Source organism: Streptomyces sp. NPDC102437, assembly GCF_044765565.1.
In the GTDB taxonomy this organism is placed as follows: Bacteria; Actinomycetota; Actinomycetes; order Streptomycetales; family Streptomycetaceae; genus Streptomyces.
In genome coordinates, this window is record NZ_JBIWKI010000010.1 from 1 (window position 1) to 57671 (window position 57671).

Genomic DNA, 57671 nt, shown 5'->3' on the forward strand with positions numbered 1-57671 from the left:
GGGCCCCCGCGGCGGGGGGGGGCCCCCCTTTTATTTTCTTGGGTGGGTTTTTTGGGGGGGGGGGGGGGGGGGCCCCCCCCCGGGGGGGGGGGGGGGGGGGGGGGGGGGGGCCCCCCCCCCCCCCCCCCACTTCCGTACGAGAAGGAACCCGGTTGCGGTGAACCGGAGGAGGGGAGGAGGCGTGAGGAGAGCTGAGAACCCTCTGGTGGCCGGCGGCCGGATATGCGCAAGGACCTGGCGAATCATCACTTCGAGTGAATCCTTGGCCTGTACTTGCGGTGCACAACCGACGGTTGTCAGGCTGTTGCAGACTGTCAACCTGTTGGGAGTGGCCTGTGACTTTCGGTGAGCAGCCCGCGTATCTGCGCGTTGCAAGCGATCTGCGGGAGAAGATCGTCAACGGTTCGCTGCCGCCGCATACGCGCCTGCCTTCGCAGGCCCGTATCCGCGAGGAGTACGGAGTCTCGGACACCGTCGCGCTGGAGGCGCGAAAGGTGCTGATGGCCGAGGGCCTGGTGGAGGGGCGTTCCGGTTCCGGCACCTATGTGCGCGAGCGCCCGGTCCCGCGGCGGATCGCCCGCTCCGGCTACCGGTCCGCGGCCGGCGCCAGTCCGTTCCGCCAGGAGCAGACGGCGGAGGGGGTGCACGGGACGTGGGAGTCCCGCAGCGAACAGGAGGGGGCGAGCACCGAGATCGCCGAGCGTCTGGGCATCGAGCCGGGCGACCGGGTGATGCGGACGAGGTACACCTTCCGCGAGGCCGGGGAGCCGATGATGCTCTCCACCTCCTGGGAGCCGCTCGCCGTGACGGGGCGTACGCCGGTGATGCTGCCGGAGGAGGGCCCGTTGGGCGGCTGCGGGGTGGTCGAGCGGATGGCCGCGATCGATGTCGTCGTGGACAACGTGGCCGAGCAGGTCGGCGCGCGTCCGGGGCTGGCGGAGGAACTCCTGGCGCTCGGCGGTGTGCCCGGACACGTGGTGATGGTGATCGAGCGGACGTACTACGCGTCGGGCCGCCCGGTCGAGACGGCGGACGTGGTGGTGCCCGCCGATCGTTACCGGGTCGCGTACCACCTTCCGGTCAGGTGAGCCGCGTACCACCTTCCGGTCAGGTGCCCGGTGGGCGGGGATCGCCGTCCGGTGTCGGTGACGACACGTCAACGCCCGGACAATTACCGTAACCAACGGGCAGTCAACGGCTGCATAGAGTTGTCATGTACCGCTCCTACCGTCCGGTCCGTACTCGCACACCGGACGACGGACGGGAAGTCACCGATGACGGACACAGCCACACCGAAAGCGGCTGGGGCCCGGCCCAACCCGGTGAACGGCCGGGCGCCGAGGTCGCGGACATTGCCGCCACCCACACCTGCGCGGTCTGCGAGACCGCCTGCGAGCTGCCCGACATCGCCGACTGCCCGGTGCGGTCGGGGCCGATCTGCTCGCTGTGCTGCTCGCTGGACGCGGAGTGCGGCGACGTCTGCCGCGAAGAGCCGTCGGCCGACCCCGTCCTGATGCCGGTGCCGACGGTGCGCGCGGCGGCGCCGGAGGCGGGATAGCCGGCGGCGGCGGGGGCCACGGGCGCAGGGGGCGCATCCGGCCGGGTGCGCCCCCTCTTGCTGACCGGATCGGTATCTCTTTGTGTAAATGCGTATCCGTTGCGTAAAGGTCAGGCGTACGCTCGGGCATATGCGTACTGCGGTTTCCTGGGGATCTTCACTGACGTGCACGCCGTTCGAGGGAGGGGCGCAATGCTCGGGAGGGACACGATGAGCGACAGCGGGGCCGTGCTCCCGTGGCTGGTGATAAGGCAGGACGACAACGGCAATCGCTATCGCGTCGGCAGGTATGCCACGCAGGGCGAGGCCCAGAAGATCGCCGACAAGCTCGATGAGCACGGCCACAAGCAGCTCTACTGGGTGGAGCGCGCGGAGCGGAGCGCCCGGCCGTAGCGCGGGCGCGAGGAGTGCGGCGGGGCGGGCGATCGCGCTCCGGCGCATGACCGTGCCCGCGTTCACCCGCCCATCGCCGAAGGATCTAGGGTCCTGTCCGACGGGGTTGCGCGAGAGCGAAGGCGGAGTGATGTCGGTCCTGATCGACACGGTGGCATGGGTGCGGGTGGAGAACGGCAGGATTCTCTGCGCGCGACCACGGGGGAAGGACGTCTTCTACATCCCCGGTGGCAAGCGGGAGGGTCAGGAGACCGACCTGCAGACCCTGCTGCGCGAGGTCGAGGAGGAGCTGGCCGTGGCCATCCTGCCCGCGACCGTGTCCCACATGGGTACGTACGAGGCGCAGGCGCACGGTCATCCGGACGGGGTGGTCGTGCGCATGAGCTGTTACGCCGGCGAGTATCAGGGAACGCTGACCGTCAGCAGCGAGATCGAGGAGATGGCGTGGTTCTCCTACGCCGACCGACCGCTCGTCCCGCCGGTCGACCAACTGCTCTTCGACGACCTCAAGGCCTCGGGCGCGCTGGCCTGAACACGGCGGAGACGGCAGGGGAGTTGGCCCGTGCGGCCGGGCCCCCGGCGCCGGCGGGCGGGGGGCGCCGGAGGCGGTTGAACGAGGCAAGCGCCAAGGCGGCAGCGCGCGCCCGTCGCCTTGTGCGCCCCCTCTCCCCGGGGACATCGTTCGTGCGCGCGGCCGTACACCCGTACGCCCCACGTGTCGGCCCCGGCGATAGTTCGCCCCAAATATCGGGTATGTGCTGAATAGCCCTTGTAAACAGGGCGTTCTCCGCTGCTGGTCTTGGGAAGTGATCGGCGTGATCGACAGTGAAGGCGACTGCGCCGAGTGGACCTTTCCGGCTGAGCCGGGCGCCGTGCGATCCGCACGGCATGCGGTCCATGGGGCGTTGACCGCCTGGGGGCTCGATGCCGCCGTCGGAGATGTGACAGTTCTGCTGGTCAGCGAGTTGGTCACCAACTCGATGCGCTATACATCGGGGCCCATCGGCGTACGCCTGGTGCGCCCCCATCTCAACGGGGACGCCCCCTCCGCCCATCCGGGGCTGCTCGTGGAAGTCTCCGATCCGCTTCCGGATCCGCCCACCGAACGTATGGCGGGACCGGAGGACGAAGGGGGCAGGGGGCTGCAGCTGGTGGCGTGTTCCGCCCGCCGCTGGGGGACCCGGCGGGGAAAGACCGGCAAGACCGTGTGGTTCGAGCTGGCCCTGCCTGGTTAGGAGTGGGGTGGGACGGACAGCGATCACCAGAGGTCGGCCAGAACCTGGCTGAAAGGGACTGAGACCGTGCTGTGATCGTGAACGCCGTGTCGGTTGGGGCCGGAGTGCTGAATACTGCGGGCATGACCGGTCCGGTGTGTGAGCTGGAGGGGACGGTCGCGTGAGCGAAATACCTGGGACAGCGGGCGACATCGTGTGGCAGAGCAGCCCGCCTGGCTCGATCTACGACTACATCAGGGTCGCCTCCTTCTCGATCGGCCCCGATGGCCTGATCGAGCAGTGGAGCCGCCGGGCCGCCGGCCTCTTCGGCATTGCCGCGGACAGAGCGGTCGGCATGGACCCGGTCGAGGCCTTCATGCCCGCCGAACTGCGCAGGGACGGCCGCCGCAGGGTCGGCGAGATCCTCGACGGCCGGGAGTGGACGGGCCTCGTCCCCTTCCGGATACCGGGCGAGGAGGCCGTGCACGGGCTCGCCGAGATCTATCTGATGCCGAGCGAGACGGAGAGCGGGGAACGGGCCGCGCTCTGCATCGTCGTGGACGTCCGGGCACTGCGCCACATCGAGACGGACCTTGCCGCTTCCCAGGCGATATTCGGCCAATCACCCTTCGGCTTCGTGCTGTTCGGTACGGACCTCTCGGTGATCCGCGCCAACCAGCGCTTCGCCACCGTCTTCGGCGGCCGGGCCGAGGACCACCGCGGCCGCACGGTCGACGACTATCTCTCGGGCACCGAAGCCGACCGGCTCACCGTCACCATCCAGCGCGTACTGGAGACCGGAACGTCCGTCACCGATCTCCAGATCGTCGGCACCGCCCCCGGCGCCGGCAGCCGGCACTGGTCGATGAACCTCTACCGCGTGCACAGCGGATCCGGCCGCCCCATCGGCGTCGCCGGACTGGCCACCGACGTCACCCGCAGGCACATCGCCGCCCGCGAGGCCGCCAGTGCCCGCCGCAACCTCGCCCTGCTCAACGAGGCCAGCGCCCGGATCGGCAACTCCCTCGACCTGGAGACCACCGCGCGCGAACTCCTCGACGTCGCCGTCCCCGGCTTCTGCGACCTCGCCTCCGTCGACCTCTACCAGGGGCTGCTCACCGGCGACGACGCACCGCCCGGCAGCTGGGATTCGCTCCGTCAGGAATCCGTCGGCGGCTCCGCCGAACTGCGCCGCGTCGCCCTGGCCAGCGCGGTGGCGGACGTCCTGCCCGACACCGCCGCGCAGACCGGCTCGCCCGAGCTCGGCTCCGTACACCGCTTCTCTTTCAACTCGCCGTGCGCCATCGCCCTGCGCACCGGCCACGTCGAGGACGTGCCCGGCGACGACCGGGGCTTCGTCCAGTCCACGCTCGCCGTGCCGATGGTCGCCCACGACACGGTGGTCGGTCTCGTGCAGTTCTCCCGCACCAAGGGCAGCGAACCCTTCGGCGAGCGGGACCGGGCCCTGGCCACCGAACTCGCCGCCCGCGCCGCGGTCTGCATCGACAACGCCCGCCTCTACCGGCGCGAGCACGAACGCGCCCTGATCCTCCAGCGCAGCCTCCTGCCGCCCGGCGACCCGGTGGCCGCCGGCCTCGACATCGCCTGCCGCTACCTGCCCGGCAACACGGCCACCGAGGTCGGCGGCGACTGGTTCGACGTGATCGAGATACCCGGCCACCGCACCGCCCTCGTCGTCGGCGACGTCATGGGCCGCGGACTGCGGGCTGCCGTCGCCATGGGCGAACTGCGCACCGCCGTACGGACCCTGGCCCTGCTGGACCTGGAACCCGCCGAGGTGCTCTCCGCGCTCGACGAGGTCGCCCGCGGACTCGGCACCCCCGGCGGCGCCGGCACGTCCGGCGGCTCCCAGTGGCCCTCGCGGGCCGCCCACAAGTCCCGGGAGGCGGACCTCTCCGAGGTCTACCTGGCGACCTGCGTGTACGCGGTCTACGACCCGGTCACCCGGCGCTGCACCTTCGCCAACGCGGGCCACCTCCCGCCCGCCGTGGTCGAACCGGGCGAGGCCGCCCTGCTGCTCGACGTGCCGCCCGGCATGCCGCTCGGCGTCGGCGGCGAACCCTTCGAGGAGGTCGAGGTCGAACTGAAGGAGGGCTCGCTGCTCGCCCTCTACACGGACGGGCTCGTCGAGTCCCGCGACCACCCCCTCGACGAAGGCCTCGAAGCCCTGCGCGCCGCGCTCGTCGAGCCGGAACGGCCGATCGAGGACGTCTGCGACCACGTGCTGAGCACCCTGGAAACCGGGCACGGCGAGGACGACATCGCCCTGCTGGTGGCCCGTATCCAGGGACTGCCGGCCGACGCGGTCGGCGACTGGCGGCTGCCCCGCGAACCCCGTTCCGTGGGCCGGGCCCGCGAACTGGCCCGCGGCCGGCTGCTCGACTGGGGCCTGGACGACCTGGTGGACACCACCGAACTGCTGGTCAGCGAGCTGGTCACCAACGCCCTGCGGTACGGGGAGGGCGAGATAAGGCTCAGACTGCTGCGCGATCGCACCCTCGTCTGCGAGGTGTGGGACGCCGGACTCGTCCAGCCGCGGCGGCGGCGGGCCCGCGACACCGACGAGGGCGGGCGCGGGCTCCAGCTGGTCGGGCTGCTGAGCGTGGCCTGGGGGTCCAGGCGGACCCCGCGTGGCAAGACCGTCTGGTTCGAGCTGGCCCTGCCCGACGGGGTGCCGGCCGCCGAACTCTCCGTGGAGCAGCTGCTGAGCATGTACTGACCGGCCGCCGGGCGGTCCCGGGCCGACAGGTCTCAGGCCGACTTCAGCGCGGCCGGCCGGGCATCGATCTCGGCGCTGTCGCCCAGGCTGTCCAACTGCTCGAACCGGGCGTCCATGGGGTCTCTCCGGGGATCCCGGTGGATGGAGCGACACCGCGGATGAAGCCTCGGGGCGGGTCCGCGGCCGGCTCAGAAACGGCCGCCGCCACCGCGCCGGCCCCGTGTGCCGCCGCCGCCGAAGCTGCCCGGACCGGCGGCCCCGCCGTGCCCCCCGCCGCCGAACCCCCCGCCGTGGACGCCGCCGCCGCGCCCGCCGCCGCCGCCCAGGAGGCCGCCGAGGATGATGCCACCGAGCACCGCGCCGCCGACCCCGCCGCCCGTTCCCCGCGCACCGCCCGGACCGTTCCGGTTCCCGTACGCGCGCACATCCAGTTCGGCCAGGCTCCGGGCCTGCCCGGCCAGCGAATCCGCCTGCTGCGCCTCGGCCAGCGCCCCCTGCGCATCCTTCGACCCGGCCAGCTCGCGCGACCGGTCGAGACGCCGCTGGGCCTCCGCCAGCCGGGTCCGGGCCTGGCTGCCCACAGCTCCCCGGTTCGTGGTGATGAAGTCGGCCGCCGCCGTGATCGCCGAACGTGCCGTGAGCACCGCCCCGTCCAGCAGGGAGAGGGCCCGCCGGTCGCCCTGATCCCGTTCGCGGACACCGGCCAGCGCCGCGTCGAGCGCCGCGTCCGCCTCCTCCACCCTGCGCAGCGCGTCGATCGGGTCGTACGGCCCGGCCAGCATCCGGGCCCGCACATCGTCGAGCACCGACTTCGCGCGGGCGATCCGGCCCCGCAGACCGGCGGTCGGCCCACCGTCCCCGGCGCCTTCGAGCAGCCCGCCCGCATCGGCCAGATCGGTCTCCGTCCCGGTGAGGGCGGCGGGCAGCCGCCCCGCCGCCTCCGCGAGTTCCCGGCTCCGCCGCTCCACCGCGTCGACGAGGGTGGTCGCCTGGTCGACGGCGCCCTCGGTGGCCCGGATGTACACCGCTGCCGCGGAGTTGCTGGTGCTGTCCACCGACTGCCGGCCCCGGTTGAGGCTCGACGTGGCGAAGACGAGCCGGTCCTTGGCCTGCTCGATGTCGCCGGCGACGGCGGCGAAGGCCGATTCCGCGTACTCCTCGCGCATCGTGTTCAGGGTGGCCTGGGCCGCGGCGACCCGTCCGGCGAGCGCCCGGAACGCGGCCTCGGCCGTGGCCAGGGCCTGCGGGGCGTCCCGTTCCAGGGCTCGCAGCCGGTCGAAGTCCTCGGACACGGCGTCCAGCCGGGCGCCCGCGTCCGCGCAGCGGCCGATGATCTCGTCCAGCATCCGGCGCCTGGTCGCCTCGTCCTCGTAAATGGAGTCGTCCAGGCGCTGACGCAGCCGGAACGCCGCAGTCAGCTCGCCCTTCGCATCGCCGACGGCCTCCGTGAACGGGGCCGCCGCCTCCTCGCCGAACTGGGCGGTGGCGAAACCCAGTTCCTCCTCGCTGGTGCGGACCGCGTCGTCGGTGTCCACCAGCGCCTCCTTCGCGCGCGCGTCCAGCTCAGGCAGCGGCTCCGGCGGCTGCGGCGACCCGTCCGGTCCGGTGGAGGCGGGGCCCCAGCCCTTCGCGCCGGGCGTGGTGCGGGTCGTGGTGCGCCGCCTGCGCCGGGTGTACGCGTAGCCGGCCAGCGCCGCCGCCCCGCCGACGACGACCACCGGGAGGATCAGGTCAGCGGTGCTGGTCCCGCCGGATTCACCGGTTGCGGGGTCGGCGGCGCCGGGGGTGGGCACGGGCTTTCCGGCCAGTACGGCGGAGTACCCGTTCGCCGCGCCGATCGCCGCGCCGGCCCGGTCGTGCTCCCTGAGCGCGGGCTCGATCGCGGTGCCCGCCATGTCCTGGAGCTGGGCGTCGGTGAGGCGGGAGCCCTGTTCGACGGTGTACCCGTACTGCCGGTCGTGGGTGGCGACGGCGAGCAGGACGTCGTCGCGGCCGAGGCCGTTGCGGTCGGCCGTGGCATCGGCCCAGCTCTGCGCGGACCGCCCGGAGAAGTCCCGTACGTACACGACGAAGAGCTGTACGCGACGGTCCGCGTACAGCCGGTCGAGTGCGGCCCGCACCTGGTCCCTGCGGTCCCCGAGCGCCCCCACCTTGTCGGTGATCCGCCCGTCCCGGGACAGCGTGACGGGATCGTCGGCGCGGGCGGTCGGAGCTGCGGGAAGGGCCGGTACTGCGGAAGAAGCCGGTACTGCGGGAAGGGCCGGCCAGCACACCGACATCAGCGCGGTGAGCAGGGCCCGGCCCGGTGCGGATATCCGGGTACGGCTCACGGGCGGAGTCACATTTGTGAGGTTATGTCCACCCTCTGTCACCCGCGACCCGGCGACCGGGGCCCGCCATCGGGGTCCGGGGGGTGCGTCATGATGCCCTCTACAGCGACGGCACACCGACACGCAGGGGGATACGGACGTGCTCACGGGGATCAAACGCGGAGCCGGGCGGATACGCGAACGGGCGGCCCGGTTCCGCTGGACCTGGCCCAGCAGGATCGCGCTGGGGGTGGTCCTGGCGATCGTGGTGCCGGTCCTCACCGCGGGCATCGCCCTGCGGCTCAACTACTCCGGCGACCCGGGCGACGGCACGCGCACCCGGGGCCGCGACGCCATCTGGCTCGGCCACGCCTGGGTCGACGGGCGCAAGGACGAGGCCGACCTCGCCGCGTTCGCCGACCGGATCGAGGGGACGGGGATCAAGGACCTGTACGTCCACGCCGGGCCGCTGGAGCACGACGGCACCCTGCCCGCCGACCGCCACCCCCGGGCCCGGTGGCTGATCGACGCCGTGCACCGCACCCTGCCCGGCATCCGGGTCCAGGCCTGGCTCGGCGACGTGCTGGCCACCGAGGGGCCCGACGGGCTGCGCCTGGAGCGGGCCGCGTCCCGTACCGCCGTGGTCGCCTCGGCCCGGCAGATCCTGGACGCCGGGTTCGACGGCGTCCACTTCGACCTGGAGCCGCTGCACTCCGGCGACCGCCACTACCTCTCGCTCCTGGACGACCTGCGCGCGCTCACGAGGCCGCGCAAGGCACAGCTGTCGGTCGCCGCCCACCAGATCGACCCGCTGCCCTCGGCGCACCGGGTGCTCGGTGTGGTCAGCGGCGGCAGCCAGAAGTGGTGGTCGCAGAAGTTCTTCGGCCAGGTCGCGCGCCGGGTCGACCAGATCGCCGTCATGTCGTACGACACCTGGATGCCCCTGGAGGGGCTGTTCGGCGGCTTTGTCGCCCAGCAGACGGCGCTCGCCCTCGAAGTGACGCCGAAGGACACCGATCTGCTGATGGGGCTGCCGTTCTTCCACGAGGACGACCTCGGACACCACGAGTCGGCCGAGACGGTCGAGGCCGCGGTCCGGGGCACCCGGCTGGGCCTGGGGCGCACCGACCGCGGCCGTGAACGGTTCGGGGTCGCGCTCTACGTCGACTTCGCCGCGCGGGAGGGCGACTGGTCGGCGTACCGCGCGGGCTGGAACCGAGCGGACCCGAGTCGACCGGATCCGAGCTGAGCGACGGCGTACCGGGCCGGGGCCGGGCCCCGAGCTCTCCGCCCCGGACCGGTACGCCGCCACGTTTCGAGGCGGTTCGGACCGCTTGGACGGCTCAGATGGAGAACCGCTCCTTGGCGAGCAGCGGCCGCACCTTCGACTGGAACCGCCGGTGCGGAAAGGCCGTTGCAGCAGACCGGGGCGGATCGCCTGGGCCAGCGCCGCGGCGATCATGCCCTGGTCGAGTGCGAGCAGGTAATCGCTGACCCGGCCGGTGCCGACGTTGACGGAGTCCCGGAAGCCGTACCCGGCGTGGTAGGCGCCGAAGTCGCGGTCGAGCGCGCGCAGGTTGGCGATCGCCTCGTCCGGCGCGTACGGCAGCGCGAGGAAGGAGGCGTGCGGGGTGACCACACCGTTGGTGAACGCCGAGGCGGGCGGCAGCGGTTCGCCGTCCTCGGTGTATGTACGGTCGGTGTTGGAGGCGTAGCCGTCGACCTGCATGCCGATCGCGTCGACGCCGTACTCCTGGTAGCCGCCCTCGGGGATGTTGGCGGGGGAGAAGCCCCAGTACCCGTACCCCGCCTCCTCCGTCCCGTGCTCGATCTGGCTGCGGACGTAGCGGCGGTGGTTGAGGCCCCAGGACCTCGGCGACCACTCCGCCTCCGGCACGAACAGCGGCACCATCAGGGCCTCGAACATCGACCCGCCCCAGGTGGGCACGATCTTCCGGCCGCGATGGGTGTAGTGCCCCTGCCAGACCCGTACGCCGTCCATGGCGACGTAACTGCCCTGCGGGTACTGCTCCTGCCCGTGCTCGGGCAGCATCGTGCGCAGCAGGTGCCAGTAGTGGTCGGCGGGCAGCGAGCCGTCCGCGATGCCCAGGTAACTGGCCATCCGCGGCTCGGTGTTGAGCGCGCCGTAGTGGTGCCCGGTGGGCTCCTCGGTGTCGGTCCAGAACCCGCCGCGCAGTTGGCCGGGGCCGGCGACCGGGTCGGCCGGATCGTACGGCGTGTAGTAGTACGACCAGTCGGCGGTCGCCAGGATGCGGGCGATACGGGGGCGCAGCGCGGGCGCGGCGTCGGCGGCGATGCGCAGTCCGGTGACCAGCCAGGCGTTGTCGACGGAGGAGAGGAACGGGCGGACCGGGTCACCGGTTCCGGGCCACTCGGTGAGGACCGAACCGTCGTGCGCGTCGTACCAGTTGAGCCAGAAGCCGTGGTGGCGTTCCAGCCTCTCGACGGCCCGCACGGTGTGCTCCAGCCGTCGGCGCATCGTGTCGTCGTCGATCACCCCGAGCCCGGCGGCGGCCACCGTCGACCACAGGCCGCAGCCGATGTTGGTGGGGGAGGTCTGACGCGACTGGACGGGGGCGCCGGGCCTGCTGACATCGATCTTGTCGACGGCGAGACCGAAGTCGGTCGTCATGGCCTCGATCGACCGGTACGTGTCGCAAAACCAGCGCAGCAGCAGCGGTGCGTGCGAGCCGCGCACGGGCCGGTCGGCGGCGCCCGCCGGGGGCGCGGCCACGGTTCCCAGCGACAGGGCGGCGGCCCCTGTTCCCGCTGCGGTGAGAAACGTACGACGGTTCATCAGAACCCCTCGAAGAAGAGCCACCGACTGTGGGCGGTGGGCGGATTTCGTTCGTCGGTCGTGATCGCGGGCGCGGGGCGCGCCGCCTCGTACGGCACCGGCGTGCGCCGCCGCTCGTGAGCAGGGCAGGACACGAGCGGCGCCGTACGCGGGCACAGGGCCCGAAAGGCCCTGCTGTACGGGAACCGGCGTCCGTCAGGAGCCGCCGGTTCCCGTACGGGCGGGAGCCGTCAGGTGGCTCCCGGTCGGGGGGAGCCGACATCGGTCGGCTCGGGTGGCCGACGTCAGTCGGCGATGCGCGGCAGGGCGCGGGTGCGGCCCATCTCGCCCAGCCAGACGGCGGACGGCTTGGGCAGCCGCTCGAAGGTCTCCGGGTTCCAGCCGATCAGGCCGAAGGTGGGCTTGTAGGAGCCCCACTCGTAGTTGTCGAGCGCGCTCCAGGCCAGGTAGCCCTGGATGTTCAGACCGTCCTGGATCGCGGAGGCGACCTCGTTCAGGGCACCGGTGTAGTAGTCGACGCGGCGGCTGTCGTCGTCGGTGGCGATGCCGTTCTCGGTGACGATCAGCGGGATGCCGTTGCCCAGGACCTCGGCGGTGTGACGCAGCGCGTAGCCGACGGCGGACGGGTAGTACTCCCACTGCGTGAGGGTGCGCTCGACGCCCTCGGCGGTGGGTATCGGGCCGTCGGTGCCGATCCTGGTCCGGGTGTAGGACTGCACACCGATCCAGTCGTCGCCGCGGGCGGCCTCGATGAAGACGTCCTCACGGGGGTGACGGTAGGCCGCGGTGACCTCCTCGGCGCCGGGCAGGGCCTGGTAGACCTGGTTGGCGATGGTCCAGCCGACCTGGATGTCCGGGTTGATCGCCCGGACCTCCTTGACGGCCGCGTGGTGCGCGGCGATGACGGCCTCGGTGGTCTCGTCGTCGGGGGTCGGCAGCCCGGCCGGCGGGAAGCTGTTGTCGCCCCGCTTGGCCTGGCCGGCCATGACGGCGATCATGTTCGGCTCGTTGATGGTGCAGACGTGGCCGACGCCCTCGGCGATCACCGGCGCGCAGGCCGCGACGTAACGCGCGAAGAGCTCGGTCGCGCCCTCGGCGGTCCAGCCGCCGCGCGCCTCGAACCACTGCGGCACGGTGAAGTGGTGCAGGGTGATCATGGGGCGCAGGCCGCGCTCGATGGCGCCCTCGACCATGCGGCGGTAGTGGGCGAGTTCGGCCCGGGAGAACCGGCCCTCGGCCGGCTCGATGCGCGCCCACTCGATGGAGAACCGGTAGTCGGTGAAGCCCAGACCGGCCAGCACGTCCATGTCCTCGTGCCAGCGGTGGTAGCTGTCGCAGGCGTCCAGGCTGGGCTCCTGGATGTGGGTGCCCGCGGCGTGCTCCTTGACCCACCAGTCGCTGTTGGTGTTGTTGCCCTCGATCTGGTGGGCGGCCGTGGAGGCGCCCCACAGGAAGTTTTCGGGGAACGGGACCTGGGTGTGCGTCATCGCAAACTGTCTCTCTGGTGATGAAGGGGTGTGGCCGACGGGGTGTGGGGCCGTGGCCTCGTACGTTTCGGCGGGGCTGCCGGGGCCGGCCCTACTTCATGCCGGCGGTGGCGATGCCCTGGGTGAAGTGCCGCTGGAGCGCGATGAAAAGGATCACGACGGGCAGGACGACCAGCAGGGAGCCGGCCATCAGCATGCCGTTGGAGCCGCCCGCCTTGTTGGGGTCGGTGGCGAAGGTGGCCAGGGCGACCGGCAGGGTGTATTTGTCGGGGTCGTTGGTCGCGATGAGCGGCCAGACGAAGTTGTTCCAGGAGCCCAGGAACGTGAAGATCGAGAGCGTCGCCAGTGCGGGCTTCACCAGCGGCATCACGATGCGCCAGAAGATGTACCACTCGCCGGCGCCGTCCATCCGGGCCGCTTCCAGCAGCTCGTCCGGGATCGACTGCATGAACTGCCGCATCAGGAAGACCCCGAAGGCCCCGGCGGCGAACGGCAGCACCAGACCGGCGTACGAGTCGATCAGATGCAACTTGCTCATCAGCACGAACAGCGGCAGCAGCATCAGGTTGCCGGGCACCATCAGGGCGCCGAGAACCAGGCCGAAGATCTTGTTGCGGCCGGCGAAGTTCAGCTTGGCCAGGGCGTACCCGAGCATCGAGCAGAAAACCAGGTTCGAGACGGTGACCAGCACCGCCACGATCACCGAGTTCATGAAGTACAGCGGCAGATCGAGCTTGTCGAGCAGCTCCCGGAAGTTCTCCAGGGTCCACTCGGTCGGGATCCACACGGGCGGGCTGGCCGTCAGTTCCTGCTGCGTCTTGAAGGCCGAGAGGGCCATCCACAGGAACGGCGCCGACATGATCAGCAGGCCGACCGACAGCAGGACGTAGACGAGGACGCGCCGCGGGTTGCGGGCCTTCTTCACCTTGGACGGCGGCGTGTCGCCGGGCTGCTCGGACGGCGCCGTCGAGACGGCGCCCGGTGCACTGGTGGCGCTCATTTCGTGTTGTCCTTCAGCAGTCGGAGCTGGAGCACCGTGATGCCCATGATCACCACGAAGAGGACATACGCCATGGCGCTCGCATAGCCCATGTGGAAGAAGTTGAAGCCCTCGCGGTACATGTTCAGCGAGACGGTGAGCGTGGAGTCCGAGGGACCGCCCTGGGTCATCACGAACGGCTCCTCGAAGACGTTGAGGTAACCGATGGTCGTGATCACCGTGGCGTAGAGCAGCGTGGGTCGCAGCAGCGGCACGGTGATGCCCTTGAACTCCTGCCAGACCCCGGCGCCGTCCAGCCGCGCCGCCTCCCGCACCTCGGTGGGGATGGCCTGCAGACCGGCGATGAAGAGCACCATGACCGTGCCGAGGTTGCGCCAGACCGCCATCGCGATCATCGACGGCATGGCGAGCGTCTCGGAGCCCAGGAAGTCGGGCGAGGTGAGGCCCACTTCGGAGAAGAGCCCCGCGACGAGCCCGTCGCTCGGGTCGAGCACGAACCGCCAGACCACGGCGACCGCGACGATGGTGGTGACCACCGGGGCGTAGAAGCCGACGCGGAAGAAGGTCCGCGCCCGGTCGATGCCGTTGTTCAGCAGTACGGCGACGACCAGTCCGAGGCCGATCGTCAGCGGGACGCCGATCACCACGAAGTACGCCGTGTTGAAGAGCGACTTGAGGAACTTGTCGTCGCTGAACAGCTTGACGTAGTTCTCGAAGCCGATGAAGTTCGCGTCCAGCGGGTGCGTCACATTGCGCAGCCCGAAGTCGGTGAAGCTCATCACCAGCGTGGCGACGATCGGGAACGCCATGAAGACGAGGAAGAGGACGAGGAAGGGGGTGGAGAACAGCCAGCCGGCCGCGTTCTGCACGCCCATCGACCTTCTTCTGCCCCGTCGGCCCGCGGACCCGGTGGCCGGGGACCCGGAGGCCCCCGGCCCGGCCTGCGCCTTGGCCGACTCCGCGGCCTTTGCGGTCATGGTGCGCATGACTCCTACTTCGTCCGGCCTTCGATTACTTCAGAAGGCCTTCGATTTGGGACTGGGCCGTCTTGAGCGCGTCCTCGGCGGACGCCTTGCCCTGGGTGACCTTGGCGATGGCCTGGTCGACCTTGTCGGTGATCTCCGTCCAGTTGGACAGGGACGGGGACGACTTGGCGGTGTCCATCTGCTTCTTGAACACCTGGAGGTCGGTGTCGTCGGCGAGGTCGCCGGAGGTCCACGCGGAGGTGTTGGCCGGCAGGTCCTTGGTGCGCTTGTACCAGTCGGCCTGGCCCTTGGTGTCCGTCAGGTACTTGATGAACTCGGTGGCGGCGGCCTTGTGCTCGCTGTCCTTGGAGATCACCAGGGAGGAGCCGCCGGCCATGGAGGCGGAGGTCTTGTCGGCGGGCACGTTGGCCACCGCCCACTTGCCCTTGATCTGCGGCTGGCCCTCGTTCAGCAGGGTGACGTGCCAGGGGCCGCCGAAGAACATCGGGACGCGGCCGTTGCCGAAGTCCTTCACGACGTCGTAGCCGGGCTGCACGGACTTGTTGGAGAGCCCCTTGTCGAAGTACGAGCCGTACTCCTTGAGCGCCTTGACGGCCTCGGGGCTGTCGATGACGGCCTCGCCCTTGTCGTTGACGATCTCGCCGCCGGCCGAGTACAGGAAGGAGTAGAAGTTCTGCACCGTGTCCAGGCCGCTGGGCTGGATGGACAGGCCCCACTTGGTCCCGGCCTTCTTCTGGTAGGCCGAGGCGAGGTCCTGCATCTCCTTCCAGTTGCTCGGAGCCTTGGTGACGCCGGCCTTCTCGGCCAGGTCGGTGCGGTAGTAGAGGACGCGGGTGTCGACGTACCACGGCACGCCGTACGCCTGGCCGTCCACCTCGCCCTGCTTCCAGCCGGACTGGAAGAAGTCCTTCTCATTGAAGGTCTTGGTGTCCACCGGCTCCAGCACACCGAGCTCGGCGAACTCGCCCATGTAGCTGCCGCCCATCTGCGCCACGTCCGGCAGGGTGCCGGCGGCGGCCGCTGAGACCAGCTTCTGGTGGGCGACGTCCCAGCCGACCGGAGTCACCTTGATGGTGATGTTCGGGTTGGCCTTCTCGTAGACCTTGGCCACATCCGCGAGCTTCTCGCCCTCGGCCCCCATGGCCCAGACGGTGAGCGTCTGCTTCTTGTCCGCGGCGACGTCGTCGCCGGAGCTGCCGCAAGCGGTCAGGCCGAACGTGAGCGCGCCGGCGACAGCGATACCGATCGAGGCGTTTCTGGCGGTGCGAGGCATGGAGGGCTCCTCCTTGAGCAATCCTGATGTATGCGCTGCCTGTAAGCGCATACATCACTCTGCGGCAGACGTTCCGGAATCCGCAAGAGGGTGCTAGGTCACACTCGTGCAACGTGCTGGACATCTGAATGTTCAACTTGCACGGTAAGTATGCCAATTGTGAAATTGGGGACGATGTGACCGATTTCGCTACGGGGCAGCCCTTGGCTGCCCGGATGGTGATCAAGGGCTGTGTCGCCGGGGCCGGGCCCGTTACGGTCGTGTTCATGGCTTCGTTCGAACATGACTTCCCCTTCGATCCGGCATACGGCTACACGCTCCAGGACCTGCTGCGCGTCCCCGCTCCCGCCGCTCCGGACGATTTCGACGCCTTCTGGCGCGACCGCTACCAGGAGGCCCTCAAGGTCGCCACGGAGCCGGAGCTCGGCCCGGTGGAGGAGGAGCGCGCCGGGGTGCGGATCCACGGCGTGACGTACACCTCGGTGGGCGGGGTGCGTATCGGCGGCTGGGTGGCGCTGCCGGCCGAGGGGGCCGCGGAGTACGGATTCGTCATCGGACACGGCTACGGCGGCCGGGACCAGCCGGGCCCCGACGTGCCGCTGCCGCTGCCCCGGGCCGCGGCGATCCTGCCGTGCGTACGGGGCATGGCGACGCGTGGCGTGCACCCTGGCATCCCGGGCGTTTCCAGTGCGCACGTGCTGCACGGCATCGCCTCGCGCGACACGTATGTCATCGGCGACTGCGTGTCGGACCTGTGGTGCGCGGCGTCGGCGCTGCACGAACTGGTGCCGGAGCTGGCGCCGGAGGAGGGCGGCCCCGGGCTCGGCTACCTCGGGGAGAGCTTCGGCGGCGGGCTGGGCGCACTCGCGCTGCCCTGGGACGACCGCTTCGGCGCCGCGCAGTTGACGGTGCCGACATTCGGCAACCACCCCTTGCGGCTCACCCTGCAGTGCATCGGCAGCGGCGAGTCGGTGCGGGCCCACCACCGTGACCACCCCGAGGTCACCGAGGTGCTGTCGTACTTCGACGCCGCCACGGCCGCGACGCGGCTGGAGCTGCCCACCCTGGTGGCCGCGGCGCTCTTCGACCCCTCGGTGCCGCCGCCGGGGCAGTTCGCCGTGCACAACGCGCTGGCCGGCGAGCACGAGCTGCATGTGCTGGACGCGGGGCACTTCGAGTACGAGGGCACGGCGGCCGAGGTGGCGGAGCTCAGGGCGGCCCGGCAGCGGTTCTTCGGGGAGCGGTCGGGCCGGGCCCGATAGCCGGTACGGGGGCCGGCCCGCTCGGGCCGGCCTTCGTCAGCCGCAGCCGCAGCTGGCGCGGTGGATCAGCGACACCGGGAGCATCAGCGACACCGGCTCGCTGCCGCTGTCGCCCAGCCGCTGGACCAGCAACTCGACGGCCTGTTCGCCGAGTTGGCGGATCGGCTGGCGTACGGTCGTCAGCGGCGGCCGGACGATCCGGCTCAGTGGAATCCCGTCGAAGCCGGTCACCGCGATGTCCTCGGGCACCCGCACCCCGCGTCGCTCCAGCGCCCGCAGCGCACCCACCGCCATCTGGTCGTTGGCGAAGAGCACCCCCTGCGGCCGTTCGCCGCCCCGGTCCAGCAGCGCCTCCGCCGCCCGCGCGCCCTCGGCCTGCGTCATCATCTCGGCCCGCAGATCGGGCGCGTCCGGCACCGGCAGCCCGGCGTCGCGGCACGCCTGCTGGAAACCGAGGAACCGCGCCTCGGCGTCCGGCGACCCGACCTCGCCGCCGACGAAGGCGAGCCTGCGCAGCCCGTGGTCCTCGATCAGGTGGCGGGCCAGTTCGCGCTCGCCGTCGGCGTTCGCGACGACGATGTGGTCGAGATGGTCGATCTCGCGGGGGCCGGCGATCATCACCACCGGAAGCCGGCGCGATATCACTTCGAGGTCCTCGGTCGGCACGGTCTGCGCCAGCACGGCGAAACCGTCGACCCGCCCCGCGACCTTCGCGACGAGGCTCTCCGGCCCGCCCTCCAGCGAGGCGGCGATCAGCAGCGCGTAGCCGTGCCGCCGCGCCGCCCGCTCCATGCCGCGGATGATCTGGTCGGAGTAGAGCATCACCGCGTCGTCGGCGTCGCTGTCCGCCTCCGCGTCGGCCTCGGCGTCCGGGTCGGCGTAGTCGGGGAAGCAGAGGCCCAGCACCCCGGTGGTCCGGCTGGCCAGTCCGCGGGCGTTCCCGCTGGGTACGTAACCGAGCTGGCGGGCGGCTTCGAGTACCCGCTCACGGGTCTGGGCGCGTACCGAATCCGGGGTGCGGTAGACCCGCGAGACCGTGGCAATGGAGACGCCCGACCGCTCGGCGACGTCGTACACCGTGGGGGCGCTCACCAGACCGACCGTCCGCTTCTTGTTCCGTACCGAAGCACCTGCTGTTGCATGTACCGACCCTCTTCTGAAAGCGCATTCACCCTAGATCGCGGGCCGTGTGGCGGGCAAGGCCGCCCAGTCCATGCGGCTGACTCTCGGCGCGCTGGAGAGTCAGGGGCTCGTCGAGCGGGCACCCGATCCGGCGGACGGCCGCGAGTCGGTGATGTCGCTCACGGAGTCCGGGGCCGCGACGCTCGCCGAGGTCCGGGCCACCAAGCACGACTGGCTCACCAGGGCCGCGGCGGCCGAACTCGACGGCGCCGAGCGCCGCACCGTGGCCGAGGCCGTCGAGCTGATCGACCGGCTGACCGGGCACTGACCGAGGGCCGGCGCCGGCCGCGGCCGGCACGCCCCGCACCCGTACCCGTCGGAACCGAACGGTTCGCCCCACCACCCAGGGGCCGGCCGGTTTCTCGTTTCCCGGGGTCCGGCCGGCTCCCGTGCGCAGCGGCGACCGGAGCGCTCCGCCGCACGGGTGAGGTTTCGGTCCTTCGCGCCGTGTCTGCGCCGCCTCCCGCGCGAGGGCGCCTTCAGTGGGTGGACGTAATCAGTGTGATCAACTGCATATGCCACCAGAAACGCACAATCTGGCACACCCGCGGATGGGTGGGTCGGGCCGGCCCCGGAGGTATCAGCCATGTCCCACGTCGGCGTCCCGAGGGGGACGGCCCGAAAGCGCCGCTCCCTCGCGCTCCTCACGACAGGTGTGCTGACGCTCCCCGTGCTGGCCGGCTGCAGTTCCGGCGACAGCGGCGCGAGCGGTGCGACGGCTCCCCAGGACATCGCGATCGCCGCCCGGAACCTGGTCGCCGAGGGCGGGACGGTCAACTGGGCCGTCGACGCCCTGCCCACCACCCTCAACGCCTTCCAGGCGGATGCCGACAGCACCACCAGCCGGATCACCGGCGCGCTGCTGCCGACGCTCTTCCCGCTCGACGCCAAGGGCAGGCCGCAGCTGAACCCGGACTATCTGGAGTCCGCGAAGGTGGTCGAGACCGAGCCCAGGCAGGTGGTGCTCTACCGGCTCAACCAGCAGGCGGTGTGGAGCGACGGCCGGGAGATCGGGGCCTCCGACTTCGTCGCCCAGTGGCGGGCGCTGAGCGGCAGGGACACGGCGTTCTGGACCGCCCGCAACGCCGGGTACGAACGCATCGAGAAGATCGAGCGGGGCGCCGGCGACCTGGAGGTACGGGTCACCTTCGCCAAGCCGTACGCGGACTGGCGCTCGCTGTTCTCCCCGCTCTACCCGAAGGACGTGACCGGCTCCCCGGACGCCTTCAACGACGGGGCCCGGACCACCCTCAAGGCCACCGCGGGACCGTTCCGGCTGCGCGGTGTGGACAAGAAGACCGGCGAGGTGACGCTGGTCCGCAACCCGCGCTGGTGGGGGAGCCCGGTCAAGCTCGACTCGCTGGTCTTCCGGGCCGTGGCCCCGCAGAACCGGACCGAGGCCCTGGCCGCGCGCAAGGTCGACGTGGCCGACATCGACGCGGCGGCCGCCCACCGGATCGCGCAGGCGGCCGGTGGCAAGGGCGCCGACGGGAAGCCGCTCGCCCAGGGCCCCGTCGCGCAGGGGCCCGTCGCACAGGGCCCAGGCGCTCAGGAGGGCCCGGCCGCGGCCCTGCGTTCCTGGGCCGTCGTGCACGGCTCGGACGCCAAGGCGGCGGCCGCCGCGCTGGCCGCCAGGGAGAAGAACCGGGCCGCCGCCATGGCACACGCCACCGAGCAGGCCGGGCTGCGCGCCTACGCGGTGCGCAAGTCGCTGGAGCCCGCCTACACCCAGCTCGCGCTGAACGGCGAGTCCGGACCGCTCGCCGACGACCGGGTGCGGCGGGCGGTGGCCCGCGCGCTGAACCGTCAGGAGCTCGTCGACACCGTGCTGGGGCCGCTCGGCCTGCCCGCGCAGCCGCTCGGCAGCCACCTGGCGCTGGCCGGGCAGCCGGCGTACAAGGACAGCAGCGACGCACTCGGCGGCCAGGACACCGAGGAGGCACAGGCGCTGCTGGCCGACGCGGGCTGGACGCAGGAGGGCGCGGTCAAGAAGTCGGACGGCACCGAGGCGGGCAGCGAGGCGGGGAAGAAGGAGGCCGGGAAGAAGGACGCGGAAAAGAAGGACACGGAGAAGAAGGACGCGGGAAAGCAGGAGACGAAGGCGGGCGCCGCGGACGGCAAGCCAGGCGACGGCGCAGGCCGGCGCGAGCCCGATGCCGACGACGGCCTCCACAGCGTCGGCGACGGCGCCAAGCCCGGCGACGGCGACCCGGCGGGCGGCGCCACCCACGTACTCGCGCCCGCCCCCGCCGCCGCGTTCCACCGCTCCGCGCTGCTGCGCCAGGCCGGCCACCTCTCCGGGTCCGGCACGTCCGAGGACGTCCCCTCCGGGGTCGCCGCCCAGGACAAGCGGCCGGGCGGCGCCGCCGGCGCGTACGCACCCGCGGGCACCGCGGCCCCCGCCCGGGTGCCCGACGAACGCCGCGGTCCGCTCGGCAAGGACGGAAAGCCGCTGACCCTGCGCTTCGTCCTGCCGTCCGGTCCCGGGTCGGAGCCGCTGCGCAGCGTCGGGGACAAGATCTCGGCGATGCTCGAAGCGGTCGGCATCCGTACGGCGATCACCAAGGTCTCCGACGAGAGCTACTTCAAGGACCACGTCGCCTCCGGCGACTACGACCTGGCCCTGTACTCCTGGCCCGCGACCGCCTACCCGGCCACCGACGACCGCCCGATCTTCGCCAAGCCGGTGCCCGCCACCGACGGCTCGCTGCTGGTCGAGCAGAACTACACCCGTGTCGGTACCGACCACATCGACCAGCTCTTCGACCAGGCGCTCTCGGAGCTGGACGAAGACACCGCCCAGGACCTGATGAAGCAGGCCGACGCCCGGATCTGGGCCGCCGCCGGATCGATTCCGCTCTACCAGCGCCCGCAGCTGGTGGCGACGGACAGGAGGCTGGCGAACGTCGGCGCCTTCGGCTTCGGGGCACCCCACTACCAGGACATCGGTTTCAAGAAGCCGCAGGCGGCCGGAGCCCCGGCGAACAAGAAGAAGTAGCAGGTCAGGAGAGGACCCTAAGCTCAGAACTGGCTCAAATCCCTTGCCCGCGGGCTTGCCCTGCGGGCAAGGTCGTCGCTACCCGTTGACCCGGGTGGCCGTTCGATCCCCCCACCTCTGAGACCCCCACCCCGGAGCCCCACTCCAGCCTCTCGGAGATTCCGCTTCGGAGCCCCACCTCCGAAGCCGCGACGTCCCGCGTCCGCCTCCGCAGTCTCCGCCCGCAGGGCCGTGGTCATGACACCCGGTGAACTCCTCCGGAAGAACCGGCCGCGCGGGCGCGAACGCGAGGCGGACGCGGGCTTTCGCCCTCGTAGCCGTACGTGTTCCCACTCGGTGGCTCCGCCGTCCACACCTGCCCGGCCGGCCGGGCGCGGGCCCGTCCCGGGGCCGGTAAAACTCGCCCGGGAAGCCGCGGCGGCGCCAGCCCCGTACCATTGGACGAGCCGTGGCGTGTCCGCCCGGCGGGCGTACGAGGACTTGAGACCGACTTAGACGCCTGATCCCACGATCCGAGAGAAGCGCAAGCCACCCATGCCCACGCGCCACGACATCCGTAACGTAGCCATCGTCGCCCACGTCGACCACGGCAAGACCACGCTGGTCGACGCCATGCTCAAGCAGGCCGGCGCCTTCGCCGCGCACGCCGCCGAGCACCTCGACGACCGCATGATGGACTCGAACGACCTGGAGCGTGAGAAGGGCATCACGATCCTCGCCAAGAACACGGCGGTGAAGTATCACCCCAAGGACGGCGGGGACCCGATCACGATCAACATCATCGACACCCCCGGCCACGCCGACTTCGGCGGCGAGGTCGAGCGCGGCCTGTCGATGGTCGACGCGGTCGTGCTGCTGGTCGACGCCTCCGAGGGCCCGCTCCCGCAGACCCGCTTCGTGCTGCGCAAGGCGCTCTCCGCGAAGATGCCGGTCATCCTCTGCATCAACAAGACCGACCGCCCGGACTCCCGGATCGCCGAGGTCGTCGACGAGACGTACGACCTCTTCCTGGACCTGGACGCGGACGAGGACCAGATCGAGTTCCCGATCGTCTACGCCTGCGCCCGTGACGGCGTCGCCTCGCTGACCAAGCCGGAGGACGGCACCGTCCCCGCGGACAGCGACAACCTGGAGCCGTTCTTCTCCACGATCCTGGCGCACGTCCCGGCCCCGGAGTACGACGAGGACGCCCCGCTCCAGGCCCACGTCACCAACCTGGACGCCGACAACTTCCTCGGCCGTATCGCGCTCTGCCGCGTCGAGCAGGGCGAGCTGCGCAAGGGCCAGACCGTCACCTGGATCAAGCGCGACGGCACGATGTCCAACGTCCGCATCACCGAGCTCCTGATGACCGAGGCGCTCACCCGCAAGCCGGCCGAGGTGGCGGGCCCCGGTGACATCTGCGCCATCGCCGGTATCCCGGACATCATGATCGGCGAGACCCTGGCCGACCCCGAGAACCCGATCGCGCTGCCACTGATCACGGTCGACGAGCCGGCCATCTCGATGACCATCGGCACCAACACCTCGCCGCTGGTCGGCAAGGGCGGCAAGGGCCACAAGGTCACCGCCCGCCAGGTGAAGGACCGCCTGGACCGCGAGCTGATCGGTAACGTCTCGCTCCGCGTCCTGGACACCGAGCGCCCCGACGCCTGGGAGGTCCAGGGCCGCGGTGAGCTCGCGCTGGCCATCCTCGTCGAGCAGATGCGCCGTGAGGGCTTCGAGCTCACGGTCGGCAAGCCGGAGGTCGTCACCAAGCAGGTCGACGGCAAGACCCACGAGCCGATCGAGCGCATGACGATCGACTCCCCCGAGGAGCACCTCGGCGCGATCACCCAGCTGATGGCGACCCGCAAGGGCCGCATGGAGACGATGACGAACCACGGTTCGGGCTGGGTCCGCATGGAGTGGATCGTTCCGTCCCGCGGCCTCATCGGCTTCCGTACGGAGTTCCTGACGCAGACCCGCGGCACGGGCATCGCGCACTCCATCTTCGAGGGCCACGAGCCGTGGTTCGGCGAGCTGCGCACCCGTCACAACGGCTCGCTGGTCGCCGACCGCGCGGGCTCCGTGACGCCGTTCGCCATGGTCAACCTCCAGGAGCGCGGTGTCATCTTCACCGAGGCCGGCACCGAGGTCTACGAGGGCATGATCGTCGGCGAGAACTCGCGCGCCGACGACATGGACGTGAACATCACCAAGGAGAAGAAGCTCACCAACATGCGTGCGGCTTCCGCCGACACCACGGAGAACGTGGTGCCGGCCCGCAAGCTCTCGCTGGAGCAGTCCCTGGAGTTCTGCCGCGAGGACGAGTGCATCGAGGTGACCCCGGAGACGGTCCGTATCCGCAAGGTCGTCCTCGACCAGAAGGAGCGCGGCCGCGCCGCGTCGCGCGCCAAGCGCTGATCCGACACCGGCGCCGGGCGCGCCGGTAGGTACAACGGGGCCCGGCCTTCCGTCAGTTGACGGGGGGCCGGGCCCCGTTGTGCGATGGCCCGGCGGGGCTCCCGGGCGTATCCGTGTGCATCAGCAACCAGCCGGAACCGGAAAGGTACTTCCGGGTAGGCCCATCACGCCGTTGTCCAGGGGTTTTCTTCGGCCATCCGTCCGCATATCGATCGTCGCTCTCCGAAAGCTGCGTTAACGGTCCGTTTCGAGCGTGTCTGTCTGGGATCGCTTTGTCCGGATTTCGGTCATTCGCGATTCCTTGATGTTGTCAAAACGAGACCCCTTAAGTGTGGTTTACAGCCCGGACGTACTTAATAGTTGGCTCCATTGAGCTCGGGTCAATGGGTCACGCACTGTGGGGAGTGCCGACTCACGAGCACACTAGGGGCACTGAAACGATCACCGTCAGGGGTGTCGGTGTATCAACTCCAGTGCCCTTCTTGTAGTCAAAAGTGGACTCATGAGGAGGAAACCCATGCGTGGTGCCAAGAGCGCCAAGTGGGTCGCGGGAGCGGCCATCATCGCCCTGGCCGCGACCGCCTGTGGTGGTAGCGACAGCGGTAGCGACGACAGCATGAGCTCGGGCAAGGCGGACCCGAACGGGATCCTGACCGCCCAGCTGAGCGAGCCGCAGAACCCGCTCCAGCCGGCGAACGCCAAGGAGAGCCAGGGCAGCCGTGTCCTGCGCACGATCTTCTCCGGCCTGGTCGACTACGAGCCCGGCACCGGCAAGCTCGAGTACATCAACGCCGAGTCCGTGACGCCCAACGCGGACTCGTCCGTGTGGACCGTCAAGCTCAAGCCGGGCTGGAAGTTCCACGACGGCACCACGGTCACCTCCAAGTCCTTCGTGGACTCCTGGAACTGGTCGGCCAACGTCAAGAACAACCAGACCAACTCCAGCTGGTTCCAGGACATCAAGGGCTACGAGGACGTCCACCCCGAGAAGGGTGCTCCGAAGGCCGACAAGATGTCCGGTCTGAAGATCATTGACGAAAACACCTTCACGATCAGCCTGACCGGCTCGGTCTCGTACTTCGCGTACAAGCTCGGCTACGACGTCTGGGCGCCGCTGCCCGAGTCCTTCTTCAAGGACCCGGCCGCCGCCGGCCAGAAGCCGATCGGCAACGGCCCCTACAAGTTCGTCTCGTGGGACCACAAGAAGCTGATCAAGGTCCGGAAGTTCGACGGTTACCAGGGCCCGAACAAGGCCAAGAACGGTGGCATCGACTTCAAGAACTACACCACCGCCGACGCCGCCTACTCGGACCTGCGGTCGAACAACCTCGACTGGATCGAGGCCATCCCGGTCACCTCGCTGACCAGCTACAAGCAGGACCTCGGCGACCGTGCCATCGACGCCGAGTACTCCGCGGTGCAGTCGATCGTCCCGGCGTTCTACACCAAGCAGTTCAAGGACATCAACCCCAAGGTCATCCAGGGTCTGTCCATGGCCATCGACCGTGACACGATCACCAAGACCGTGCTGCACGGCACCCGTACCCCGGCCGACTCGTTCGTCGCCCGCGGTGTGCTCGGCTACAAGGCCGGCGCCCTCGGTGACGTCACGAAGTACGACCCCGCCCAGGCGAAGAAGCTCATCAAGGAGGGTGGCGGCGTCCCGGGCAACAAGATCTCGATCCAGTTCAACGCCGACCAGTCCCACAAGCCGTGGGTCGACGCGGTCTGCAACAGCATCCGCAAGGCCGCCGGTGTCGAGTGCGTCGGTGACTCCAAGCCGGACTTCCAGGCGGACCTGAACGCCCGCGACAACAAGCAGGTCAAGTCCATGTACCGCGGTGGCTGGGTGCTCGACTACCCGGTCAACTCGAACTTCATGCGCGACCTGTACGGCACCACCGCCGCCGGTAACACCTCGGGCTACTCCAACAAGGAGTTCGACGCGCTCGCGGCGAAGGCCGACAAGGCGAAGACGCTCGACGAGACCGTCAAGATGTACCAGGACGCCGAGCAGCTCCTGAAGAACGACATGCCGGCCATCCCGCTGTGGTTCTACAAGAACAACTCGGGCCAGTCGGTCAACGTCTTCGGCAAGATTCCTTACGGCCAGGACGGTGACCCGATCTTCACCGACGTCCAGGTGAAGGCCAAGAAGTAACCATCGGGATCCGAAGGCCGGTTTCGCCGTCCCTCTTCCGGGGCGGCGGAACCGGCCCGTAGGCGTAGGCCCCGGGGCTCTCCCCCCACACCCCCGCGGCGGAGACCACTCTGACAAGGCCATCGCCGACCCCTCACGGCATGGAGGCATGATGGGGCGTTACGTCGCAAGGCGACTGCTCCAGATGATCCCGGTATTCATCGGGACCACTCTGATTATTTTCCTCATGGTCCACATCCTTCCTGGAGACCCAATCCGGGCGATGTGGGGAGACAAGGCGGCAGACCCCGCACAGGTCGCGTCGCTGCGCCATGAGTTCGGACTCGACCAGCCCCTGTGGAAGCAGTACGTCGACTACATGGGCAATCTCTTCCAGGGCGACTTCGGCAAGACCTTCGGTGGTCGCGAAGTCATCGACGAGATGTCCGAGTCCTTCCCGGTGACGCTGCGGCTGACCGCCGTGGCGATGCTCATCGAGATCATCGTCGGCATCGGGCTCGGCGCCTGGGCGGGCCTGCGGGCCGGCAAGGCCGCCGACACCGGCGTGCTGATCTTCACCCTGATCGTCATCTCGATCCCGGTGTTCGTGCTCGGCTTCCTCGCCCGCTTCGTCCTCGCGGACCAGCTCGGCTGGGTGGCCCCGAACGTTCAGGACTCCACGGACTACGCGCAGTTGTTCCTGCCGGGCTTCGTGCTCGCCATGCTCTCCATGGCGTACGTGGCACGGCTGACCCGCACCACCTTCGCGGAGAACCTGCGCGCCGACTACATGCGTACCGCCATGGCCAAGGGCCTGCCGCGGCGCCGCATCGTCGGTGTCCACCTGCTGCGCAACTCGCTGATCCCGGTCGTCACCTTCCTCGGCACGGACGTCGGCGGCTTCATCGGCGGCGCGGTCGTGACCGAGGGCATCTTCAACGTCCAGGGTGTCGGAAACCTGCTCTTCAAGGCGCTGCAGCAGCGCGAGGGCTCGACGATCGTCGGCGTTGTCACGGTCTTCGTCCTCGTCATCCTTGTGATCAACCTGCTCGTCGACCTGCTGTACGCGGTCCTGGACCCGAGGATCCGGTATGCCTGACGTCACCGAGACCAAGACCGAAGCGGCGGTGGACGCGGCTGCCGCTCCCGCGGCCGCGGATGGCAAGGGCAAGACCCAGGACAAGCCGCGCAGCCTCTGGGGCGACGCCTGGTTCGACCTGCGCCACCGCCCGATGTTCTGGATCTCCTCGATCCTGCTGCTGCTCCTGCTGATCGTCGCCGCGTTCCCCGGGCTGTTCACCGGTGCGGACCCGCGTGACGGCGACCTGACCAACCACTTCCTGACCAAGCCGGAGCTGGGGCACTTCTTCCAGCCCGACTGGTTCGGTTACGACGGTCAAGGACGCTCGATCTACGCGCGTGTCATCTACGGCACCCGCGCCTCGATCCTGGTCGGCGTCGGCGTCACCGCCGCGGTCACCGTGGTCGGCGGCCTGCTGGGCATGCTCGCCGGTTACTTCGGCGGCTGGCTCGACTCGATCATCTCCCGGGTCACCGACATCTTCTTCGGCATCCCGTTCCTGCTCGGTGCGATGGTCGTCCTGAACGCCTTCACCGACCGCAAGGTGTACGTGGTGATCCTGGCCCTGGCCTTCCTGGGCTGGACCTCGATCTGCCGTGTCATGCGTGCCTCGGTGATCACCGCGAAGCAGGCGGACTACGTGACGGCGGCGCGCGCACTCGGCGCCGGCACCGTGCGGATCCTCTTCCGGCACGTCCTTCCCAACGCGCTCGCCCCGACGATCGTCGTGGCCACCATCGCGCTCGGCGGGTACATCTCGGCCGAGGCGACGCTCTCGTTCCTCGGGCTCGGGCTCGCGGACCCGACGATCTCGTGGGGCATCGACATCGCGGAGGGCAGCCAGGCCATCCGCGACAACCCGCATGCGCTGCTGTTCCCGGCAGGAATGCTCAGCCTCACGGTCTTCGCGTTCATCATGCTCGGCGACGCGGTCCGCGACGCCCTCGACCCGAAGCTGCGCTGAGGAGGGCGTACGACGTGACCATCATGGACAAGACAGCAGACATTCCGGCGCCCCGCTCCGGCGGGCCGGACGACGCCCGACTCCTCGAAGTGCGCGACCTGCACGTGGAGTTCCACACGCGTGACGGTGTCGCCAAGGCCGTCAACGGTGTGAACTACAGCGTCGACTCGGGCGAGACCCTGGCCGTGCTCGGTGAGTCCGGTTCCGGCAAGTCCGTGACCGCCCAGGCGATCATGGGCATTCTCGACATGCCGCCCGGCAAGATCCCGCAGGGCCAGATCCTGTACCGCGGCCAGGACATGCTCACCATGAGCTACGAGGAGCGGCGGAAGATCCGTGGCCAGAAGATCGCGATGATCTTCCAGGACGCGCTCTCCTCGCTCAACCCCGTGCTCTCGGTCGGCTACCAGCTCGGCGAGATGTTCCGGGTCCACCAGGGACTCTCCAAGAAGCAGGCCAAGCTCAAGGCCATCGAGCTGATGGAGCGGGTCAAGATCCCCGCCGCCAAGCAGCGGGTCGACGACTACCCGCACCAGTTCTCCGGCGGTATGCGCCAGCGCATCATGATCGCCATGGCACTGGCGCTGGAGCCGGACCTGATCATCGCGGACGAGCCGACCACCGCGCTCGACGTGACGGTCCAGGCCCAGGTCATGGACCTGCTCAAGGAGCTCCAGACGGAGTTCAACATGGGCCTGATCCTGATCACCCACGACCTCGGCGTGGTCGCCGACGTCGCGGACAAGATCGCGGTCATGTACGCGGGCCGGATCGTCGAGACGGCACCGGTGCACGAGCTGTACAAGCGGCCCGCGCACCCGTACACCCGCGGTCTGCTCGACTCGATCCCGCGGCTCGACCAGAAGGGCCAGGAGCTCTACGCGATCAAGGGCCTGCCGCCCAACCTGCTCAAGATCCCGTCCGGCTGCGCCTTCAACCCCCGCTGCCCCAAGGCGGAGGACATCTGCCGCACGGAGATCCCGGCCCTGGTGCCGGTCTCCGAGCAGGACGGCAGCGAACTGCCCGGACGCGGCAGCGCCTGCCACTTCTGGAAGGAGACGATCCATGGCTGAGCTCGACAAGACGGACGGTTCCATGGACGCCACCCCGAGCGTCACCGAGGTCAAGGCGGTCGACGCCGTCGACGAGTCGGCGGCGGTCGCGGCCATCGAAGCCCCGGTGGAGCGCGGTGAGCCGATCCTCCAGGTGCGCAATCTGGTCAAGCACTTCCCGCTGAGCCAGGGCATCCTGTTCAAGCGCCAGGTCGGCGCGGTCAAGGCCGTGGACGGGGTCTCCTTCGACCTCTACCAGGGCGAGACGCTCGGCATCGTCGGCGAGTCGGGCTGTGGCAAGTCCACGGTCGCCAAGCTGCTGATGATGCTGGAGACGGCCACCGCGGGCCAGGTCTTCTACAAGGGCCAGGACGTCACCAAGCTGTCCGGCCGCGCGCTGAAGGCGGTCCGCCGGAACATTCAGATGGTGTTCCAGGACCCGTACACCTCGCTGAACCCGCGCATGACGGTCGGCGACATAATCGGCGAGCCCTTCGACATCCACCCCGAGGTGGCCCCGAAGGGCAGCCGGCGGGCCAGGGTCCAGGAGCTGCTGGACGTCGTCGGTCTCAACCCGGAGTACATCAACCGCTACCCGCACCAGTTCTCCGGCGGCCAGCGCCAGCGCATCGGCATCGCCCGCGGCCTCGCGCTCAACCCGGAGATCATCGTCTGCGACGAGCCGGTCTCCGCGCTCGACGTGTCGGTGCAGGCGCAGGTCATCAACCTGATGGAGAAGCTCCAGGACGAGTTCAACCTCTCCTACCTCTTCATCGCGCACGACCTGTCGATCGTCCGGCACATCTCGGACCGGGTCGGCGTGATGTACCTCGGCAAGATGGCCGAGATCGGTACGGACACGGAGATCTACGACCACCCGACGCACCCCTACACCCAGGCGCTGCTGTCGGCGGTCCCGGTCCCTGACCCCGAGGCCCGCGAGCGCGGCGAGCGGATCATCCTGACCGGCGACGTCCCGTCGCCGGCGAACCCGCCGTCGGGCTGCAGCTTCCGTACGCGGTGCTGGAAGGCCCAGGACAAGTGCTCCACGGAGGTGCCGCTGCTGGCCGTCCCCGAGCGCTTCCAGGGCTCGGACACCCTCGCGGCGCACGACTCGGCGTGCCACTTCGCCGAGGAGAAGGACGTCGTCGGCGCGGCTTCGTAGTACGGCCCGAAGCTGCTTCGCAGCACGGCCGAGATGACGCGAAAGCGCCCGGAACCCGCCGGTTCCGGGCGCTTTCGCGTCGTGCCTGGCAGGCGCACCGTCATCCTCCGCTGTTCATGACGGTACGTGCCCCACGGCTCCGACTACTTGTACTGGATGCCCCACAGGTTTTCGTTCTTCTTGACCGGGGCGACGTTGTTGCTCTTCTTCCAGATCTTGCTCTTCTTGCAGCCGCCGCTGCCCTTGGGCACGAACTTGTACTTCGTGACGCTGAAGCCCCTGGCCGAGTGGTACATCATCAGGCGGCCGCGCGTCTTGCCCTTCTTCTTCGCGACCGTGGCCGCGTAGGTCCAGGTGTCGGACTTGGACCAGGTCTTGCCGAGGGAGACGCTGAACTCGGCCGAGGCCTTGGCGAAGATGACGCCCGCTTCGGTGCCGACGGTCGCCGTGCCGGTGGCGGTCCAGGAACCCGTCTTGTTCTTCGAGTAGCTGATGGTCACACCGGGCTTCGCCCAGTCGCTGTGCACATTGGTCGCGCGCCAGACTGTCGTCTTGTCACCGATCGAGTAGATCGGTGTGCGATCGCACACGGCGGCGGCGGAGGCTGGTGTGGTGGATGCCGCTGCAACTCCGGCGCTCAGCAGCGCGGTGGAGAGAACGGTGCTCAAGACACGCTTCACATGGATCTCCTGGGATTCAGCGAACTTGTTCTGTGCGTGTCAGATCTTGTCAGTCAACGGCGCCGTTCCTCTTGGGGCTTGAGGAAGCTCTGAGCTTTCTTTGCACTTGCGGGCACAACCGCTTTGTATGATCGGGCACCCGCTGATCTCTGCGGACCGGCCGGGTCCGCGTCCGCGGGGGATGCCTGGCCGGGGCCGGGTCGGGGTCAGGCACCGGCCTCGGGGTCTTCGGGGGCCGCCTTGTTGGGCTCGGGCCCGTCGGAAGCCGTACGGGCCTTCGGCGAAGTCGACACGGACTGTGTGTCCTCGGGGTAGTGGCAGGCCGTCAGATGGCCTTTCCCGCTTCCCTCCACCCGCACCAGCGGCGGGGTCTCGCTCACGCACTTGTCCGTCGCCTTCCAGCAGCGCGTGCGGAAACGGCAGCCTGACGGCGGGTTGACCGGGGAGGGAACGTCGCCGACGAGGCGGATGCGCTCGCGGGGCGATTCGTCGTCGGCGGTCGCCTCGGGCACGGCCGAGAGCAGCGCCCTGGTGTACGGGTGGCGCGGGTTGCCGTACAGGTCCTCGCGGTCGGCGATCTCCACGATCCGGCCGAGATACATGACCGCCACGCGCTGCGAGAAGTGGCGCACGATGGCCAGGTCGTGGGCGATGAAGAGGAACGCGATGCCGAGTTCCTTCTGCAGCTTCTGCAGCAGGTTCACCACCTGGGCCTGGATCGACACGTCCAGCGCCGAGACCGGCTCGTCGGCCACGATCAGCTTTGGCTCCAGGGCGAGCGCGCGGGCCACCCCGATGCGCTGGCGCTGGCCGCCGGAGAACTCGTGCGGGAAGCGGTTGTAGTGCTCCGGGTTGAGCCCGACGGTCTCCAGCAGCTCCCGCACGCGCGCCTCGCGCCCGCCCGCCGGGTTGATGTCATTGATCTCCATCGGCGCGGTGATGATCTTGCCGACGGTCTGCCGCGGGTTCAGCGAGGCGTACGGGTCCTGGAAGATCATCTGGATCTCGGAGCGGACCGGGGCCAGCTGCTTGCGCGAGGCGTGGGTGATGTCCTGCCCGCGGTAGGAGATCTGGCCGGCCGTCGGCTCCAGCAGCCGGGTGACCAGCCGGCCCGTCGTCGACTTGCCGCAGCCGGACTCGCCGACCAGCCCCAGGCTCTCGCCCTCGCCGACGCTGAAGTCCAGCCCGTCGACGGCCTGGACCGCACCGACCGTCCGGCGGATCGGGAAACCGCCCTTGATCGGGAAGTACTTGGTGAGTCCGGAGACGTCCAGGAGAGGATTCTTGCTACTCATTGGTGGGGAAGTCCCGTCTCTTGTACGTCAGGTGGGCCGGATGCCGGCGAAGTCCGCGAAGAAATCGGCGCGCTGCTCCGCGGTGAGGTGGCAGGCGGCGCCGCGCCCGGCGGTGAGCTCCAGCGGCGGCTGGTCGGTGGCGCAGCGCTTGCCGCCGACCTGCTCGGTGAACGTGCACCGGGGGTGGAAGCGGCAGCCGGTCGGCGGGTTGAGAAGGCTCGGCGGGGAGCCGGGGATCGGCGACAGCGGTACGTCGACCGGCCCTTCGAGGCTCGGCATGGAACCCAGCAGGCCCCAGGTGTACGGGTGCTGGGGCGCCCGCAGCACCTCCTTCTTCGTACCGCGCTCCACGCAGCGCCCGCCGTACATCACCAGCACGTCGTCCGCGATGTCGGCGATGACACCGAGATCATGGGTGATGAAGATGATCGAGGTGCCGCTCTCCTGCTGGAGGTCCTTCAGCAGGTCCATGATCTGGGCCTGCACGGTGACGTCCAGTGCGGTGGTCGGCTCGTCCGCGATCAGCAGTTCCGGGTCGCAGACCAGCGCCATGGCGATCATCGCGCGCTGGCGCATACCGCCGGAGAACTGGTGCGGATAGTCGTCCACCCGCAGATCGGGCTGCGGGATGCCCACCCTGGTGAGCATCTCGACCGCCCGCGCCCGAGCCTCCCGCTTGGAGGCGCCGGTGTGCTTGCGGTACGTCTCGCCGATCTGTCGGCCGATGGTGTGGTATGGCGAGAGCGAGGCCAGTGAGTCCTGGAAGATCATGGCCATCTTGTTGCCGCGAAGCCGCTCCAGCTCCCGCTCCGAGGCGGCCAGCAGATCCTGCCCGTCGAGCAGGATCTCGCCCTCGATCTCGGTGTGTTCGGGGTGGTGCAGGCCGAGGATGGTCAGGTTGGTGACGGACTTGCCGGAACCGGACTCGCCGACGATGCCGAGCGTCCTACCCTTCTCGATGTCGAAGGACAGCCCGTCGACGGCCTTGACCATGCCGTCTTCGGTGGAGAAGTGCACGCGCAGATCGCGTACGGAGAGGAAGGGGATACTCACTGGATCTCTCCCTAGGCGAGGCGGACGCGCGGGTCGATGAGGGCGTAGACGGCGTCGACGACGATGTTGAGGATCACGATCGCGGCGGCGGCCACCATCATCACGCCGAGCAGCGTCGGCAGGTCATTGGTGGATACGGCCTTGACCGAGAGCGCGCCGATGCCCTGGAGACTGAAGGTCTTCTCGGTGATGATCGCGCCACCGAGGAGTACACCGAGGTCGAGGCCGAAGATCGTGATGATCGGTCCCATGGCCCCGCGCCAGGCGAATCTGAAGAAGACGGTCCGCCGGGAGAGCCCCTTGGCACGGGCCGTCCGCACATAGTCCTCGCTCAGCGACTCCACCAACTGGGACCGGGCCATACGGGTGTAGTTGGCCGTGAAGATGACGGACAGGACCAGCCAGGGCAGCAGGAGGCCGGAGAACCATGCGCCGGGATTGTCGGTGAGCGGTGTGTAGCTCGGCCGGTCCAGCAGGTGCAGCTGGTCGGTGAGGAAGTACATCGCGACCACGCCGACGATGTAGATCTGCAATGAGGAGGCGATCAGCGACGCCGAGGAGGCGACCTTGTCGAGCAGCTTGCCCTGCTTGACCGCGGCGAGCATGCCGGTGCCGACGCCGAAGATGACGAAGACGAAGGCGCTGCCGACGGAGAGCGAGAGGGTGGTCGGGAACCGGTCGACGATGGTGCCGAAGACCGGCTCGCGGTTGATGAACGAGTATCCCAGGCAGGGGGCCGGGCAATGACCGTACGACGCGTAGTCGCGACCAACGAAGACCCCTTGCAGCCAGTGCCAGTACTGCACCGGTATCGGGTCGGCGATCCCCAGGTTCTGCCGCACCAGCGCGAGCGTCTCGGGAGTGCAGACCTTGCCGCACGCCACCCGGGCGGGGTCGCGCGGGGCGGTGTAGAAGAGGACGAAGACCAGGGCGCTGATGATCAGCAGGATGACCGCGGCGCCGACGACACGGCGGAGAAGAAAGCGCAGCATGGCAGTGGGTATTCCTGACGGATGCCGACGGGGAGGAGGGGGAGCGGGTGACTCGCCGGTGGAGAGTCACACGCTCCCCGCGGGGGTCGTTCGTCAGGCCTTGACGTACGTCTTGTAGAGCAGCGTCGCCGAGAACAGCGGGTCCATCATGGCGCCGCCGACCTTGGAGCCGAACAGGTAGAAGCGCCGCTGGAAGGTCTCCGGGATGATAGGGGCGACCTCGTCCATGATGCGCTTGTCCAGCGCGGCCCAGGCCTCACCGGCCTTCTTCTGGTCGCCGATCACGACGTTCTCCTTGATGGCGGCGTCGATCCAGTCGACCTTCACCTGGGAGACGTTGTTCTGGCCGTTGCCGATGGAGGCGCTGTCGAACAGCGGCTGGATCATCGTGTACGCCGTCGGCCAGTCGGGCGACCAGCCGAACCACATGACGTCGAAGCTGTTGTCGACCTGCTGGATCTGGTCGTAGTACGAGGTCGAGTCCACTGCCTTGATGACCGGCTTGAAGCCGGCCTTCTTGAGCGCGCTCTCGATGACGACGGCCGTCTTGTCGTACGTCGGGCTCTGCGGGTACGCGTAGACGACCTTCTGGCCGAGCTTACCGGCCTTCTTGAGGATGGCCTTGGCAGCCGCGGGGTCTCCCTGCGGCGTCTTCAGCTTGCCGTAGAGGTCGAACTCCTTGCGGCCCAGGATGTCGGGGCTGAGGATGGTGGAAGCGTAGTCGCCCGCGGACGGCCCACCGTAGATCTTGCGGATCTGCTCCAGCGGCCAGGCGGTGTTGAGCGCCTTGCGCACCTCGAGGTCGGTGGTGCGCTTGCAGTTGATCGCGTAGTAGTACGTGCCGGTGAGCAGTCCGTTGAAGGTGCGCTTCTTCAACTCCGGGTCGGTGAGCACCTTCTGCATCCGCTCGGCCGGCACGGACTTGTAGATGGAGACCATCTGCTGGTCCTTGCCCTGGTCCGCGATGAAGCGGTCCGCGGACTCCAGGGAGCTCGGGCCGAATTCGAACTCGAAGCTGTCCGGGTAGGCGTTGCGGATCGGGTCGGTGGCCGGGTCCCAGTGCTTGTTGCGCGTCAGCGTCATCGACTTGTCGACGGACCGGTGCTTGACGATGTACGGGCCGCAGGAGGCCGGCTGCTTGTCGTACTTCTCCTTGGTGTCGAGCTTCGGTGAAGTGGCCGCATAGGAGGTCATGGCCAGCGTAAAGTTGAAGTCCGGACGGGGCTCCGCCAGCTTGAAGGTGATCGTCTTCTTCGCCTTGTCGGTGACGATCGAGTCGAGGTGCTTGCCGCCGTACGGCCCCTCGTAGCCCTTGCGCCAGTCGCCCTTGCCGGTGAGGGCCTGCTGGACGTAGGCGGCGCCCTCGGTGGCGAACGGAGCCCAGGAGCGCTCGATGCCGTGGCGTACGTCCTCGACCGTCAGCTCGCTGCCGTCCTCCCACTTGAGCCCGTCCTTCAGCGTGAAGGTCCAGGTCTTGTTGTCGGCGGACGCGGTGCCGACATCGGTGGCGAGGTCGCCGACGAGGGTGGTGGCGCCCTTCATGTCGATCTTGTAGCCGGTGAGGCTACGCGCGAACATGAGCGCCCCGGAGGAGTTGAAAGCGAAGTAGATGCGCTGCGGGTCGAGGTGGGAGAAGTCGTCCTCGGAGACGCCGTAGATCGTCCCCCCCTTCTTGGCGCCGGGAACCTCCGGGGCCGGCCCGGTCGAGTCCTCCTTGGTGCCGATCTTGACGGTGGCGCCGGTGTAGTCGGTCGCGCCCGCCTGCGGCGTGCCCTTGCCGCCGCCTCCGCCACCGCTGCTGCACGCGGAGAGAACGAGCGAGCCGCCCGCCGCGACGGATGTGGCGATGACGAAGTTTCTGCGGGAGAGAGACATGGCAACCTGCCCTGGTGGGTGAGAAGGGACGAATGATCCGGCGGAGCCCCGTCGCTCCGGTCCGGGACGGAACTGTCAGCGCTTGGTCTTCGGGTCGAGAGCGTCGCGGACTGAGTCGCCGAGAAGGTTGAACGCAAGAACGAAGACCACCATCGTCACGCCCGGGAAGAGCATGAAGGTGATGTCGTCCTGGTAGACGTCGGCACCGCGTTGAAGCATCACGCCCCAGTCAGGCGTCTTCGCGGTCAGTCCGACACCGAGGAAAGCGAGTCCGGCCTCGGCGGTCACGAACATCGGAAGAGCGAGGGTCGCCTGGATGAGGATCGGTGTCCACAGGTTGGGCAGCAGTTCCTTGAAGATGATCCGGGCGGGCGAGGCGCCGGTCACCTTGGCGGCCTCCACGAACTCCCGCTCGCGCAGGGCCAGTACCTCGCCGCGCAGAAGTCGGGCGATGGATGCCCAGCCGAACGCGGTCATCACCAGGATCAGACTGGTGACGGTGAGCCAGATCGGGGTGGATTCCTCGGGGGAGACCAGGATCGAGATGAGTACCGGCCAGAAGGCGATGAAGAACAGCGTCGAGGGGAACGCCAGCAGGATGTCGATGACCCGGCCGATGAAGTAGTCGGTCTTCCCGCCCAGGTAACCGGCGGTCACGCCGATCGCGATGCCGAGGAAGGTCACCAGGAGCGTCGTCACGCCGGCGATGAACAACGAGTTGCGGATGCCGTAGAGGAGAAAGGTGAACAGGTCACGGCCGAGTTGTGGTTCGATCCCGAACCAGAAGTCGCTGCTGATCCCGCCGTTGGGCTTGATCGGAAAGCCGAAGTCGTTGAGCAGACCCTCTTGGTCCTGCCCGTACGTCGTGTACGGGTCCTTGCCGTAGAGCTTCGCGATCAACGGCGCGCAGACGGCGATCACGAAGAAGAAAATGACCACGTAGGCTGAAATCACGCCCGTACGGTCGCGCTTGAAGCGCAGCCAGGCCATTTTGCCTGGTGAGCGGCCGTCGCCGCCCTTGACCGCAGACGGGCCCGTTGTGGGCTTCGGCTTCGCGTCTTCCACCTCAACGGGAGCGGCGGCGTGCGGTGTTGGAATCGTCATGGCGCTCCTGGCCCGGAGGGTCGAAGGACTCCGCAGGGCAACACCTACGGGCTACCCGGACTTTTTCAACGCAATTCATGCAGGGTCAATGAATGTCCGACGCCCTTGGCACGCTCTTTTGAAATTTGACCAATTCATGACCTGAATTAGGGGGTGTCTTTGGTTCCGCTTAGCTATGGCGAAGACGTATTCCCGACTTAACGGGTGAAGTCCGGCAATGAATCCGATATGCGGGCGTGGATGTATCGGAATTCGTACGGCCGGTCGCCCGGGGTCGCGGTCGATGCGCATTCGATGCGTGGTCGTTATCGCTCCGCCGTCTGCCGGGGGTCGTGCCCGGAGCTCCTTCGGTCGCGAGGTGCCACTCGGGTGGGCTCCGGCGCGCCCGAATGGGTGGAGTAAATGTGCGGGATGTCCGTGATGCGGTGATATTTGACCGTACGTAAGACGGAGCACTACGAGGAGGAACCCCATGCGCGGAGCCACACAGGCCAGGTGGGCCGCATGTGCGGCCGTCGTCGTCCTGGCGGCGACGGCATGTGGCGGCGGGGGCAGCAGCAGTGGCGGCGGTGGCGGGGCGAACGGAGTCGTGAGCTCTTCGTGGGGTGACCCGCAGAACCCGCTGGAACCCGCGAACACCAACGAGGTGCAGGGCGGCAAGGTCCTCGACATGATCTTTCGCGGGCTCAAGCGGTACGACCCGAAGACCGGCGCGGCCGACAACATGCTCGCCGAGGAGATCGACACCAAGGACAACCAGAACTTCACGATCACCGTGAAGGACGGCTGGACCTTCAGCAACGGCGAGAGGATCACCGCCAAGTCGTTCGTGGACGCCTGGAACTACGGCGCCCTGCTGAAGAACAACCAGAAGAACGCCTACTTCTTCGGCTACATCGACGGCTACAAGGACGTCCACCCGGACACCGGCAGCTCCACCGCGAAAACCCTCTCCGGCCTCAAGGTCGTCGACGACAAGACGTTCACCGTCAAGCTGTCGCAGAAGTTCTCCCTCTGGCCGGACACCCTCGGCTACCCGGCCTTCGCCCCGCTGCCCAAGGCGTTCTACACCGACCACGCCGGCTGGGTGGCCAAGCCGATCGGCAACGGGCCGTACACCGTCGACAAGTACACCAAGGGCTCCTCGATGAGCCTGCGCAAGTGGGACAAGTACCCCGGCGGCGACAAGGCGCAGAACGGCGGCATCGACCTCAAGGTCTACACCGACAACAACACCGCCTACACGGACCTGACGGCCGGCAATCTCGACCTCGTCGACGACGTGCCCGCCTCGCAGCTGAAGAACGTCAAGGCGGACCTCGGCGACCGGTACATCAACACTCCGGCCGGCATCATCCAGACCATCGCCTTCCCCTTCTACGACAAGAAGTGGGACACCCCGAACGGCGCCAAGGTCCGACAGGGCCTGTCGATGGCGATCAACCGCCAGCAGATCACCGATCAGATCTTCCAGAAGACCCGCACCCCCGCCTCCGACTGGACCTCCCCGGTCCTCGGCGCGGACGGCGGCTTCAAGGAGGGGCTCTGCGGCGCGCCCTGCGAGTACAACGCGGCGAACGCCAAGAAGCTGATCCAGGAAGGCGGCGGCATCCCCGGCGGCCAGCTCAAGATCTCGTACAACGGCGACACCGGCTCCCACAAGGAGTGGGTCGACGCCGTCTGCAACAGCATCAACAAGGTGATGGGCAACAACAAGGCGTGCGTCGGCGCACCGGTCGGCACCTTCGCCGACTTCCGCAACCAGGTCACCCAGCAGAAGCTGACCGGTGCCTGGCGGGCCGGCTGGCAGATGGACTACCCGCTCATCCAGAACTTCCTCCAGCCCCTGTACTACACCGACGCCTCGTCCAACGACGGCAAGTGGAGCAACAAGGAGTTCGACGGGCTCGTCGACAAGGCCAACGCCGAGTCCGACCGGGCAAAGGCTGTGACGACCTTCCAGGACGCGGAGAAGGTCCTGGTCGCCCAGATGCCCGTCATCCCGCTCTGGTACCAGAACGGCAGCGCCGGCTACTCGGACCGGATCTCCAACGTGTCGCTGAACCAGTTCAGCGTCCCGGTCTACGAGCAGATCAAGGTCAAGTGACCCGTTGAGGCCGGGTGGCCGGTGCGCTCCTGGCACCGGCAACCCGGCCTGCCCGTCCCCCGACGCGTCACTCCCCAGCCCCGAGCCCCTGATCCCCGCGACCCCCGGAGCCCTGCATGGGACGTTATGTGATCCGGCGGCTGCTGCAGATGATCCCGGTCTTCTTCGGCACCACGCTGTTGATCTTCCTCATGGTGAACGTGATGGGCGACCCCATCGCGGGTCTCTGCGGCGACCGCGCGTGCGACCCCGCGACCGAGGCCCAGCTCCGCGCGGAGTTCGGCCTCGACAAGCCCGTCTGGCAGCAATACCTCACCTACATGGGCAATGTCTTCACCGGCGACTTCGGCACCGCGTTCAACGGGCAGAAGGTCACCGAGCTGATGGCCACCGCCTTCCCCATCACGATCCGGCTCACCGTCGTCGCGATCGTCTTCGAGATCGTCATCGGGATCAGCCTCGGCGTCGTCACCGGCCTGCGCCGCGGTCGCCCCGTCGACACCACCGTGCTCATCCTGACCCTGGTCGTCATCTCCATCCCGACCTTCGTCACCGGCCTGCTGCTCCAGCTCCTCCTCGGAGTCGAGTGGGGCATCATCAAACCCTCCGTCTCGCCGGAGGCCCCCTTCAACGAGCTGCTCGTGCCCGGCCTCGTCCTCGCCTCGGTCTCCCTGGCGTACGTCACCCGGCTCACCCGGACCTCCATCGCGGAGAACGCCCGCGCCGACTACGTCCGTACCGCCGTCGCCAAGGGCCTGCCCGGACGCCGCGTCGTCATCCGGCACCTGCTGCGCAACTCACTGATCCCGGTCGTCACCTTCATCGGCACCGACGTGGGCGCGCTGATGGGCGGGGCGATCGTCACGGAGCGGATCTTCAACATCCACGGCGTCGGCTTCCAGCTCTACCAGGGCATCCTGCGCCAGAACTCCCAGACCGTCGTCGGCTTCGTCACCATCCTCGTCCTCGTCTTCCTCGCGGCGAACCTGATCGTCGACCTGCTGTACGCCGTACTCGACCCGAGGATCCGCTATGCCTGAGCAGACACCGGACGAGTCGATCTCATCGGCTGGAGCGGGAGGCGTGATGGACCTCGCCCTGGAGGAGGGCACGACCCTCGAAAAGACACCCGGCGGCCCCGAGGGCACCGGCCCGGCCGAGAAGCCGCGCAGTCTGTGGTCCGACGCCTGGCGGGACCTGCGCCGCAATCCGGTCTTCATCATCTCCGCCCTGATCATCCTCTTCCTGGTGATCATCTCGATCTGGCCGTCGCTGATCGCCGACCAGGACCCGCTCAACTGCGATCTGGCCAAGGCCCAGCAGGGCTCCCAGCCCGGACACCCCTTCGGCTTCGACGGACAGGGCTGCGACGTGTACACCCGTACCGTCTACGGGGCCAGGAACTCGGTGACCGTCGGCGTCTGCGCCACCCTCGGCGTCACCCTGCTCGGCGGTGTCCTCGGCGCCCTGGCCGGGTTCTTCGGCGGCTGGTGGGACTCGATCCTCTCCCGCCTCACCGACGTCTTCTTCGGCATCCCCGTGGTCCTCGGCGGCCTGGTCTTCCTCTCCGTGGTCACCAGCTCCACCGTCTGGCCGGTGATCGGCTTCATCGTGCTGCTGGGCTGGCCGCAGATCGCCCGCATCGCCCGCGGCTCCGTGATCACCGCCAAACAGAACGACTACGTTCAGGCGGCACGGGCGCTCGGCGCCTCCAACTCGCGGATGATGCTGCGCCACATCACCCCGAACGCCATCGCGCCGGTCATCGTCGTCGCGACCATCGCGCTCGGTACGTACATCTCGCTGGAGGCGACCCTCTCGTTCCTCGGTGTCGGCCTGAAACCGCCGGCCGTCTCCTGGGGCATCGACATCTCCGCCGCCTCCCAGTACATCCGCAACGCCCCGCACATGCTGCTCTGGCCCGCCGGAGCCCTGGCGGTCACCGTGCTCGCCTTCATCATGCTCGGCGACGCGGTGCGCGACGCCCTCGACCCCAAGCTGCGCTGAGGAGCCCGCTGCCATGTTGCTCGAAGTGCGCGATCTGCACGTGGAGTTCCACACCCGCGACGGAGTGGCCAAGGCCGTCAACGGGGTCGACTACTCGGTGGCCGAGGGCGAGACGCTGGCCGTCCTCGGCGAGTCCGGTTCCGGCAAGTCGGTCACCGCCCAGGCCATCATGGGCATCCTCGACATGCCCCCGGGAAAGATCAGCGGCGGCGAGATCCTCTTCAAGGACCGCGACCTGCTGAAGATGAAGAAGGACGAACGCCGGAAGATCCGCGGCCAGGAGATGGCCATGATCTTCCAGGACGCGCTCTCCTCCCTCAACCCCGTGCTCAGCGTCGGGGAGCAGCTCGGCGAGATGTTCGTCGTGCACCGGGGGATGTCCCACAAGGACGCGAAGCTGAAGGCCGTCGAACTGATGGACCGGGTCCGCATCCCGGCGGCGAAGGAACGCGTCGGGAACTTCCCGCACCAGTTCTCCGGCGGCATGCGGCAACGCATCATGATCGCCATGGCGATGGCGCTGGAACCGTCGCTGATCATCGCGGACGAACCCACCACCGCCCTCGACGTGACCGTCCAGGCCCAGGTGATGGACCTGCTCGCCGAGCTCCAGCGCGAGCTGAACATGGGCCTGATCCTGATCACCCACGACCTGGGCGTGGTCGCGGACGTCGCCGACAAGATCGCCGTCATGTACGCGGGCCGGATCGTCGAGTCCGCCCCGGTCCACGAGATCTACCGGGCGCCCGCCCACCCGTACACCAAGGGCCTGCTCCGGTCGATCCCGCGCCTGGACCAGAAGGGCCGGGAGCTGTACGCGATCAAGGGCCTGCCGCCCAACCTGCTGCACATCCCGCCCGGCTGCGCCTTCAACCCGCGCTGCCCGATGGCCCAGGAGATCTGCCGGGGCGAGGTGCCGCCGCTGTTCGAGGTGGCCGAGCACCGCGAGAGCGCCTGCTACTTCTGGAAGGAGACGCTCGATGCACGCTGAAGCGCGCGAAGGCGGCGAACCGATCCTGGAGGTCCGCGATCTGGTCAAGCACTACCCGCTGACCCAGGGCATCCTGATCAAGAAGCAGATCGGCGCCGTCAAGGCGGTCGACGGGGTCTCCTTCGACCTCGCCGCGGGCGAGACGCTCGGCATCGTGGGGGAGTCCGGCTGCGGCAAGTCGACCGTGGCGAAGATGCTGGTCCATCTGGAACAGCCGACGGCCGGCGCGATCAAGTACAAGGGCGAGGACATCACCAAGCTGTCCGGCCGTGCCCTGAAGGCCGTGCGCCGCAACATCCAGATGGTGTTCCAGGACCCGTACACCTCGCTGAACCCGCGCATGACGGTCGGCGACATCATCGGCGAGCCGTACGAGATCCACCCCGAGGTGGCCCCGAAGGGGGAGCGGCGCCGCAAGGTGCAGGACCTGCTGGACGTCGTCGGCCTCAACCCGGAGTACATCAACCGCTATCCGCACCAGTTCTCCGGCGGCCAGCGCCAGCGCATCGGCATCGCCCGCGGTCTCGCGCTGAACCCCGAGATCATCGTCGCCGACGAACCCGTCTCCGCCCTCGACGTCTCCGTACAGGCGCAGGTCGTCAACCTGCTGGACCGGCTCCAGGCGGAGTTCGGGCTCGCCTACGTCTTCATCGCGCACGACCTGTCGATCGTCCGGCACATCTCCGACCGGGTCGGGGTGATGTATCTGGGCCGGATCGTCGAGCTCGGCTCCGACGAGCAGATCTACGACCACCCCACCCATCCGTACACCCAGGCATTGCTGTCCGCCGTCCCGGTGCCGGACCCGGCGGCCCGGGAGCACCGGGAGCGGATCATCCTGCACGGCGACGTCCCCTCGCCCGCCAACCCACCCTCCGGCTGCCGCTTCCGCACCCGGTGCTGGAAGGCGCAGGAGCGGTGCGAACTGGAGGTGCCGCTGCTGGCGGTCCCGGCCGTCTTCCGGCTGGCGGACACGCCGGCCGGGCACGACTCGGCCTGCCACTTCGCGGAGGAGAAGCAGGTGGTGCCGCCGGAGGGGCTGCTGGAGACGCCGGGGGAGATGGCGGGGAAGACGCCGGGGGAGACGGCGGAGGAGACGGCGCAGGAGGACGGTCCGCCGGAGGGTGCGGAAGGTTCGGACGGGGACAACGGGGCGGCTCCGTCCGGGTCCGCCCGGGGCGGCTGACGCGGGCGTGTCAACCCGTGGGCAACCCGGGCGTCTCACGTCCGATTTACGGACCGGCCAGCATGTCCGGGTACGGCCGTGCGGGTGCCGTGTACCGGCCGGGAGGCCATCAAGTCCTCCCGGCCGGTTGCCCGTTGACGCACCACGCCGACGAACCCCTTGTCCGGCGGGCGGGGACGGTGAAGTATCGCTCGGGTGATACTCACTCGGGGGGCAAGGGTCACGGGTGCCGTTCTCTGCGCCGTGCTCGCGTTGATCGTCGCGGGCTGGGTCCTGCGGGACGTCAGGGCGGCCGACGGCATCGAGCGGTTGTGGCACTACTGGGCCGGCTATCGCGACGCGCAGATGACGCTGAGTCCGGCCACTTCACCGTACGACGTGGTGCTGTTCGTGGTGTACGTCGCCGCGGCCGTCGCGTCCCTGCGGTCCTCGGTGGCCGCCGCCGCGCTGGTCGCCGCGGGCGTGATCACGATCGTGGTACGGCTGCCCGGACTCTGGAACATCGGCGAGCCCCGGATGGACGGCCGGTTCGTCGACGACCTCCGCACCCGCGCCCTGCTCTGCGCCTTCGCGTCGCTGGCGGCGGGCATCGCGCTGATCATCACCGCGGCGGCCGGCCGCCGGGCACCGCACGACTTCTCCGAAGGCGCCCCGGCCCGGCCGGGGCAGGGAGCGGGGGTGATCGCCTTCCTCTGCCTCGGCGCGGCGGGAGCGGTCACGATCGCCTGGGAGATCCGTCAGGCGGTGCGGATCCCGTACATCTACCCCGACTGGTTCCTGGGCGGGGACAAGATCTTCCAGGGACTGACCGACCCGCCGCCCGGCTGGTTCACGGCCGTCCTGGCGCTGCTCTGCCTGTTCGCGGGGGTGAGCGGGCTGCCGCGCGCCGTGCACGCGCGTCCGTTCGGCCTGATCGCCGCCGCGCTGTTGCTGGGCGGCGGCGGGATGGGCGTGGCCCGGTCGGTGCACGAAGAGCTGCTGGAGCACTTCGCCGATCTGCCGGTCGAGGCCCAGCTCACCGTGGGGACCGGGTTCTTCGAGGTGTTCGTCGGCGTCGTGGTGCTGCTGGCGCTGGCCCGGCCGGGCCCGGCCGCACCCCCGCCGCTGCCCGACCAGGGCTACGGACAGGGGTACGGCTATCCGCGCCCCGGCGTCTTCGGGCCGCCGCCCCCGTCCCAGCCGCCGCCCGGCTGGTGACGGGGAGGGCGACCGCTCAGCCCAGCAGCCCCAACGACCGCTTCAGGAAGTCGACCTGGAGCAGCAGCAGATTCTCCGCCACCTGCTCCTGCGGGGTCATGTGCGTCACCCCGCTGAGCGGCAGCACCTCGTGCGGGCGCCCGGCCGAGAGCAGCGCCGACGAGAACCTGAGCGAGTGCGCGACCACCACGTTGTCGTCCGCGAGGCCGTGGACGATCATCATCGGCCGCACCTGCTCGGCAGCCTCCGAGAGCCCCTCGTCGGTGATCACCGAGTTGTGCGCGTACACCTCCGGCTGCTTCGCCGGATCGCCGAGATAGCGCTCGGTGTAGTGGGTGTCGTAGAGCCGTTGGTCGGTCACCGGGGCGCCGACCACCGCCGCGTGGAAGACGTCGGGCCGGCGGGTCACGGCCAGGGCCGCCAGATATCCGCCGAACGACCAGCCGCGGATCGCGACCTTGCCGAGGTCCAGCGGGAACCGGTCCGCGAGGGCGTGCAGGGCCTCGACCTGGTCGTCCATGGAGAGCACCAGGTTGTTCTTGACCGCCTTCTCCCAGCCGGGCGAGCGCCCCGGTGTGCCCCGGCCGTCCGCGACGACGACCGCGAAGCCCTGGTTGGCGAACCACTGCGACGTCAGATGCGGATTGTGCGCGGCGACCACCCGGCGGCCGTGCGGTCCGCCGTACGGATCCATCAGTACCGGAAGCGGACCGTCCGACTCCTTGTACCCCTCGGGGAGCAGCACGGCGCACGGAATTCGCCGTGCGCCCCCCTCGGTGAGGTGGACCCGGGCGGAGAGGACCGGCTCCTGCGCATGGCTCGTCACGGTCGCGATCCGCTTGCCGTCCCGGACCACCTGAACCAGGGCCCCGGACCGGTCCAGGGAGTGGGTGACCAGCACCGTCACCCCGCCCGCGCGGACCGCCGAGTGCATCCCGGCCCCTTCGGACACTCGTTCCACACCCAGTTCGTTGACCCGGTAGACATGGGTCTCGCCGAGCTCCGGCTCGGCCGCCTCCTCACCGGCCGTGGCCGAGACCAGGATGTCCGACTCGCCGATGTCCAGCACCGCCTGGAGCTGCAACTGCGCCCCGGTCAGCAGCCGGTCGCCGACCGCGAGCACCCGCGCCCCGCCCTCGTCCGCGATCCGCACGAGCCGGCCGTCCGGCGCCCAGGCCGGCACCCCGGGGAAGATTTCCAGCCAAACCGGATCCTCGTCGGCATGCACCGTCCGCGTCGAACCGGTCTCCGGGTCCACCGCGAGGAAGAGGTGACTCTGCTGGTCGCGGGACTGCACCAGCAGCAGCGGCGCCCCCTGTGACGACCAGTGCACCTGCGCCAGATAGGGGTGGCGCGCCCGGTCCCAGACCACTTCGGTGCGTGCCCCGTCCAGGCCCATCACGAAGAGCCGCACGTCGGCGTTGGGCGTCCCGGCCGCCGGGTAGGCGACCTCGGCGGGCCTGCGGTCCGGGTGCGCGGGGTCCGCGATCCACCACCGCTGCACGGGGGCGTTGTCGACCCGGGCGACCAGCAGCCGGTCCGAATCCGGCGACCACCAGAAGCCGCGCGAGCGCTGCATCTCCTCGGCCGCGATGAACTCCGCGAGACCGTACGAGACATCGTCCCCGTCCGGCTCGGCGAGCGCCCGGTCGCCGTCGCCCTCCGCACCCACGACCCGCAGAGCACCCTTGGACACATATGCGATGTGTCGTCCGTCCGGTGACGGCCGGGGGTCGATCACCGGGCCCGGCACCGGCAGCGCGCGGGCCGTACCCGCCCGCAGTTCGGCGACGTACACCTTCCCGGAGAGCGCGAAGGCGGCCAACTCGGCCGCCGCGTCGACCGCGTAGCCGACGATCCCCGACGACCCCTCGCGGCTGCGCTCGCGCCTGGCCCGCTCCTGCGCCGACAGCCGCTCCGCCGAACCCCCCAGCAGGGCCTGGGGATCGGCGACCACGCGCTCCCGGGGGGCTCCGTCCTTCGGCAGGTCGAGGACCCACAACTGGCCCGAACGGTCCGTCCCGGAGCCCGAGCGCAGGAAGATCACCCGCTCCCCGTCGGGTGAAACGGTGAACGACCGAGGGGCGCCGAGGGTGAATCGCATCGTCCTGGCGTGCTGACGGGGAAAAGAGATCTTCTGCGAAGTCATGCACCGAACCTAGTCCCCGACCGCCCGGTCGTGCGCCCCTCGTGCTGCTGTGCCCCGATCAATGCGTTACGACGGATAGTTATGATCCGTAGCGCTCGGTGGGTATGAACCTGCTGGCTCCATGTGTGCTGCCCGTCCCGACCGTACTGATGGAGGTGAACCGCCGTGGCACTCTCGATTTCGGCGGTGGTGCTGCTGGCGATCGTCGTCTTCCTGCTGATCCGGAAATCCGGACTGAAGGGCGGACATGCGGTGGTCTGCGCACTGCTCGGTTTCTATCTCGCCAGCTCGTCGATCGCGCCGAGCATCTCGAACCTGACCACGAATGTGGCGGGCATGATCGGAAGCCTCAAGTTCTGAGGCCCGGCCCGTCGGCGGTCGGTGCGCGGTGGTCGGTGCGCGGGGTGCGGTGGTCGGTGCGGGCGTTGATCGGTGCGCCCGGCTCGTAGGGTGGTCCCCATGACGGACCATCCCGCCCGGCGCCTCCTCCTGGTGCACGCGCACCCCGACGACGAGTCGATCAACAACGGCGCCACCATGGCCAAGTACGCGGCCGAGGGTGCCCAGGTCACCCTGGTGACCTGCACGCTCGGCGAGGAGGGCGAGGTCATCCCGCCCTCACTCGCCCATCTCGCGGCCGATCGGGACGACACCCTGGGCCCGTACCGCCGGGGCGAGCTCGACGCGGCGATGAAGGAGCTGGGGGTCACCGACCACCGGCTCCTGGGCGGGCCCGGACGCTTCCGCGACTCCGGAATGATGGGCGCCGAGCAGAACCACCGCCCCGGCGCCTTCTGGGCCGCCGACGTGGACGACGCCGCCGGGCACCTGGTGGAGGTGATCCGCTCGGTGCGCCCGCAGGTCCTGGTCACCTACGACCCCGACGGCGGCTACGGACACCCCGACCACATCCAGGCCCACCGGGTCGCGATGCGCGCAGCCGAGCTCGCCGCCGATCCCGGGCACCGCACCGGGTCAGGTGCTCCGCACACCATCGCCAAGATCTACTGGAACCGGGTGCCCCGCACGGTCGCGGAGGAGGGCTTCGCCCGCCTCCGGGAGACGGCGCCGGACGCCTTCCCCTCCATCGCCGCCATCGACGACGTGCCGGGCGTGGTCGACGACGCCAGGATCACCGCGCGGATCGACGGCACGGCCCACGCCGCCGCCAAGAGCGCCGCGATGCGGGCCCACGCCACCCAGATCCTCGTGGACGGCCCTTTCTTCGCCCTCTCCAACGACCTCGGCCAGCCCCTCTTCACCGCCGAGTACTACGAGTTGGTGCGCGGCGATTCCGGAGCCCCCCGGGGGGCCCGGGAGGACGATCTGTTCGCGGGCGTGGCGGGAGCGGAGCGATGAGCGGCGGCAAGCAGCGCGCACCGCGCCCCTCGAACGCCGCCGGGGGCGGCGCGCCCACCGGCCTGGCCGCGCCCCTCGATCCCGGGCGGATCGCCGCCTATGCGGGCCTCGCCGTGCTGGGCGCGCTCGTGGGGCTCGCCGGAGCACTCGTCCAAGCCGCCTGGTTCCCCGCCGGATTGCTGCTCGCGCTGCTGGCCGCCGCCGGGCTCTTCCACGGCGGACGCCTCCTCTTCGGCACCCAGCTCGGCGCCCTGGCGCCCGCCGCGGGATGGCTGATTTCGATCGTCGTTCTGCTGGGCGGACGCCCGGAAGGCGACTATGTCTTCGGCGATGAACTGGGCCTGACTCTTTTCATGCTGGGCGGGATGGCTGTCGCTGTGATCTGTGCCACCATGTCGCGGTCGCCCCAACAGGGCGCCGACAGTGGCCGACCTGGCAAGTAATGTGCCACGTCCGATCCCGTAATGCCCCTTGTCCGTCCGGTGTCCGCGCGGCTGTTTCCCCCGGTCGCGGGGTGTGCGCCGACGGCGCCCAGTATGGTGGTTCGCGCGCCGAGCCGTCCCCTGGCCTGCGGCATGGGGGAAGTACGGGCGGCGGAGCCAATCGGGAGAACCTGCTTTGAGTCGTGAAACTGACAGTTCGTCCTCCGGGCCCCAGGGGCGCGGGGGAGCCGCGTACCCCTCGGGGACGCCGCCGTACGGATCCCGCCAGTATCCGTCGCTGCACCCCTCGCAGGATGCCCCGGCGGGGGCCCCGGAGCCTGCGGACCCGTCCCAGTCCGAGGAGCCGAGGACCGAGACGACCCTGACGACGCGTATCCGGATCAACATTCCGGGCTCGCGTCCCATCCCGCCCGTCGTCATGCGTACGCCCGTGGGTGACACCGACAACGCCGACGTCGAGCGCACCGGCAGCATTCCGCGCCCCGGTTCGCCCGCGGCGGACGGTGTGCCGGGCGCGTCCGACGCCCCGTCGGCTGCCGAGGCCCGGACCGATTCCGCGAGCGCGGAACCGGCTGCCGAGAAGCCGGCCAGGGAGAAGAGCGGCAGCGACTGGTTCGCCCCGCGCAAGGCCCCCACGAACACCTCGGTCGCCGGTGGCGGTGCGCCCGGCGGCGGTACGGAAGGTGGCGGTACGGCCGGTGGCGCCGAAGGCGTCGGAGGTGCCGGAGGTGCCGCACCCACGCCGCCCCGTGCCGATCTGCCGTACTTCTCGGACGGTCCGCAGCGCGGCGGCGACCAGGGCGCTCCCCGCTCCGACGACTTCGGGACCGGTGGCCCCGCGTCCGGCGGCTCGCGTCCGACGCCGAACCTCGGCGTGCGCACCCCCGGCCCCGCGGGACCCACCACGGGCCCGGTCACCGGCACTTCGTCCCTCACACCGAACCTCGGCGGGCCGGGCGGCCAGGGCCCCATGGGCTCCGGTCCGATGGGCTCCGGCCCCGACGGCCCGCCGCGGATGTCCGACGACACCGCGGTGCTGACGCCGCAGTTCGCGGCCCCCGCCCCGGCCGCCTCCGGTCCCGGCGGCAACGTCTCCGGTGACACGCTCACCAGCGGCATCCCCGTCGTTCCGCCGGAGTTCCGGGCGCCGTCCCTGTTCCCGGGCACGCCCGGTGCGGACGGCCCCGAAGCGGCGCCCCGCGGCCAGGCCGACCCGATGGGCACCGGACCGGCCGGACCCGGCGCCGCGTCGCCGGCTCCCGCCCCGCGCCCCGAACCGGCGTCCGCGCCCGCGAAGAAGCAGGGTCGCTCCAAGCTGGTCCTCCTCGGCGCCGGTGTCGTCCTGCTGCTCGGTGTCGCGTACGGCGCCGGGCTGCTGATGAACCACTCCGACGTGCCCAAGGGCACCACCGTCCTCGGCGTCGACATCGGCGGCGGCACGAAGGAAGAGGGCGTCACCAAGCTGGACGCCGCCCTCGGCAAGCGTGCAGCGACCCCGCTCCAGCTCTCGGTGGACGGCAGGAAGACCGAGCTCGCGCCGGACAAGGCCGGGCTCGCCCTGGACAGCCAGAAGACAGTGCGTGGGGCGGCGGGCAGCGACTACAACCCGGTCTCCGTCATCGGCTCGCTCTTCGGCGGCAAGCGCGCCGTCGACCCCGTGATCCCGGTCGACAAGGAGAAGCTCGGCGTCGCGCTGACGGACCTGGCGGGCGTCTCGGGCTCGGCCAACGACGGCACGATCAAGTTCGAGCCGGGCAAGGCCGTCGCCGTACCCGGGAAGTCGGGCAAGACGCTGGACGTCAACCAGTCGATGACCTCGGTGCGCGACGCGTACCGCGCCCAGGTGCAGACCGGCCGGACGAAGGTTGTCCAACTGCCCGTCACCACCAGCGAACCCACCATCGCCCAGGCCGAACTGGACCGGGCGATGAAGGAGTTCGCGAAGCCCGCGATGTCCGGCCTGATCACCATCAAGGCCGGCGCCAAGCAGATCCAGTTCGGCCCGGCCAGGTCGCTGCCGCAGATCCTCTCGATGGTGCCGATCGAGGGCAAGCTCGTCCCGCACTACGACAAGAAGGCCATCGACACCCTCTGCGACGGCGTCTTCGACGGCATCATGATCACCAAGGGTGACGGCAAGAAGCACCAGCTCAGCGCGGACGACGTGGCACACGCCATGCAGAGCGCACTGCTCGGCAAGACCCCTGCCGAGCGGACCGTGGTCATCGACCTCGGCGGCAACGGCTGACCGCAGCGCCCGGAGCACCGCACGCCCGCCCCCGACCGGACCCCCGGCCGGGGGCGGCGCCGTATCCGCGGTGCCCCGCCCGACGACATCGGCGTCACGGCCACGGCATGACATCCGTCATCCCGTTTCCACGACCGGCGGCCCTGCCGCGGCCACCCCCTCCTCGGCCACGCTTGACGCATGACAACGACAACCGCCGAGGCCACCGGGGCGAAGACCGCCGCGGTCCGCTTCGATCAGGTCAGCAAGGCGTACGGAGCGGTGCGCGCCGTCGACGGGCTCACCCTCGACCTGCACCCCGGCGAGACCGTGGCGCTTCTCGGACCCAACGGTGCCGGGAAGTCCTCCACCCTGGATCTGCTGCTGGGACTGCGCGCCGCCGACTCCGGATCGGTCCGGGTGTTCGACACGACCCCGCAGAACGCCATCGCCGCGGGCCGGGTCGGCGCGATGCTCCAGACCGGCGGCCTGATGGAGGACGTCACGGTCAAGGAACTGGTCGGCCTCGCCTGCGACCTGCACCCCAGGCCGTTCCCGGTGGCGGAGGTGCTGTCCCGCGCAGGCATCGCGCAGATCGCCGACCGGATGGTCAACAAGCTCTCCGGCGGCCAGGAACAGCGTGTCCGCTTCGCGCTCGCCACCGCCGGCGCCAACGACCTGATCGTCCTCGACGAGCCGACCACCGGCATGGACGTCACCGCCCGGCAGGCCTTCTGGGCCACCATGCGCGAGCAGGCCGAGCAGGGCCGTACCGTCCTGTTCGCCACCCACTACCTCGAAGAGGCCGACGCGATCGCCGACCGCGTCCTCGTCCTCCACAAGGGCCGGCTCCTCGCCGACGGGACCGCCGCCGAGATCAAGGCGAAGGCCGGGGCCCGCCGGATCTCCTTCGAGCTTCAGGGCCCGGTCGACGAGGCGGCCCTGCGCGGCCTGCCGTTCCTCGCCGCGCTCGACATCACGGGCAACCGGGTCCGGATCCAGTCGCGTGACGCCGACGCGACCGTCCACGCCGTGTACGGACTCGGCCTCTACCCGCGCGAACTCGAAGTCGCCGGACTCGGCCTGGAGCAGGCCTTCGTCGCCATCACCGAGGCCGAGGAGGCCAGGACCGCATGAATACTCTGATCAGGCTCGAAGTCACCCGCACCCTGCGGAACAAGAAGTTCATGTTCTTCTCGGTCATCTACCCCTCGGTGATCTACCTCCTCATCTCGGGCACCCAGAACACCACCGACCGGATCCCGCACACCGAGCTCACCTTCCAGGCCTTCTTCATGGTCTCGATGGCCTCCTTCGGGGCGCTGACCGCCGTCCTCATGGGCAACAGCGAACGCATCGCCAAGGAGCGCGAGAAGGGCTGGGTCCGCCAGCTGCGGCTGACCGCGCTGCCCAGCCGCGGCTACATCCTGGCGAAGATCGCCAGCGCGGCGACGGTCACCCTGCCCTGCATCGTCGTGGTCTTCCTGGTCGCCGCCGCGGTCAAGCACGTACGGGTCGAGACCTGGCAGTGGTTCGCGCTGGCCGGGGTCATCTGGGCCGGTTCGCTGGTCTTCGCGGCGCTCGGCGTCGCCATCGGCTACCTCGCCAGCGGAGACTCGGTCCGCCCGCTCACCATGATCATCTACTTCGGTCTCTCCATCCTCGGCGGCCTGTGGATGCCCAGTGCGACCTTCCCGCAGTGGCTCCAGAACATCTCCGAGTGGCTGCCCACACACGCGTACGCTTCTCTCGGCCAGGCGATCGAGATGGGCGGATCGCCGCACGCCGAGGACGTCGCCATCCTCTGCGCCTACTTCCTGGTCTTCGCGGGCGGCGCGGCCTGGCTCTACCGGAAGGACACCCTGAAGGCGTGAACGACGACGAGACGTCCGTGGGCATCGGGCGCCCGCCCAGCAACCGCAAGCAGTTCTGGATCAAACTGCTGTGGATCGGCATCTGGCTCGCGTTCATGAGCGCCCCGGTCAAGGACCTCGCCGAGGGCGACCACACGCCCTGGGCGACGGCGCTCGGCTCGCTCGGCCTGCTGACCTTCGTCGGGGCCTACCTGCTCCTGCTCTTCCGGCACACGTCCAAACCCCTGGACCGCCGGCTCGTACACACCGCGATCGCCTTCCTCGGCGCCCTCGCCCTTCTCCTCACCCTCACGCTCGGCACCTCGTGGCTGGTCCTCTTCGTGTACGTGTCGGTCTCCGTCGGCGCCACCCTGCCGCTGCGGACGGCCCGTTGGCTCATCCCCGTGGTCACGGCGGTCCTGGTCACCGTCGGCCTGAGCGGCGACCACCCCCGCGAGATCATCACCGCACTGATCTTCCCCGCGCTGCTCGGCGGATTCTCGATGACCGGGGTACGGCAGCTGATCCGTACGACGATCGAGCTGCGCGAGGCCCGCGCCACCGTCGCCCAGCTCGCCGCCAACGAGGAACGGCTCAGGCTCGCCCGCGATCTGCACGACCTGCTCGGCCACTCGCTCTCCCTGATCACGCTCAAGAGCGAGCTCGCCGGCCGGATGCTCCCCGACCACCCGGAACAGGCGGCCGCCCAGGTCGCGGACATCGAACAGGTCAGCCGCCAGGCCCTGGCGGACGTACGCAGCGCGGTCACCGGCTACCGCCGCCCGACCCTCCCCGGCGAACTCGCGGGCGCCCGCACGGCCCTGGCCGCCGCGGGCATCACCGCCGACATCCCGGCCGAGGCCCCCGACGACCTCCCCGAGAAGCCGGAGGAGGTGCTGGCCTGGGCGCTGCGGGAAGCCGTCACCAACGTCGTACGGCACAGCGGGGCCCGCCGCTGCACGGTCACCCTCGTCCCGCGCCAGACCCTGGACGGCAGACTCCTCGAACTCACCGTCCGCGACGACGGAGTCGGGCCCTCGGGCAGCAAGCCCGGCAACGGCCTCACCGGCATCGGTGAACGCCTCGCCACGGTCGACGGCACGCTGCGGACCTCGGCCGGCGACGCCGTCTCCGGTTCCGGCAAGGGCTTCACCCTGACCTTGAGTGTTCCGCTCGATTCCGGCCTAGGATCCACGGAATGAGCGTGATCAGACTTCTCCTGGCCGAGGACCAGTCCATGGTGCGCGAGGCCCTCGCGGCGCTTCTCGGCCTGGAACCCGACATCGAGGTGGTGGCCCAGGTCGCCCGCGGGGACGAGGTGCTGGCCGCCGCCCACGCACACGACATCGACGTGGCGCTCCTGGACATCGAGATGCCCGGCATGACGGGCATCGACGCGGCGGCCGCCCTGCACCGCGAACTCCCGGCCGTGAAGGTCGTCGTCGTCACCACCTTCGGCCGCCCCGGCTATCTGCGCCGGGCGATGGAGTCGGGCGCCGACGCCTTCCTGGTGAAGGACGCCCCGGCCGCCCAACTGGCCGAGGCGGTAAGGAAGGTGCTCGCCGGCGAACGCGTCATCGACCCCACCTTGGCGGCAGCGGCCCTCGCCGACGGGGCGAGCCCCCTCACCGACCGCGAACGCGACGTACTGCGCACGGCGGCCGACGGCTCCACCAACGCGGAGATCGCCGCCGCCCTCCACCTCTCGCAGGGGACGGTCCGCAACTACCTCTCCATGGCCATCCAGAAAATGGCGGCCCGCAACCGCGCGGAGGCCGTCCGCATCGCGCGCGAGAAGGGCTGGCTCTAGCGCGCCGCCGCCATCAGGCGCTGCTCGTCGAATCCGCCCGGAGCACGGCCGTCGCGAACGGCCGCTCGGCACGGCGCCATCGACCAGGTCGCTCCACCCGGAGACGAGCTGCGGCAGAGGTACCCGTTGTGGTTGAACGTGACGAGTGGCCCATGATGTGTCACGTTCTTCGCCGGGGGCAGGGCTGCCGGACCGCATGTGCGGCCCGGCCCCGTGGAGTTCTCGCTCGCCGGTCCGGGCTCAGGTAGGGAATGTGCCGAGCGGACTGTGCTGGAGCAGGTGCTTGGGCAGGTATTCGGATTCGACGTCGACAGGGAGTCCCAGACCCTGGACCGGCGCCGGGAAAGCGCTGCAGTCATGGATGCAGTCGCGGATGGATGCGGGGTCAGCCGGTGCTCGCCGCAGTGGAGAACGGGGAGAAGGGGCCGTCCAGGGCGGCCCATTGCAGGAGCAGGATGGTCTTGCCGTCGGTGATGCGCCCGTCACGGATCATGGACAGCGCCTCGGTGAAACCGAGTTCGAGCACTTCGATGTCCTCGCCGTCCTCCTCAAGGCCGCCGCCGGTTCCGGTGCGGTCGGCCGGCGTGTAGGGGGCGGCGAAGAAGTGCAGGCGCTCGGTGACCGAGCCGGGGCTCATGTAGGCGTCCAGGACATGGGCGATCGGGCCGAGCGTCACGCCGAGTTCCTCGGCGCTCTCGCGGCGGATCGCGGCGAGCGGGTCGTCGCCGTCGAGCAGCCCGGCCGCGGCCTCGATGAGCATGCCGTCCGGGTGGTCGTTGACGTAGGCCGGGTAGCGGAACTGTCGGGTGAGGAGCACCTGGCCGCGCCCGGTGTCGTACGGCAGGACGACCGCGCCGTTGCCGCGATCGTACGTCTCGCGCTGCTGGGTGTCCCAGCGTCCGTCGCGGCGCCGGTAGTCGAAGGTGGTGCGGCGCAGTACGTGCCAGCCCCGGGAGGTGAGTTCCACGTCGCGGACCACGACGTCGGGGTTGCGGTCCAGGCCGCGTCCGGCGCGGTCGAGGCCGGTGCGGCCGCGGTGGTCGGGGGCATCGATGCCGGGTCGGGCGTTCGGCTTGTCGGTCATGGCGCGCTACAGTACACGCAGAAACATGCAAGAACAGGAGAGAGTGTGCATGCTGGCTGCTGAGCGACGTGACCACCTGCTGAGTCTGCTCGCCCGTGAGGGCAAGGTCGTGGCCAAGGACGTCGCCGCGGACCTGGGCATCTCGGAGGACAGCGTGCGGCGCGACCTCCGCGACCTCGCGGGCGAGGGACTCTGCCACCGTGTCTACGGCGGAGCGCTGCCCGTCTCCCCGGCCGTGGCCGACTATGCCGCCCGGAAGACGGTCACCCCGGACGGCAAGCGGAAGGTCGCCGCGGCGGCCGCCGCGCTGGTACGGCCGGGCAGTGCCCTGATCCTGGACGGCGGCACCACGGCCCTCGCCGTCGCCCGCGCGCTCCCGCCGGTCCTGGCCTGCACCGTGATCACCCACAGCCCGACGATCGCCGTCGAACTGCTCGGCCATCCGCGGGCCGAGGTCTTCCTGCTCGGCGGCCGCGTCTTCAAGCACTCGGCGGTCGCCTGCGGTGCCGCCGCGGTGGAGGCCGCCCAGAACATCTCGGCCGACCTCTGCCTGCTCGGCGTCACCGGCGTCCACCCGGAGGCGGGGCTGACCACCGGTGACGCCGAGGAGGCCGCGATGAAGCGCGCCCTGGCCGCGCGGGCCGCGGACACCTACGTCCTCGCCTCGTCCGAGAAGATCGGCACGGCCTCACGGTTTCGCGTCCTGCCCTGGGAGGAGATCAGCGGACTGATCACCGACGCAGGCCCCCGCCACGCGGTCGTCGAGCAGCTCACGGCGCGCGGCGTGGAGGTCCTGGCAGCCGGCTGAGAGCGCGGGAGGCGGATCGGGGACTCGGCTCGTTGCGGCAGGACCGGGCGTCGATCGAGGCGTGGCTGGGCTTCGTGCGGTCGATCCAGTCCGGCTCGGTCCTGACGAGCAGGGGAAGGCTGCCCAGGATGCCGGTGATCCGACCGGTGCGCCGGTGTGCGGGGGCCTGCCGCCCCCGCACTCTTCCGCGCAGTCCGTCAGTCCGTCAGTGCGTCAGCGTCTCGCTGAAGCGGGACGGGCCGGTCGGGGCGCCGATCGTGGCGGCGCCGAACGAGACGGAGCCCTTCGCGATGATGCCGGAGGCATCCGTACCGAAGATCCACAGCGCGCCCCTGCCGCTGTTCTCCGTCGGGGCGCCGACCACCATCTCCGTGCGGCCCTTGCCGTCGTAGGCGCCCAGGGAGAGGGCCGCGCCGAACTGGTCGCCCGCCTCGGCCACCCCCGGAACCCCTGCCGTGTACTGGCCGAACTCCTTGGAGCCCGCACCGCTCACGCCGTTCGGGCCGCCCTTGAGCACGAGGACCCGGCCGGCGTCGGCGATGCCGTTGATCTTCTCGTTCGGCAGGCCCACGGCCACGTCCGGGTAGCCGTCGCCGTTCGTGTCGCCCAGCGCCAGGCTGTAGCCCATTTGGTCGTGGTACTCGGCCGTGCCCGGGACGCCTTCGGTGTCCTGGTTGATCCAGACGGGCTTGCGGCCGGTGCTCTGCCCCGTCGGGCCGCCGTACGAGATGAAGAGCGCGCCGCCCTTCTTCACGGGGGTGTCCTCGTTCGCCCACTCGCTGCCGCGCCCGATGGCGATGTCCCCGTGACCGTCCTTGTCCAGGTCGGCGATGCCCACGGCGGTGCCGCCGACGCCCGCACCGTCCGCGTCCTTGATCTCGACCGGGGCGGCGAAACCGGTGCGGCCGCCCTTCAGCAGGTACGTGTGCTGCTGCCACGGGTCGCCCGGACCGAAGCCGAGGATCACCAGGTCGCCCAAGCCGTCGCCGGTCACGTCACCCACCGCGATCTCCGAGGTGTCGAGGGCGTCCGTGCCGTCGACCGTGAAGGAGTTGATCCCGCTCCACTGGCCGGTGCGGCTGACCGGGCCGTGCAGGACGTGGCCGCCGCGCCGTACGTCGCCCACCGCGATGTCGGGGACGCCGTCGCCGTCCACGTCGCCCACATCGAGGTCGCCGGTGGCGTCCTGCTGGTCGCCGGGGACGGGCTTCAGGATCGTGACGTTCTTCGAAAGGCCGGACGCGCCACCCCAGTTGACGGCAAGCACAGTGCCCTTGTCGCCGTCCGTCGTCGTTCCCCAGAGGCGGCCGACGAGATCTGCGTAACCATCGTTGTCCAGGTCTGCGCTGCGCAGGTTCGTGCCGTAGCGCGCGTCCCCCGGGTTGTTGATGCCCGAGCGGTTCGGCCAGGTCAGCACCTGCTT

The 57671-nt window shown here is 69.7% G+C and carries 44 protein-coding genes and 3 pseudogenes (1 of these 47 running past the window's edge); 31 read left to right on the forward strand and 16 right to left on the reverse strand.

The features are described from left to right. Positions 1-335: 335 nt before the first annotated feature. The 6 genes and pseudogenes from ACIRJP_RS14685 to ACIRJP_RS14710 all read left to right on the forward strand — a co-directional run bounded on the left by ACIRJP_RS14685 (position 336) and on the right by ACIRJP_RS14710 (position 5905). The gene (locus tag ACIRJP_RS14685) at positions 336-1088 is read left to right on the forward strand and encodes a GntR family transcriptional regulator (RefSeq protein ID WP_404172883.1); all 753 of its coding nucleotides are present in this window, start codon (positions 336-338) and stop codon (positions 1086-1088) included. A gap of 219 nt (positions 1089-1307) precedes the next feature. After that, positions 1308-1558, forward strand: a pseudogene (locus ACIRJP_RS14690) (hypothetical protein); the annotation flags it as partial. A gap of 192 nt (positions 1559-1750) precedes the next feature. After that, positions 1751-1951, forward strand: a complete 201-nt coding sequence (locus tag ACIRJP_RS14695; protein WP_376425168.1) for an SPOR domain-containing protein — start codon at positions 1751-1753, stop codon at positions 1949-1951. Positions 1952-2081: 130 nt separating this feature from the next. Next, complete coding sequence (locus tag ACIRJP_RS14700) at positions 2082-2483, forward strand: NUDIX domain-containing protein (protein ID WP_266729934.1); 402 nt, start codon at positions 2082-2084, stop codon at positions 2481-2483. 274 nt (positions 2484-2757) lie between these two features. Next, complete coding sequence (locus ACIRJP_RS14705; RefSeq protein WP_404172887.1) at positions 2758-3186, forward strand: ATP-binding protein; 429 nt, start codon at positions 2758-2760, stop codon at positions 3184-3186. A gap of 193 nt (positions 3187-3379) precedes the next feature. Beyond that, positions 3380-5905: a SpoIIE family protein phosphatase gene (locus ACIRJP_RS14710; protein ID WP_404173423.1), complete on the forward strand. Its 2526-nt coding sequence runs from the start codon at positions 3380-3382 to the stop codon at positions 5903-5905. 188 nt (positions 5906-6093) lie between these two features. Here ACIRJP_RS14710 and ACIRJP_RS14715 read toward each other — a convergent pair whose 3' ends face one another. Beyond that, positions 6094-8235: a TPM domain-containing protein gene (locus ACIRJP_RS14715; protein WP_404173426.1), complete on the reverse strand. Its 2142-nt coding sequence runs from the start codon at positions 8233-8235 to the stop codon at positions 6094-6096. A gap of 139 nt (positions 8236-8374) precedes the next feature. Between ACIRJP_RS14715 and ACIRJP_RS14720 the strand changes: the two genes are divergently transcribed. After that, positions 8375-9463, forward strand: a complete 1089-nt coding sequence (locus ACIRJP_RS14720) for a hypothetical protein (protein WP_404172890.1) — start codon at positions 8375-8377, stop codon at positions 9461-9463. A 94-nt stretch (positions 9464-9557) separates the two neighbouring features. On the opposite strand, the pseudogene ACIRJP_RS14725 reads toward ACIRJP_RS14720, so the two are convergent. The 5 genes and pseudogenes from ACIRJP_RS14725 to ACIRJP_RS14745 form a co-directional block, all read right to left on the reverse strand. Continuing rightward, positions 9558-11032: pseudogene (locus tag ACIRJP_RS14725) on the reverse strand (glucoamylase family protein). 284 nt (positions 11033-11316) lie between these two features. Next, positions 11317-12519, reverse strand: coding sequence for a glycoside hydrolase family 1 protein (locus ACIRJP_RS14730; RefSeq protein ID WP_404172893.1), 1203 nt, complete (start codon positions 12517-12519; stop codon positions 11317-11319). A 91-nt stretch (positions 12520-12610) separates the two neighbouring features. Beyond that, the gene (locus ACIRJP_RS14735) at positions 12611-13519 is read right to left on the reverse strand and encodes a carbohydrate ABC transporter permease (RefSeq protein WP_383720203.1); all 909 of its coding nucleotides are present in this window, start codon (positions 13517-13519) and stop codon (positions 12611-12613) included. After that, the gene (locus ACIRJP_RS14740) at positions 13516-14505 is read right to left on the reverse strand and encodes a carbohydrate ABC transporter permease (RefSeq protein WP_404172896.1); all 990 of its coding nucleotides are present in this window, start codon (positions 14503-14505) and stop codon (positions 13516-13518) included. Before ACIRJP_RS14740 ends, ACIRJP_RS14735 begins: the two co-directional genes overlap by 4 nt. A 25-nt stretch (positions 14506-14530) precedes the next feature. Further along, the gene (locus ACIRJP_RS14745) at positions 14531-15778 is read right to left on the reverse strand and encodes a sugar ABC transporter substrate-binding protein (RefSeq protein WP_404172898.1); all 1248 of its coding nucleotides are present in this window, start codon (positions 15776-15778) and stop codon (positions 14531-14533) included. A gap of 266 nt (positions 15779-16044) precedes the next feature. Here ACIRJP_RS14745 and ACIRJP_RS14750 point away from each other — a divergent pair, with 266 nt between their 5' ends. Continuing rightward, positions 16045-17040, forward strand: a complete 996-nt coding sequence (locus tag ACIRJP_RS14750) for an acetylxylan esterase (protein ID WP_404172901.1) — start codon at positions 16045-16047, stop codon at positions 17038-17040. Between the two features lie 36 nt (positions 17041-17076). Here the strand turns inward: ACIRJP_RS14750 and ACIRJP_RS14755 are convergent, their stop codons facing one another. Continuing rightward, the gene (locus ACIRJP_RS14755; protein WP_404172904.1) at positions 17077-18132 is read right to left on the reverse strand and encodes a LacI family DNA-binding transcriptional regulator; all 1056 of its coding nucleotides are present in this window, start codon (positions 18130-18132) and stop codon (positions 17077-17079) included. 115 nt (positions 18133-18247) lie between these two features. On the opposite strand from ACIRJP_RS14755, the pseudogene ACIRJP_RS14760 reads away from it, so the two are divergent. The 8 genes and pseudogenes from ACIRJP_RS14760 to ACIRJP_RS14795 form a co-directional block, all read left to right on the forward strand. Continuing rightward, positions 18248-18490, forward strand: a pseudogene (locus ACIRJP_RS14760) (winged helix DNA-binding protein); the annotation flags it as partial. A gap of 318 nt (positions 18491-18808) precedes the next feature. Further along, positions 18809-21220, forward strand: a complete 2412-nt coding sequence (locus tag ACIRJP_RS14765) for an ABC transporter family substrate-binding protein (protein ID WP_404172907.1) — start codon at positions 18809-18811, stop codon at positions 21218-21220. A 534-nt stretch (positions 21221-21754) separates the two neighbouring features. Beyond that, positions 21755-23626 (forward strand): translational GTPase TypA, encoded by a 1872-nt coding sequence (typA, locus tag ACIRJP_RS14770; RefSeq protein WP_385818866.1) that lies wholly within the window; start codon positions 21755-21757, stop codon positions 23624-23626. A 517-nt stretch (positions 23627-24143) separates the two neighbouring features. Continuing rightward, positions 24144-25787, forward strand: a complete 1644-nt coding sequence (locus ACIRJP_RS14775) for an ABC transporter substrate-binding protein (RefSeq protein WP_404172910.1) — start codon at positions 24144-24146, stop codon at positions 25785-25787. Between the two features lie 151 nt (positions 25788-25938). Continuing rightward, positions 25939-26865 carry an ABC transporter permease gene (locus ACIRJP_RS14780; RefSeq protein ID WP_266733577.1) on the forward strand — a complete coding sequence of 309 codons (927 nt, stop codon included), beginning with the start codon at positions 25939-25941 and terminating at the stop codon, positions 26863-26865. Beyond that, positions 26858-27811, forward strand: a complete 954-nt coding sequence (locus tag ACIRJP_RS14785) for an ABC transporter permease (RefSeq protein ID WP_404172913.1) — start codon at positions 26858-26860, stop codon at positions 27809-27811. The genes ACIRJP_RS14780 and ACIRJP_RS14785 overlap by 8 nt, the downstream gene beginning before the upstream one ends. Before the next feature lie 14 nt (positions 27812-27825). Then, entirely contained in the window at positions 27826-28884 is a 1059-nt protein-coding gene (locus ACIRJP_RS14790) for an ABC transporter ATP-binding protein (protein ID WP_404172916.1), read from the forward strand. After that, on the forward strand, positions 28877-30028 hold the full coding sequence (locus ACIRJP_RS14795; protein WP_404172919.1) for an ABC transporter ATP-binding protein: 1152 nt from the start codon (positions 28877-28879) through the stop codon (positions 30026-30028). The genes ACIRJP_RS14790 and ACIRJP_RS14795 overlap by 8 nt, the downstream gene beginning before the upstream one ends. Positions 30029-30171: 143 nt before the next feature. Here the strand turns inward: ACIRJP_RS14795 and ACIRJP_RS14800 are convergent, their stop codons facing one another. From ACIRJP_RS14800 to ACIRJP_RS14825, 6 genes are all read right to left on the reverse strand, one after another. Then, complete coding sequence (locus tag ACIRJP_RS14800) at positions 30172-30708, reverse strand: hypothetical protein (RefSeq protein ID WP_404172922.1); 537 nt, start codon at positions 30706-30708, stop codon at positions 30172-30174. A gap of 206 nt (positions 30709-30914) precedes the next feature. Beyond that, on the reverse strand, positions 30915-32003 hold the full coding sequence (locus ACIRJP_RS14805) for an ABC transporter ATP-binding protein (protein WP_404172925.1): 1089 nt from the start codon (positions 32001-32003) through the stop codon (positions 30915-30917). A 27-nt stretch (positions 32004-32030) separates the two neighbouring features. Next, positions 32031-32996, reverse strand: a complete 966-nt coding sequence (locus ACIRJP_RS14810; RefSeq protein ID WP_404173428.1) for an ABC transporter ATP-binding protein — start codon at positions 32994-32996, stop codon at positions 32031-32033. 71 nt (positions 32997-33067) lie between these two features. After that, the gene (locus tag ACIRJP_RS14815) at positions 33068-34048 is read right to left on the reverse strand and encodes an ABC transporter permease (protein ID WP_404172928.1); all 981 of its coding nucleotides are present in this window, start codon (positions 34046-34048) and stop codon (positions 33068-33070) included. 93 nt (positions 34049-34141) lie between these two features. After that, complete coding sequence (locus tag ACIRJP_RS14820; protein ID WP_404172931.1) at positions 34142-35923, reverse strand: ABC transporter substrate-binding protein; 1782 nt, start codon at positions 35921-35923, stop codon at positions 34142-34144. 75 nt (positions 35924-35998) lie between these two features. Then, complete coding sequence (locus ACIRJP_RS14825; RefSeq protein ID WP_404172933.1) at positions 35999-37027, reverse strand: ABC transporter permease; 1029 nt, start codon at positions 37025-37027, stop codon at positions 35999-36001. Between the two features lie 472 nt (positions 37028-37499). On the opposite strand from ACIRJP_RS14825, the gene ACIRJP_RS14830 reads away from it, so the two are divergent. The 6 genes from ACIRJP_RS14830 (at position 37500) to ACIRJP_RS14855 (ending at position 44515) form a co-directional block, all read left to right on the forward strand. Further along, positions 37500-39134 carry an ABC transporter substrate-binding protein gene (locus ACIRJP_RS14830; RefSeq protein ID WP_404172936.1) on the forward strand — a complete coding sequence of 545 codons (1635 nt, stop codon included), beginning with the start codon at positions 37500-37502 and terminating at the stop codon, positions 39132-39134. Between the two features lie 116 nt (positions 39135-39250). After that, the gene (locus tag ACIRJP_RS14835) at positions 39251-40174 is read left to right on the forward strand and encodes an ABC transporter permease (RefSeq protein ID WP_356088619.1); all 924 of its coding nucleotides are present in this window, start codon (positions 39251-39253) and stop codon (positions 40172-40174) included. After that, the gene (locus ACIRJP_RS14840; protein WP_404172941.1) at positions 40167-41141 is read left to right on the forward strand and encodes an ABC transporter permease; all 975 of its coding nucleotides are present in this window, start codon (positions 40167-40169) and stop codon (positions 41139-41141) included. Before ACIRJP_RS14835 ends, ACIRJP_RS14840 begins: the two co-directional genes overlap by 8 nt. Positions 41142-41154: 13 nt before the next feature. Beyond that, positions 41155-42132: an ABC transporter ATP-binding protein gene (locus ACIRJP_RS14845; RefSeq protein WP_356088621.1), complete on the forward strand. Its 978-nt coding sequence runs from the start codon at positions 41155-41157 to the stop codon at positions 42130-42132. Continuing rightward, entirely contained in the window at positions 42122-43318 is a 1197-nt protein-coding gene (locus ACIRJP_RS14850) for an ABC transporter ATP-binding protein (RefSeq protein ID WP_404172944.1), read from the forward strand. The genes ACIRJP_RS14845 and ACIRJP_RS14850 overlap by 11 nt, the downstream gene beginning before the upstream one ends. A 243-nt stretch (positions 43319-43561) precedes the next feature. Continuing rightward, complete coding sequence (locus ACIRJP_RS14855; RefSeq protein WP_404172947.1) at positions 43562-44515, forward strand: hypothetical protein; 954 nt, start codon at positions 43562-43564, stop codon at positions 44513-44515. Positions 44516-44531: 16 nt separating this feature from the next. Here ACIRJP_RS14855 and ACIRJP_RS14860 read toward each other — a convergent pair whose 3' ends face one another. Beyond that, positions 44532-46664 carry a prolyl oligopeptidase family serine peptidase gene (locus tag ACIRJP_RS14860; RefSeq protein WP_404172949.1) on the reverse strand — a complete coding sequence of 711 codons (2133 nt, stop codon included), beginning with the start codon at positions 46662-46664 and terminating at the stop codon, positions 44532-44534. A 165-nt stretch (positions 46665-46829) separates the two neighbouring features. On the opposite strand from ACIRJP_RS14860, the gene ACIRJP_RS14865 reads away from it, so the two are divergent. From ACIRJP_RS14865 to ACIRJP_RS14900, 8 genes are all read left to right on the forward strand, one after another. Further along, entirely contained in the window at positions 46830-47024 is a 195-nt protein-coding gene (locus ACIRJP_RS14865) for a hypothetical protein (RefSeq protein WP_093896879.1), read from the forward strand. A 99-nt stretch (positions 47025-47123) separates the two neighbouring features. Then, entirely contained in the window at positions 47124-48023 is a 900-nt protein-coding gene (gene mshB, locus ACIRJP_RS14870) for an N-acetyl-1-D-myo-inositol-2-amino-2-deoxy-alpha-D-glucopyranoside deacetylase (protein ID WP_404172952.1), read from the forward strand. Beyond that, positions 48020-48466: a DUF6113 family protein gene (locus tag ACIRJP_RS14875; RefSeq protein WP_404172955.1), complete on the forward strand. Its 447-nt coding sequence runs from the start codon at positions 48020-48022 to the stop codon at positions 48464-48466. Before mshB ends, ACIRJP_RS14875 begins: the two co-directional genes overlap by 4 nt. Positions 48467-48641: 175 nt before the next feature. Beyond that, positions 48642-50714 carry a hypothetical protein gene (locus ACIRJP_RS14880; RefSeq protein ID WP_404172958.1) on the forward strand — a complete coding sequence of 691 codons (2073 nt, stop codon included), beginning with the start codon at positions 48642-48644 and terminating at the stop codon, positions 50712-50714. Positions 50715-50894: 180 nt separating this feature from the next. Further along, positions 50895-51830, forward strand: a complete 936-nt coding sequence (locus ACIRJP_RS14885; RefSeq protein ID WP_404172961.1) for an ABC transporter ATP-binding protein — start codon at positions 50895-50897, stop codon at positions 51828-51830. Beyond that, positions 51827-52567 carry an ABC transporter permease gene (locus tag ACIRJP_RS14890; RefSeq protein ID WP_404172964.1) on the forward strand — a complete coding sequence of 247 codons (741 nt, stop codon included), beginning with the start codon at positions 51827-51829 and terminating at the stop codon, positions 52565-52567. Before ACIRJP_RS14885 ends, ACIRJP_RS14890 begins: the two co-directional genes overlap by 4 nt. Continuing rightward, the gene (locus ACIRJP_RS14895) at positions 52564-53748 is read left to right on the forward strand and encodes a sensor histidine kinase (RefSeq protein WP_404172967.1); all 1185 of its coding nucleotides are present in this window, start codon (positions 52564-52566) and stop codon (positions 53746-53748) included. The genes ACIRJP_RS14890 and ACIRJP_RS14895 overlap by 4 nt, the downstream gene beginning before the upstream one ends. Continuing rightward, on the forward strand, positions 53745-54356 hold the full coding sequence (locus ACIRJP_RS14900; RefSeq protein WP_404172970.1) for a response regulator: 612 nt from the start codon (positions 53745-53747) through the stop codon (positions 54354-54356). Before ACIRJP_RS14895 ends, ACIRJP_RS14900 begins: the two co-directional genes overlap by 4 nt. 385 nt (positions 54357-54741) lie before the next feature. On the opposite strand, the gene ACIRJP_RS14905 is transcribed toward ACIRJP_RS14900, so the two are convergent. After that, on the reverse strand, positions 54742-55440 hold the full coding sequence (locus ACIRJP_RS14905; RefSeq protein ID WP_404172973.1) for an NUDIX domain-containing protein: 699 nt from the start codon (positions 55438-55440) through the stop codon (positions 54742-54744). A 49-nt stretch (positions 55441-55489) separates the two neighbouring features. On the opposite strand from ACIRJP_RS14905, the gene ACIRJP_RS14910 reads away from it, so the two are divergent. Further along, a complete protein-coding gene (locus ACIRJP_RS14910) occupies positions 55490-56248 on the forward strand; it encodes a DeoR/GlpR family DNA-binding transcription regulator (RefSeq protein ID WP_404172976.1) in 759 nt (252 codons plus the stop codon). A gap of 205 nt (positions 56249-56453) precedes the next feature. Here ACIRJP_RS14910 and ACIRJP_RS14915 read toward each other — a convergent pair whose 3' ends face one another. Next, positions 56454-57671, reverse strand: the 3' portion of a protein-coding gene (locus tag ACIRJP_RS14915; protein WP_404172979.1) for a VCBS repeat-containing protein. The gene runs 258 nt beyond the window's last position; only the last 1218 of its 1476 coding nucleotides appear in the window; its start codon lies beyond the right edge, outside the window; its stop codon occupies positions 56454-56456.

Excerpts from the sequence above, each read along its gene's own strand:
- ACIRJP_RS14695 (WP_376425168.1), top strand. The coding sequence starts at position 1,751 with ATGCTCGGGAGGGACACGATGAGCGACAGCGGGGCCGTGCTCCCGTGG.
- ACIRJP_RS14700 (WP_266729934.1), top strand. The coding sequence starts at position 2,082 with ATGTCGGTCCTGATCGACACGGTGGCATGGGTGCGGGTGGAGAACGGC.
- ACIRJP_RS14730 (WP_404172893.1), bottom strand. The coding sequence starts at position 12,519 with ATGACGCACACCCAGGTCCCGTTCCCCGAAAACTTCCTGTGGGGCGCC.
- ACIRJP_RS14735 (WP_383720203.1), bottom strand. The coding sequence starts at position 13,519 with ATGAGCGCCACCAGTGCACCGGGCGCCGTCTCGACGGCGCCGTCCGAG.
- ACIRJP_RS14740 (WP_404172896.1), bottom strand. The coding sequence starts at position 14,505 with ATGCGCACCATGACCGCAAAGGCCGCGGAGTCGGCCAAGGCGCAGGCC.
- ACIRJP_RS14745 (WP_404172898.1), bottom strand. The coding sequence starts at position 15,778 with ATGCCTCGCACCGCCAGAAACGCCTCGATCGGTATCGCTGTCGCCGGC.
- ACIRJP_RS14750 (WP_404172901.1), top strand. The coding sequence starts at position 16,045 with ATGGCTTCGTTCGAACATGACTTCCCCTTCGATCCGGCATACGGCTAC.
- ACIRJP_RS14765 (WP_404172907.1), top strand. The coding sequence starts at position 18,809 with ATGTCCCACGTCGGCGTCCCGAGGGGGACGGCCCGAAAGCGCCGCTCC.
- typA (WP_385818866.1), top strand. The coding sequence starts at position 21,755 with ATGCCCACGCGCCACGACATCCGTAACGTAGCCATCGTCGCCCACGTC.
- ACIRJP_RS14775 (WP_404172910.1), top strand. The coding sequence starts at position 24,144 with ATGCGTGGTGCCAAGAGCGCCAAGTGGGTCGCGGGAGCGGCCATCATC.
- ACIRJP_RS14780 (WP_266733577.1), top strand. The coding sequence starts at position 25,939 with ATGGGGCGTTACGTCGCAAGGCGACTGCTCCAGATGATCCCGGTATTC.
- ACIRJP_RS14785 (WP_404172913.1), top strand. The coding sequence starts at position 26,858 with ATGCCTGACGTCACCGAGACCAAGACCGAAGCGGCGGTGGACGCGGCT.
- ACIRJP_RS14795 (WP_404172919.1), top strand. The coding sequence starts at position 28,877 with ATGGCTGAGCTCGACAAGACGGACGGTTCCATGGACGCCACCCCGAGC.
- ACIRJP_RS14805 (WP_404172925.1), bottom strand. The coding sequence starts at position 32,003 with ATGAGTAGCAAGAATCCTCTCCTGGACGTCTCCGGACTCACCAAGTAC.
- ACIRJP_RS14810 (WP_404173428.1), bottom strand. The coding sequence starts at position 32,996 with ATGGTCAAGGCCGTCGACGGGCTGTCCTTCGACATCGAGAAGGGTAGG.
- ACIRJP_RS14815 (WP_404172928.1), bottom strand. The coding sequence starts at position 34,048 with ATGCTGCGCTTTCTTCTCCGCCGTGTCGTCGGCGCCGCGGTCATCCTG.
- ACIRJP_RS14820 (WP_404172931.1), bottom strand. The coding sequence starts at position 35,923 with ATGTCTCTCTCCCGCAGAAACTTCGTCATCGCCACATCCGTCGCGGCG.
- ACIRJP_RS14825 (WP_404172933.1), bottom strand. The coding sequence starts at position 37,027 with ATGACGATTCCAACACCGCACGCCGCCGCTCCCGTTGAGGTGGAAGAC.
- ACIRJP_RS14830 (WP_404172936.1), top strand. The coding sequence starts at position 37,500 with ATGCGCGGAGCCACACAGGCCAGGTGGGCCGCATGTGCGGCCGTCGTC.
- ACIRJP_RS14835 (WP_356088619.1), top strand. The coding sequence starts at position 39,251 with ATGGGACGTTATGTGATCCGGCGGCTGCTGCAGATGATCCCGGTCTTC.
- ACIRJP_RS14840 (WP_404172941.1), top strand. The coding sequence starts at position 40,167 with ATGCCTGAGCAGACACCGGACGAGTCGATCTCATCGGCTGGAGCGGGA.
- ACIRJP_RS14845 (WP_356088621.1), top strand. The coding sequence starts at position 41,155 with ATGTTGCTCGAAGTGCGCGATCTGCACGTGGAGTTCCACACCCGCGAC.
- ACIRJP_RS14850 (WP_404172944.1), top strand. The coding sequence starts at position 42,122 with ATGCACGCTGAAGCGCGCGAAGGCGGCGAACCGATCCTGGAGGTCCGC.
- ACIRJP_RS14860 (WP_404172949.1), bottom strand. The coding sequence starts at position 46,664 with ATGACTTCGCAGAAGATCTCTTTTCCCCGTCAGCACGCCAGGACGATG.
- mshB (WP_404172952.1), top strand. The coding sequence starts at position 47,124 with ATGACGGACCATCCCGCCCGGCGCCTCCTCCTGGTGCACGCGCACCCC.
- ACIRJP_RS14875 (WP_404172955.1), top strand. The coding sequence starts at position 48,020 with ATGAGCGGCGGCAAGCAGCGCGCACCGCGCCCCTCGAACGCCGCCGGG.
- ACIRJP_RS14885 (WP_404172961.1), top strand. The coding sequence starts at position 50,895 with ATGACAACGACAACCGCCGAGGCCACCGGGGCGAAGACCGCCGCGGTC.
- ACIRJP_RS14890 (WP_404172964.1), top strand. The coding sequence starts at position 51,827 with ATGAATACTCTGATCAGGCTCGAAGTCACCCGCACCCTGCGGAACAAG.
- ACIRJP_RS14900 (WP_404172970.1), top strand. The coding sequence starts at position 53,745 with ATGAGCGTGATCAGACTTCTCCTGGCCGAGGACCAGTCCATGGTGCGC.
- ACIRJP_RS14905 (WP_404172973.1), bottom strand. The coding sequence starts at position 55,440 with ATGACCGACAAGCCGAACGCCCGACCCGGCATCGATGCCCCCGACCAC.
- ACIRJP_RS14910 (WP_404172976.1), top strand. The coding sequence starts at position 55,490 with ATGCTGGCTGCTGAGCGACGTGACCACCTGCTGAGTCTGCTCGCCCGT.